The organism is Mangrovimonas sp. ST2L15 (assembly GCF_001280515.1).
In the GTDB taxonomy this organism is placed as follows: Bacteria; Bacteroidota; Bacteroidia; order Flavobacteriales; family Flavobacteriaceae; genus Mangrovimonas; species Mangrovimonas futianensis.
Window position 1 is genome coordinate 1,742,501 of the sequence record NZ_LBIQ01000030.1, and the last position, 57,671, is coordinate 1,800,171.

The 57,671-nt window shown below is 34.6% G+C and carries 53 protein-coding genes and 2 rRNA genes (2 of these 55 running past the window's edge); 32 read left to right on the forward strand and 23 right to left on the reverse strand.

Features of this window, described 5'->3' with window-relative positions; translation table 11 throughout:
- From ZA07_RS11710 to ZA07_RS11725, 4 genes are all read left to right on the forward strand, one after another.
- Nucleotides 1–234: ribosomal RNA gene (locus tag ZA07_RS11710) — 23S ribosomal RNA — on the forward strand (it extends 2,587 nt beyond the left edge of the window).
- An 80-nt stretch (nucleotides 235–314) separates the two neighbouring features.
- Nucleotides 315–421 (forward strand): 5S ribosomal RNA (gene rrf, locus ZA07_RS11715).
- Nucleotides 422–911: 490 nt separating this feature from the next.
- Complete coding sequence (locus ZA07_RS16300; RefSeq protein ID WP_231628673.1) at nucleotides 912–1,184, forward strand: hypothetical protein; 273 nt, start codon at nucleotides 912–914, stop codon at nucleotides 1,182–1,184.
- A gap of 99 nt (nucleotides 1,185–1,283) precedes the next feature.
- Entirely contained in the window at nucleotides 1,284–2,183 is a 900-nt protein-coding gene (locus ZA07_RS11725) for a neutral zinc metallopeptidase (RefSeq protein WP_053971859.1), read from the forward strand.
- Between the two features lie 12 nt (nucleotides 2,184–2,195).
- On the opposite strand, the gene ZA07_RS11730 is transcribed toward ZA07_RS11725, so the two are convergent.
- The 4 genes from ZA07_RS11730 to ZA07_RS11745 form a co-directional block, all read right to left on the reverse strand.
- The gene (locus ZA07_RS11730; RefSeq protein WP_053971860.1) at nucleotides 2,196–2,426 is read right to left on the reverse strand and encodes a DUF6095 family protein; all 231 of its coding nucleotides are present in this window, start codon (nucleotides 2,424–2,426) and stop codon (nucleotides 2,196–2,198) included.
- Nucleotides 2,407–3,234, reverse strand: a complete 828-nt coding sequence (gene murQ, locus ZA07_RS11735) for an N-acetylmuramic acid 6-phosphate etherase (protein ID WP_053971861.1) — start codon at nucleotides 3,232–3,234, stop codon at nucleotides 2,407–2,409. The genes ZA07_RS11730 and murQ overlap by 20 nt, the downstream gene beginning before the upstream one ends.
- A gap of 93 nt (nucleotides 3,235–3,327) precedes the next feature.
- Nucleotides 3,328–5,553, reverse strand: a complete 2,226-nt coding sequence (locus ZA07_RS11740; RefSeq protein WP_053971862.1) for an NADP-dependent isocitrate dehydrogenase — start codon at nucleotides 5,551–5,553, stop codon at nucleotides 3,328–3,330.
- Nucleotides 5,554–5,648: 95 nt separating this feature from the next.
- On the reverse strand, nucleotides 5,649–6,224 hold the full coding sequence (locus ZA07_RS11745) for a pentapeptide repeat-containing protein (protein WP_053971863.1): 576 nt from the start codon (nucleotides 6,222–6,224) through the stop codon (nucleotides 5,649–5,651).
- Between the two features lie 106 nt (nucleotides 6,225–6,330).
- On the opposite strand from ZA07_RS11745, the gene ZA07_RS11750 reads away from it, so the two are divergent.
- Both ZA07_RS11750 and ZA07_RS11755 read left to right on the forward strand, forming a co-directional pair.
- A complete protein-coding gene (locus tag ZA07_RS11750) occupies nucleotides 6,331–7,656 on the forward strand; it encodes a glycoside hydrolase family 2 TIM barrel-domain containing protein (protein ID WP_157492127.1) in 1,326 nt (441 codons plus the stop codon).
- The gene (locus ZA07_RS11755; RefSeq protein ID WP_053971865.1) at nucleotides 7,640–11,398 is read left to right on the forward strand and encodes a glycosyltransferase family 2 protein; all 3,759 of its coding nucleotides are present in this window, start codon (nucleotides 7,640–7,642) and stop codon (nucleotides 11,396–11,398) included. The genes ZA07_RS11750 and ZA07_RS11755 overlap by 17 nt, the downstream gene beginning before the upstream one ends.
- A gap of 657 nt (nucleotides 11,399–12,055) precedes the next feature.
- Here ZA07_RS11755 and rplS read toward each other — a convergent pair.
- The 5 genes from rplS to ZA07_RS11780 form a co-directional block, all read right to left on the reverse strand.
- Nucleotides 12,056–12,409: a 50S ribosomal protein L19 gene (gene rplS / locus ZA07_RS11760; protein ID WP_053972134.1), complete on the reverse strand. Its 354-nt coding sequence runs from the start codon at nucleotides 12,407–12,409 to the stop codon at nucleotides 12,056–12,058.
- Between the two features lie 118 nt (nucleotides 12,410–12,527).
- Nucleotides 12,528–13,205 (reverse strand): tRNA (guanosine(37)-N1)-methyltransferase TrmD, encoded by a 678-nt coding sequence (gene trmD / locus ZA07_RS11765; protein ID WP_053971866.1) that lies wholly within the window; start codon nucleotides 13,203–13,205, stop codon nucleotides 12,528–12,530.
- 81 nt (nucleotides 13,206–13,286) lie between these two features.
- A complete protein-coding gene (locus ZA07_RS11770; RefSeq protein ID WP_053971867.1) occupies nucleotides 13,287–13,895 on the reverse strand; it encodes a hypothetical protein in 609 nt (202 codons plus the stop codon).
- 137 nt (nucleotides 13,896–14,032) lie between these two features.
- On the reverse strand, nucleotides 14,033–15,481 hold the full coding sequence (locus ZA07_RS11775; RefSeq protein ID WP_053971868.1) for a glyceraldehyde-3-phosphate dehydrogenase: 1,449 nt from the start codon (nucleotides 15,479–15,481) through the stop codon (nucleotides 14,033–14,035).
- A gap of 137 nt (nucleotides 15,482–15,618) precedes the next feature.
- Nucleotides 15,619–17,028 (reverse strand): trypsin-like peptidase domain-containing protein, encoded by a 1,410-nt coding sequence (locus ZA07_RS11780; protein ID WP_053971869.1) that lies wholly within the window; start codon nucleotides 17,026–17,028, stop codon nucleotides 15,619–15,621.
- 156 nt (nucleotides 17,029–17,184) lie between these two features.
- Between ZA07_RS11780 and dapF the strand changes: the two genes are divergently transcribed.
- From dapF to ZA07_RS11805, 5 genes are all read left to right on the forward strand, one after another.
- Entirely contained in the window at nucleotides 17,185–17,964 is a 780-nt protein-coding gene (gene dapF, locus ZA07_RS11785) for a diaminopimelate epimerase (protein WP_053971870.1), read from the forward strand.
- Nucleotides 17,958–18,479: a GNAT family N-acetyltransferase gene (locus tag ZA07_RS11790; RefSeq protein ID WP_053971871.1), complete on the forward strand. Its 522-nt coding sequence runs from the start codon at nucleotides 17,958–17,960 to the stop codon at nucleotides 18,477–18,479. The genes dapF and ZA07_RS11790 overlap by 7 nt, the downstream gene beginning before the upstream one ends.
- Before the next feature lie 3 nt (nucleotides 18,480–18,482).
- Nucleotides 18,483–19,526, forward strand: a complete 1,044-nt coding sequence (gene mltG / locus ZA07_RS11795; RefSeq protein ID WP_053971872.1) for an endolytic transglycosylase MltG — start codon at nucleotides 18,483–18,485, stop codon at nucleotides 19,524–19,526.
- Between the two features lie 6 nt (nucleotides 19,527–19,532).
- Complete coding sequence (locus tag ZA07_RS11800) at nucleotides 19,533–20,438, forward strand: DUF2279 domain-containing protein (RefSeq protein ID WP_053971873.1); 906 nt, start codon at nucleotides 19,533–19,535, stop codon at nucleotides 20,436–20,438.
- Between the two features lie 109 nt (nucleotides 20,439–20,547).
- Nucleotides 20,548–21,216 (forward strand): peptidoglycan-binding protein LysM, encoded by a 669-nt coding sequence (locus tag ZA07_RS11805; protein ID WP_053971874.1) that lies wholly within the window; start codon nucleotides 20,548–20,550, stop codon nucleotides 21,214–21,216.
- Nucleotides 21,217–21,222: 6 nt separating this feature from the next.
- On the opposite strand, the gene ZA07_RS11810 is transcribed toward ZA07_RS11805, so the two are convergent.
- The 4 genes from ZA07_RS11810 to dnaA all read right to left on the reverse strand — a co-directional run bounded on the left by ZA07_RS11810 (nucleotide 21,223) and on the right by dnaA (nucleotide 25,309).
- On the reverse strand, nucleotides 21,223–21,939 hold the full coding sequence (locus ZA07_RS11810) for an SAM-dependent methyltransferase (RefSeq protein ID WP_053971875.1): 717 nt from the start codon (nucleotides 21,937–21,939) through the stop codon (nucleotides 21,223–21,225).
- Entirely contained in the window at nucleotides 21,939–23,339 is a 1,401-nt protein-coding gene (locus ZA07_RS11815) for a PQQ-dependent sugar dehydrogenase (RefSeq protein ID WP_053971876.1), read from the reverse strand. The genes ZA07_RS11810 and ZA07_RS11815 overlap by 1 nt, the downstream gene beginning before the upstream one ends.
- Before the next feature lie 65 nt (nucleotides 23,340–23,404).
- On the reverse strand, nucleotides 23,405–23,842 hold the full coding sequence (locus ZA07_RS11820; protein ID WP_053971877.1) for a low molecular weight protein-tyrosine-phosphatase: 438 nt from the start codon (nucleotides 23,840–23,842) through the stop codon (nucleotides 23,405–23,407).
- A gap of 39 nt (nucleotides 23,843–23,881) precedes the next feature.
- Nucleotides 23,882–25,309 (reverse strand): chromosomal replication initiator protein DnaA, encoded by a 1,428-nt coding sequence (gene dnaA / locus ZA07_RS11825; protein WP_053971878.1) that lies wholly within the window; start codon nucleotides 25,307–25,309, stop codon nucleotides 23,882–23,884.
- Between the two features lie 193 nt (nucleotides 25,310–25,502).
- Between dnaA and ZA07_RS11830 the strand changes: the two genes are divergently transcribed.
- Complete coding sequence (locus ZA07_RS11830; protein WP_053971879.1) at nucleotides 25,503–25,913, forward strand: thioesterase family protein; 411 nt, start codon at nucleotides 25,503–25,505, stop codon at nucleotides 25,911–25,913.
- On the opposite strand, the gene ZA07_RS11835 is transcribed toward ZA07_RS11830, so the two are convergent.
- From ZA07_RS11835 to ribD, 4 genes are read right to left on the reverse strand one after another with little or no spacing between them, the layout of a single operon-like run.
- Nucleotides 25,910–26,521, reverse strand: coding sequence for a YigZ family protein (locus ZA07_RS11835; RefSeq protein WP_053971880.1), 612 nt, complete (start codon nucleotides 26,519–26,521; stop codon nucleotides 25,910–25,912). The two genes, ZA07_RS11830 and ZA07_RS11835, sit on opposite strands and share 4 nt — an antisense overlap.
- Nucleotides 26,522–27,373, reverse strand: a complete 852-nt coding sequence (locus ZA07_RS11840; protein ID WP_053971881.1) for a DMT family transporter — start codon at nucleotides 27,371–27,373, stop codon at nucleotides 26,522–26,524.
- The gene (locus tag ZA07_RS11845) at nucleotides 27,373–27,981 is read right to left on the reverse strand and encodes an HAD family phosphatase (protein WP_053971882.1); all 609 of its coding nucleotides are present in this window, start codon (nucleotides 27,979–27,981) and stop codon (nucleotides 27,373–27,375) included. The genes ZA07_RS11840 and ZA07_RS11845 overlap by 1 nt, the downstream gene beginning before the upstream one ends.
- Nucleotides 27,974–28,978 (reverse strand): bifunctional diaminohydroxyphosphoribosylaminopyrimidine deaminase/5-amino-6-(5-phosphoribosylamino)uracil reductase RibD, encoded by a 1,005-nt coding sequence (ribD, locus tag ZA07_RS11850; protein ID WP_053971883.1) that lies wholly within the window; start codon nucleotides 28,976–28,978, stop codon nucleotides 27,974–27,976. Before ribD ends, ZA07_RS11845 begins: the two co-directional genes overlap by 8 nt.
- 34 nt (nucleotides 28,979–29,012) lie before the next feature.
- On the opposite strand from ribD, the gene ZA07_RS11855 reads away from it, so the two are divergent.
- The 5 genes from ZA07_RS11855 to ZA07_RS11875 all read left to right on the forward strand — a co-directional run bounded on the left by ZA07_RS11855 (nucleotide 29,013) and on the right by ZA07_RS11875 (nucleotide 34,139).
- Nucleotides 29,013–29,504: a GNAT family N-acetyltransferase gene (locus ZA07_RS11855; protein ID WP_053971884.1), complete on the forward strand. Its 492-nt coding sequence runs from the start codon at nucleotides 29,013–29,015 to the stop codon at nucleotides 29,502–29,504.
- The gene (prmC, locus tag ZA07_RS11860) at nucleotides 29,501–30,367 is read left to right on the forward strand and encodes a peptide chain release factor N(5)-glutamine methyltransferase (protein ID WP_053971885.1); all 867 of its coding nucleotides are present in this window, start codon (nucleotides 29,501–29,503) and stop codon (nucleotides 30,365–30,367) included. Before ZA07_RS11855 ends, prmC begins: the two co-directional genes overlap by 4 nt.
- 2 nt (nucleotides 30,368–30,369) lie before the next feature.
- On the forward strand, nucleotides 30,370–32,364 hold the full coding sequence (gene ligA, locus ZA07_RS11865; protein WP_053971886.1) for an NAD-dependent DNA ligase LigA: 1,995 nt from the start codon (nucleotides 30,370–30,372) through the stop codon (nucleotides 32,362–32,364).
- Between the two features lie 87 nt (nucleotides 32,365–32,451).
- Nucleotides 32,452–33,195 carry a hypothetical protein gene (locus ZA07_RS11870; protein ID WP_053971887.1) on the forward strand — a complete coding sequence of 248 codons (744 nt, stop codon included), beginning with the start codon at nucleotides 32,452–32,454 and terminating at the stop codon, nucleotides 33,193–33,195.
- A gap of 158 nt (nucleotides 33,196–33,353) precedes the next feature.
- Nucleotides 33,354–34,139, forward strand: coding sequence for a hypothetical protein (locus ZA07_RS11875; protein ID WP_053971888.1), 786 nt, complete (start codon nucleotides 33,354–33,356; stop codon nucleotides 34,137–34,139).
- Here the strand turns inward: ZA07_RS11875 and ZA07_RS11880 are convergent.
- Complete coding sequence (locus ZA07_RS11880; protein WP_053971889.1) at nucleotides 34,125–35,039, reverse strand: bifunctional UDP-sugar hydrolase/5'-nucleotidase; 915 nt, start codon at nucleotides 35,037–35,039, stop codon at nucleotides 34,125–34,127. The two genes, ZA07_RS11875 and ZA07_RS11880, sit on opposite strands and share 15 nt — an antisense overlap.
- A 9-nt stretch (nucleotides 35,040–35,048) precedes the next feature.
- Nucleotides 35,049–35,810, reverse strand: a complete 762-nt coding sequence (locus tag ZA07_RS11885) for a 5'-nucleotidase C-terminal domain-containing protein (RefSeq protein ID WP_053971890.1) — start codon at nucleotides 35,808–35,810, stop codon at nucleotides 35,049–35,051.
- Between the two features lie 73 nt (nucleotides 35,811–35,883).
- Between ZA07_RS11885 and ZA07_RS11890 the strand changes: the two genes are divergently transcribed.
- The 15 genes from ZA07_RS11890 to ZA07_RS11960 all read left to right on the forward strand — a co-directional run bounded on the left by ZA07_RS11890 (nucleotide 35,884) and on the right by ZA07_RS11960 (nucleotide 55,166).
- The gene (locus tag ZA07_RS11890; protein WP_053971891.1) at nucleotides 35,884–36,411 is read left to right on the forward strand and encodes a hypothetical protein; all 528 of its coding nucleotides are present in this window, start codon (nucleotides 35,884–35,886) and stop codon (nucleotides 36,409–36,411) included.
- A complete protein-coding gene (gene dapA / locus ZA07_RS11895; protein WP_053971892.1) occupies nucleotides 36,404–37,282 on the forward strand; it encodes a 4-hydroxy-tetrahydrodipicolinate synthase in 879 nt (292 codons plus the stop codon). Before ZA07_RS11890 ends, dapA begins: the two co-directional genes overlap by 8 nt.
- Before the next feature lie 116 nt (nucleotides 37,283–37,398).
- Nucleotides 37,399–38,211, forward strand: a complete 813-nt coding sequence (locus tag ZA07_RS11900; protein WP_053971893.1) for an outer membrane protein assembly factor BamD — start codon at nucleotides 37,399–37,401, stop codon at nucleotides 38,209–38,211.
- A gap of 10 nt (nucleotides 38,212–38,221) precedes the next feature.
- A complete protein-coding gene (locus tag ZA07_RS11905) occupies nucleotides 38,222–38,551 on the forward strand; it encodes a DNA-directed RNA polymerase subunit omega (RefSeq protein WP_053971894.1) in 330 nt (109 codons plus the stop codon).
- Nucleotides 38,552–38,559: 8 nt separating this feature from the next.
- Nucleotides 38,560–39,771 (forward strand): bifunctional phosphopantothenoylcysteine decarboxylase/phosphopantothenate--cysteine ligase CoaBC, encoded by a 1,212-nt coding sequence (gene coaBC, locus ZA07_RS11910; protein WP_053971895.1) that lies wholly within the window; start codon nucleotides 38,560–38,562, stop codon nucleotides 39,769–39,771.
- On the forward strand, nucleotides 39,764–40,651 hold the full coding sequence (locus tag ZA07_RS11915; RefSeq protein WP_053971896.1) for a DUF4835 family protein: 888 nt from the start codon (nucleotides 39,764–39,766) through the stop codon (nucleotides 40,649–40,651). Before coaBC ends, ZA07_RS11915 begins: the two co-directional genes overlap by 8 nt.
- A 41-nt stretch (nucleotides 40,652–40,692) precedes the next feature.
- Nucleotides 40,693–42,345 (forward strand): DNA repair protein RecN, encoded by a 1,653-nt coding sequence (gene recN, locus ZA07_RS11920; protein ID WP_053971897.1) that lies wholly within the window; start codon nucleotides 40,693–40,695, stop codon nucleotides 42,343–42,345.
- A 40-nt stretch (nucleotides 42,346–42,385) separates the two neighbouring features.
- Complete coding sequence (locus tag ZA07_RS11925) at nucleotides 42,386–43,204, forward strand: enoyl-ACP reductase (RefSeq protein WP_053971898.1); 819 nt, start codon at nucleotides 42,386–42,388, stop codon at nucleotides 43,202–43,204.
- Between the two features lie 219 nt (nucleotides 43,205–43,423).
- Nucleotides 43,424–46,033 (forward strand): T9SS type A sorting domain-containing protein, encoded by a 2,610-nt coding sequence (locus ZA07_RS11930; RefSeq protein WP_231628674.1) that lies wholly within the window; start codon nucleotides 43,424–43,426, stop codon nucleotides 46,031–46,033.
- A 418-nt stretch (nucleotides 46,034–46,451) separates the two neighbouring features.
- Nucleotides 46,452–49,592: a GEVED domain-containing protein gene (locus ZA07_RS11935; protein WP_053971900.1), complete on the forward strand. Its 3,141-nt coding sequence runs from the start codon at nucleotides 46,452–46,454 to the stop codon at nucleotides 49,590–49,592.
- Nucleotides 49,593–50,233: 641 nt separating this feature from the next.
- Complete coding sequence (locus ZA07_RS11940; RefSeq protein WP_053972135.1) at nucleotides 50,234–51,238, forward strand: glycosyltransferase family 2 protein; 1,005 nt, start codon at nucleotides 50,234–50,236, stop codon at nucleotides 51,236–51,238.
- A gap of 65 nt (nucleotides 51,239–51,303) precedes the next feature.
- Nucleotides 51,304–52,206 (forward strand): YbbR-like domain-containing protein, encoded by a 903-nt coding sequence (locus ZA07_RS11945; protein WP_231628675.1) that lies wholly within the window; start codon nucleotides 51,304–51,306, stop codon nucleotides 52,204–52,206.
- Nucleotides 52,203–52,790 (forward strand): dephospho-CoA kinase, encoded by a 588-nt coding sequence (gene coaE / locus ZA07_RS11950; protein WP_053971901.1) that lies wholly within the window; start codon nucleotides 52,203–52,205, stop codon nucleotides 52,788–52,790. The genes ZA07_RS11945 and coaE overlap by 4 nt, the downstream gene beginning before the upstream one ends.
- Nucleotides 52,791–52,903: 113 nt before the next feature.
- Nucleotides 52,904–54,448 (forward strand): sensor histidine kinase KdpD, encoded by a 1,545-nt coding sequence (locus tag ZA07_RS11955; protein ID WP_082316597.1) that lies wholly within the window; start codon nucleotides 52,904–52,906, stop codon nucleotides 54,446–54,448.
- 4 nt (nucleotides 54,449–54,452) lie between these two features.
- Nucleotides 54,453–55,166 carry a response regulator transcription factor gene (locus ZA07_RS11960; protein ID WP_053971903.1) on the forward strand — a complete coding sequence of 238 codons (714 nt, stop codon included), beginning with the start codon at nucleotides 54,453–54,455 and terminating at the stop codon, nucleotides 55,164–55,166.
- Nucleotides 55,167–55,218: 52 nt separating this feature from the next.
- Here ZA07_RS11960 and ZA07_RS11965 read toward each other — a convergent pair whose 3' ends face one another.
- The 4 genes in view from ZA07_RS11965 to ZA07_RS11980 are tightly spaced (at most 26 nt apart) and all read right to left on the reverse strand, a layout consistent with a single transcriptional unit that may run on beyond the window.
- Complete coding sequence (locus ZA07_RS11965) at nucleotides 55,219–55,728, reverse strand: DUF4440 domain-containing protein (protein WP_053971904.1); 510 nt, start codon at nucleotides 55,726–55,728, stop codon at nucleotides 55,219–55,221.
- Entirely contained in the window at nucleotides 55,715–56,644 is a 930-nt protein-coding gene (gene miaA, locus ZA07_RS11970) for a tRNA (adenosine(37)-N6)-dimethylallyltransferase MiaA (RefSeq protein ID WP_157492128.1), read from the reverse strand. Before miaA ends, ZA07_RS11965 begins: the two co-directional genes overlap by 14 nt.
- Complete coding sequence (locus ZA07_RS11975) at nucleotides 56,634–57,509, reverse strand: ion transporter (protein ID WP_053971905.1); 876 nt, start codon at nucleotides 57,507–57,509, stop codon at nucleotides 56,634–56,636. The genes miaA and ZA07_RS11975 overlap by 11 nt, the downstream gene beginning before the upstream one ends.
- 26 nt (nucleotides 57,510–57,535) lie before the next feature.
- Nucleotides 57,536–57,671, reverse strand: partial view of a DUF3857 domain-containing protein gene (locus ZA07_RS11980; protein ID WP_053971906.1) — the 3' portion only. Its footprint extends 1,823 nt past the window's final position; the window shows 136 of its 1,959 coding nt (coding positions 1,824–1,959); its start codon lies beyond the right edge, outside the window; the stop codon is at nucleotides 57,536–57,538.

The following is a 57,671-nucleotide window of genomic DNA, read 5'->3' on the forward strand; positions in this document are numbered from 1 at the left end:
CTAGTACGAGAGGACCGAGTTGGACGAACCTCTAGTGTACCTGTTGTTCTGCCAAGGGCATTGCAGGGTAGCTACGTTCGGAAGGGATAAGCGCTGAAAGCATATAAGCGCGAAACCCACCACAAGATGAGATTTCTTTAAAGGGTCGTGGGAGATGACCACGTTGATAGGCTACAGGTGTAAAGGCAGTAATGTCATAGCCGAGTAGTACTAATAACCCGTAGGCTTATTGTACAGCTCTTTTTCATGGAGTAAGTGTAAAAATGTTCTTTTTTCAGTATGTCAAACATATACGGACCTTCGTCCGAAAGATTTAAGGTGGTTATAGCGACGGGGCTCACCTCTTACCATTCCGAACAGAGTAGTTAAGCCCGTTAGCGCCGATGGTACTGCATTGTGGGAGAGTAGGTCGCCGCCTTTTTTGAAAGCACTTGTCATTTGACAGGTGCTTTTTTTGTTTGTAACAATATGGGAAATTCAACTTAACTGTTACAGGCACAATTATTTAGGAGGCTAAGTAATCCTTCGATTTTTTATAAAAATAAAGAAAGGAGATTGTTTACTTTTTCGCTTTAACAAATCGACTGATTATTTATATTGAGTATTTAATCCTTGATTGGTTTAATCTTTCCAAAACTTTTGGTAAGCAGAAAATTCGTTTTTTTGTTTCGGTAAATTTGGGTAATTTGTTGGACATGAATCCTATTATTTCTGCAACTCTTCAAACTCTTTCAAAATCACGTATTCTAATTGAGAATTTAGATGATCAAATTTTAATAAATGCATCTATTGGTCCATATTATTCTAGCATAGGTAGCCACTTAAGACACATCTTCGATTTTTACCATTGTATAATAGACGGAGTTAAGAGCAATCACGTGGACTTAACATGCCGGAAAAGAGACAAAGAAGTGGAAACATCATGTTTATTTGCTTTGGAATATCTTGAAAATATTCAGAGGGGCCTTGGAAATTATCCTAATATTTTATTAGATGAAGTGACTGTCGTTGATGATTTAGGTCTGGGAAAGACTGAAATATTATATACCCATGCATCCTTATTAGCGCAAGCAAATAGTCATGCCATCCACCATTATGCCATCATTAATTATATTCTGCATGGATTGAATGTGTCTATTTCTGACTTACGTTTTGGTTATAATCCCACCACACCTTCGTTATAACTAATTTATTTACAGTTTATAAAAAATGAGATTTTCGTTTAGGGCAATCAAAATTATATTTAAATTGTAATAAAGTTTAAAATCTTATTAATCAATAATATGAAGTGGAAAGGTAGAAGACAGAGTTCAAATGTAGAAGACCGTAGGGGGCAAAGTAGCGGAGGATCAGGTTTGGGTGGCCTTAACCCCATGTTTCTAATTTCTTTGGTTAGGTTTTTGTTTACAAAAACAGGACTTATAATTGCTGGTGTCCTTTTAGTGGGATCTATGTTATTGGGATATAATCCATTAAATTTCATCAGTCAACTGTTTACTGGTTCGCCTGTGACTTCTGAAACATCAGCTCCTTACCAGGGCACTCAAAAGGAAGAAGAGTTGGCAGATTTTAGTGCAACCATCTTAGCAAGCACTGAAGATGTTTGGAATCAATTGATCAGTAATTATGAGGAACCCACTTTAGTCCTATTTACCGGTTCAGTTTCATCTGCTTGTGGGTATGCTTCCAGTGCTACAGGACCTTTTTATTGTCCGGGGGATGACAAGCTTTACTTAGATCTCAGCTTTTTTGATGACATGGAAAGAAAATTGAATGCTCCTGGGGATTTTGCCCAAGCTTATGTTATTGCCCATGAGGTAGGACATCATGTTCAAAACCTTTTGGGTATATCTGATAAGGTTCAAAGATTACGTGGGCAAATGAGTCAAACAGAATTCAATAAATATTCAGTTAGATTGGAATTACAAGCCGATTTTTTAGCAGGCGTTTGGGCGCACCATTCCCAACAAATGACACAAATGATGGAAACTGGAGATTTACAGGAAGCCTTAAATGCGGCCTATGCCATAGGCGACGATCGTTTGCAAAAACAATCATCGGGTAAGGTCGTACCCGACTCTTTCACACATGGTACTTCAGAGCAGCGCATTAGATGGTTTAAAAAAGGCTTTGAGACAGGAGATATCAATCAAGGGGATACGTTTAACACAAATCCCTTGTAGGTTTGAATTCGATTATTTTTTGAACATACTGTCCAAAATCGTTTTTAATCCTTTAAAAGCGAAGAAAACGGCACAACCAGCAACCAATATTCCCAATATTAAAATAGGAATATACAATGGCTTTTCTTGGTTACTAAAAGCAATATGAATTAAACTAGGTCCCAAAAACATACACAATAGGGAAATCCCCATTTTTTTTAGGCCTTCTACCAATACTTTTTTGTTAGTGTGTTTCGTTTCCATGCTTGTAATTTTGAATGGCTTGTCTTACGTTTTTATATGCTTCAAGTAGTTTAGCAGCTTCTTCTTCAGTAACCTTTGTTTCTTGCATAATCATTCTGATTCCCCTATCCACAAGTTTGTTATTACTCAACTGCATGTCTACCATTTTATTTCCTTTGACGTGACCTAATTGAATCATGGTCGCAGTTGTAATCATGTTTAAGACCAATTTTTGAGCAGTTCCAGCTTTCATTCTGGAGCTTCCTGTTACAAATTCAGGACCAACGATAACTTCTATAGGGTATTTTGCAGTTTGTGAGAGTGGACTGTTATGATTGCAGGTGATGCAACCTGTTATGGTATTCATTTCATTACACTTTTTTAATCCGGCAATGACATAAGGTGTCGTTCCAGAGGCTGCAATTCCAACAACAACATCCTTATCTGAAATGTTATAAACCATTAGGTCCTTCCAGGCTTGGTCTTCAGAATCTTCTGCAAACTCCACAGCCTTTCTGATGGCGGAATCTCCACCTGCAATGAGTCCGATGACTAAATCATGAGGAACCCCAAAGGTAGGCGGGCATTCAGAAGCATCCACAATTCCCAGTCTACCGCTTGTACCTGCTCCTATGTAAAACAACCTTCCTCCATCTTTTAGTTTTAATACAATTTGATTTACCAAGGTTTCAATAGATGGAATGGCCTTTTCAACAGCCAATGGAACTGTTTGATCTTCTTTATTAATATTAGTCAATAATTCTGATACACTCATCTTTTCAAGATGGTTGTAAGTGGAATCTTGTTCTGTTGTTTTGGTAAAAGACATATCCAAAAATAATGAAATAATAAAGTATCTAAGTTAGGAGGTTTTAATTTGATTCTAAAAAAAGCCCCCGAATTGGGAGCTTTTTGTTATTGGTTAAATTTGATTTATGATTTCATTGAAGGTTTTACTCGGCCTCATGACATTTTCAGAAAGATCCTGAATTGGCTCATAGTATCCACCAATATTGGCAGCTTTTCCTTGTACACTGTTTAATTCCTTAACAATTGCTTCCTCATTATCACTTAAATCTTTGGCTATTGGTGCAAATTGTTCTTTTAAAGCTATATCTTTATTTTGATCAGCTAATGCTTGTGCCCAGTACATAGACAAATAGAAATGACTTCCACGGTTGTCTAATTCACCTGCTTTTCGTGACGGGCTTTTACCATTTTCCAATAGTTTTTCAGTGGCACTATCTAAGGTGTCTGCTAGGATTTGAGCTTTTTCGTTTTTAAAGGTATCACTTAGGTGCTCTAAGGATACAGCCAAAGCTAAGAATTCACCTAATGAATCCCATCTTAAATGGTTTTCCTCCAATAATTGTTCAACGTGTTTAGGTGCAGAACCTCCGGCACCAGTTTCAAATAAACCACCTCCATTCATTAATGGAACGATTGAAAGCATCTTAGCACTGGTTCCAACTTCTAAGATAGGGAATAGGTCTGTCAAATAATCTCTTAATACATTACCAGTCACTGAAATGGTATCCTCGCCATTTTTTAATCTTTCTAATGTGAAATTCGTAGCAGGTATTGGAGCCAAGATTCTTATGTCTAAACCAGTTGTATCGTACTCTGGTAAATATTTATTAACTTTTTTGATCAATTCTGCATCATGTGCTCTATCTTCATTTAACCAAAATACAGCAGGCGTTTGAGATGCTCTAGCTCTAGTTACGGCTAATTTCACCCAATCTTGAATAGGTAAATCTTTAGTTTGACACATTCTCCAGATATCTCCAACTTCTACTGTGTGCTCCATTAAAACAATGCCTTCTTCATTTACAACCGTTACTTTGCCATTGGTCTCAATTTCAAATGTTTTATCGTGAGAACCATATTCTTCTGCTTTCTGAGCCATTAATCCTACGTTTGGCACGGTACCCATGGTTGTTGGATCAAAAGCGCCATTCTTTTTACAGAAATCAATTGTGGCAGTGTAAACCCCTGCATAACTACTATCAGGAATAACGGCTTTGGTGTCTTGAGATTTGCCATCTGCATTCCACATTTGCCCTGAATTTCTTATCATAGCAGGCATAGAAGCATCAATAATGACATCACTTGGTACATGTAAGTTTGTAATACCTCTATCTGAATTTACCATGGCAAGTGCTGGTCCATTTGCAAAAGCAGCATCAATATCAGCTTCAATTTCAGAACGCTTTTCTTGTGGCAATTCGTCTAATTTGGAAACTAAATTTCCAAATCCGTTGTTTTCCTCAACACCAATTTCTTTTAATAAGGCACCATGCTTAGCAAATACATCCTTAAAGAAAACCTTTACGGCATGTCCAAAAATAATTGGATCCGAAACCTTCATCATGGTAGCTTTCATGTGTAATGAAAACAATACTCCTGTTTTTTTAGCATCGGCAATCTCTGCTTCCAGAAATTGGATTAATGCTTTTTTATTCATGACGGTTCCGTCTATGATCTCTCCATCAAGTAAAGGGAAGCTATCCTTTAAAATAGTTTCTCCTCCTTTTTCATCTGTATGAACAATCTTGATTTTAGTGGCATTTTCAACAGTCACAGACTTCTCATTGTGTGCAAAATCGCCTTGTTCCATTGTGGCAACATGCGATTGAGAATCTGATGTCCAAGGTCCCATGGAATGTGGGTTTTTCTTTGCATAATTTTTAACAGCTTTTGGTGCTCTTCTATCTGAATTTCCTTCCCTTAATACTGGGTTGACCGCACTACCTTTAATTTTGTCGTATCTTGATTTGATACTTTTTTCATCTTCATTTTGTGGGTCTTCAGGATAATTTGGAATATTGAATCCTTTTGATTGAAGTTCTTTGATAGCTGCAAAAAGTTGCGGAACTGATGCGCTAATATTTGGTAGTTTTATAATATTTGTTTCGGGTAATTTCACTAAATCTCCTAATACACCTAAAGCATCCTCGATCTTTTGATCTTCATTCAGAAATTCTGGAAAGGTCGCTAATATTCTCCCTGCCAAAGAAATATCTTTTGTTTCGATATTGATATTTGAAGATTTTGTAAATGCTTTGACTATAGGTAAAAAAGATTGGGTTGCTAAAGCCGGAGCTTCATCTGTTTTGGTGTAAAATATTGTTGAAGATTTAGACATGTTTGGTTGTAATTTTATGCTTTGTGTAATTCTTTTTTTATAAATCGAACAAATATAGTAAATACTATTATTTTTCTTAGACTGAATTGGAGCAATTATTCAATGATAATGCCATATTTAGACAATAATCCTTCCAAATGATCACGAGTGAAAATAGCCTTTTTCAAACTATTATTTTCAGGGTCTATTTGGAAATTATAGGATTGTCGAAAGTCTACTTTTTCTAAAATTGAATTTTGAAATTTTGTATTGATTAGGTTGCAGTTGATTATAGAGCTGGCGGTCAGATTTGTATAAGAGAAATCCGCAGCGTTTAAATTGCAATTTTCGAAAGAAGATTTTGGAATATCCATATTTTGGAAGGAGGCCAACTCCAAATTACAATCCTTAAAAATGAGGGAAATGAGAAAAGGATTGCATTCAAAGAAATGAATTCCTAAAAGTTTACAATTATCAAAAGTAACCTCATTAAAAGTTGCATTTCCCACTTTACAATTACTCATTTGGCAATCAATAAAAGTGCATTCGAGGAAAGAAATATTTGATAAATAGACATCTTGGAAATCACAATTTTTAAAAACGCAATGGTCGTATTCACCCTTTGCTAAACCTTTTTCTAAATAGGATTCGTCCTCGAATAAAAGATCTGAAAAAAATGGAAGTGAATTCATACGTGCAAATATTATTCTTTAATCTGATTTTACATTGGTTTCAACGGAATTTTTCAATTGGAGTGTTGGTTTTCATTAATATTGAATAGGGATATTAAAATTATTAATGCGTAGGAAAGGATTCATCATCGTTTGCCTTCTTTTGCTTGTCATAGTCATAGGAACTTTACTTTTTCTGAAATCGGACCGTGGACACAAAATGAGTGAAAATGCTGCAGTTAGGGTAGTGGAAACCAATGAAGGTTATGAACTTTTAAAAAATGGTAAACCCTTCTACATAAAAGGCGCTTCTGGAGATGGATATATCCAGGAGTTAGTTCAAGCTGGCGGCAATACAATTCGACTTTATGATACCATCAATACAACTAAACAGCTTGATGTAGCATATCAAAAAGGGGTGTCGGTAATTTTGGATATCCCTTTACCAGATTATGGAAGAGGTAAATGGACCTATTCAGATGATCAAGGAGTAAAGAATTTAACTACCTACGTCCAAAAATATGTAAATAAACATAAAAATCATCCAGCTTTACTTTATTGGAATTTGGGAAATGAACTTATCTATCCCCTAACTATTTTTCCTAATCGATTTACCGAAACTGTCAATGATTTAATAGATTTGATTCATGAGGAAGACCCTAACCATCCTATAGCAACTACTGTAGCTGGAACATCTCGAGCCCAAACTTTAGGTATTCATTTGCATTCACCTAAGTTTGATTTAATAGGCTATAATGTTTTTGGTAGTGTGAAAATTTTGGATAAAACCCAAAACCAATTATCTTATTTTTTAAAGCTGAAGCCTTACTATATAAGTGAATGGGGAGATCAAGGACCTTGGGAGGCAAATAATGAGTATTGGTTTTCAATCCAAGAAAAAAAGGGGAGTGAGAAAGCTAGAGGGTATTTCAGGACTTACCAAGATAATATTCTAAATAATCATTCAATGCTAGGATCTACAGCCTTCTATTGGGGCCAAAAGTTTGAAGGTACTCCTGATTGGTTCAATATTTTTGATGAAAAGGGCTATAAATCTCCAATTTATTATGCCTTAAAATCAAGTTGGGAAAAAACAGATCTCATTTATCCTTTAGAGATTGTTTATTTAAAATTTAAAAATTTATCTTCTAAAGATAATCGTATTTTTCGTCCAGAAGAGCCACTAGAAATGGAAACGTTGGCACAATCTAATTATTCAGATTCTTTAACTTACGAGTGGAATCTTTACAAGGAAAGTTCAAGTATATACGAGGGGTGGAAATTATTGAGCTCAGAGTTTAATTTAAAAGGCAAGGGTGAAGAAATTAACTTTAATACCCCTGAAGAAGAAGGTGCATATCGAATGGTTTTAAGGGTATATGACAACCAACAAAATTATTCGACAGCAAATATTTCGTTTTACGTCCTGAATCCTAATGACAAAAAAGAATAAAAATCAAAATAGCCTACGTATTTTAAGAGTGATGATTCTGATAGGAGTCCTCAGTCTCATTAATTTTTTCTATTGGTTTTTTAAACCAGATTTAGTTGAAAACAGACCGTTGTTTCTTCTTTTAACTTGTGTTATCTTTTTTGATACGTTTCGATTGTTATACACGTGGTATCATTATTGGGGTATTTCAATTCCTAATAAACCAAAACATAGGACTTCCTATAAGGTAGATGTATTTACTACATTTTGTGATGGTGAGCCCATAGATATGGTTACCCAAACCCTTTTGGCTATTAAGAAAATGGATTATCCGCATGAAACTTATTTATGTGATGAAGATGATAATGCATACCTAAAAAATTTCTGTAAAGAAAATGGAATAATACATGTGACTAGAACAAGTAAGGAAAATGCAAAGGCCGGTAATATTAATAATGCCCTTAAAATAGCTACCGGTGATGTTTGTGTTATAATGGATCCTGACCATGTGCCGGAAACCAATTTTTTAACCGAGTTATTACCCTATTTTGAAGATGAAAAAATAGGATTTGTGCAGTCTGTTCAAGGATACTACAACCAGAATGAATCCAAAGTAGCTTTGGGTGCGGCAGAACAAACCTATCAGTTCTATGGTCCTGTTATGATGTCCATGAATTCTTATGGTACAGTAAATGCTATTGGAGCGAATTGTGTTTTTAGAAGGAAGGCTTTGGATTCCATAGGAGGGCATTCTCCAGGCCTTTCTGAGGATATGCATACGGCGATGCAATTGTATGCCAAGGGTTGGAAATCGGTATACGTTCCTAAAATGCTTACCAAAGGATTAGTACCATCAACTTTAAGTTCTTATTTCAAGCAACAATTAAAATGGTCTAGAGGAACCTTTGAGTTATTAATCAGTGTTTTTCCTAAATTATTTTCAAATTTCACTTTAAGGCAGAAGTTGCATTTTGGAATTATTCCCTTGCATTATCTTGCGGGGATCGTCTACTTTTTTGTTTTATTGATTCCTATTCTCTCTTTATTTTTTAGTACCACTCCATGGCGAGGAAATATTTATAATTTTTGGCTCATTACACTTCCTATTTTTGCCTCTATTCTAGGGATAAGGTTATTTGTTCAAAAATGGATCATTAAAAAATCGGAAAGGGGAATGCATATCACAGGTGGATTGCTTTTTCATACAACCTGGTCTATATTCATATTAGGAGTCTTTTATAGTTTGATTAGGAAAAAGATCCCCTATATCCCAACCCCCAAAACAGGTGAAGATAAAACGCCTTTTGCCTTGATAGCGCCTAATTTATTTATGGGAATTCTAAGTGTTGCAGCAATTATTTATGGCTTGCAACGTGATTTTACACCATTTTCGCTTTTCATGTCTGGTTTTGCATTATGGAATGCAAGTGATATGTTTTACACTTTAGTATTCGCTTTTGAAAAGACCAATCCCATTTCTATTGAAACTAGTGAGGTAGAAATTAAAAAATCATTTTTCAAAAATCAATTTTTTAATTTCTGGCAAAGTGCAGGGATTATTATTGTGTTGATCATATTTGGACTCAGTGTTTACTTTCAAGTTCAAAACGAAAAACTTAAACTTAATGGAGTAGTGGTTGAAGAAATGTTTGAAGCTCCAAAATTAACTTATCTAGGTTGCTATTATCCTGAATCCGACAATGGTTTCACAAGTTTAAAAAGAGCTAATCAGTTTTCCGCAAATCACGAATTTCATCCAGATATTATTTCTGTTTACCTTCCTTGGGATAAAAATATAGAATCAACATTTCCTTCAAACTATTTAGATTCAATTTTCATTAATAAGTCCTTGCCTCTTATCACATGGGAGCCGTGGCTAAATAGTTTTCAAATAGAAAGACAAGAAAATAGAAATGTTTATCAATTGATTAATGAAGGGGTATTTGATGTCTATATAACTCAATTTGCGAAGAAGCTTAAGGAATTAAAAAAGCCAATTTTTTTAAGATTTGCTCATGAGTTTGATAATCCATTTTATCCTTGGTTTGTTGAAGGTGAAGCGCAATCATTTCAATTTAAAGAGGCTTGGGTAAAGGTTCATAGTATTTTTAATGAAGTAAAAGCTCATAATGTCATATGGGTATGGAATCCTTGGAAGAGCGAGAATGTGAAGGCTTTTTATCCAGGAAATGATTTTGTTGATTGGATTGGTTTGGACATTCTTAATTATGAATCAAATAAAGATTCTAAAGGTTGGTATTCCTTTGATGAATTGTATACTTTTTTTAGAGATAATTTAGATGGTGTCTCTGATAAGCCGGTAATCATTGCCGAATTTGGTAGTGTTGGAAATGATAAAGAAAGTCAGGCTAATTGGATTGAAAATGGAATTTCAGACTTGCAGAGTAAATACCCAGAAATTCAGGCCGTTGTATTTTTTAACAGTAGGGTGGATGATAATATTCCTGTGGGAATCCAAAATGAAGAACTTGTATATGATTGGACATTTAAGGATGGTGTTGAGTTAAATTTTGGTAAGTTTAAAAGGAATAATAAATTATATTCACATTATTCACTTTTAGAAAATAGAAAAGTTGATGAAAATTTCAATATTCAGGATAATACTTTTGCAGGAAAGAAGCTTAGGGAGACAAATATTTATGGTGTTAACATAAATAAAGGCCAAAACTGGAAAAGTGACTACCATGTTTTAAATAGAATTAATTTGAAAAAGGATTTTCAAAGAATGAAAACTGCAGGAATAAATACAGTTAAATTCATTGAAAATACTACCTATGACTACAATTTACTTGAAATTAGTAAAGAGAACGAACTTAACGTTAACTACAGTTTTTTTATTCCATTAAACACTAACTTTTTAGAGGTTAATAAAGAAACTGATGAGTTAAAAACAAATATTCTAAAAAGGGTAAGGAAGTATCAAAAATATAATCATATTATATCATGGAGTTTTGAAAATGATTTTTACTCCAAACTTCCTAATAATATTAAAGAACCGGACCTTACTCTATATAGAAACGGCTATTTAAATTGGTTGAAAACCGTGGTTTCTGGAATACGACAAATTTCAGATGAAAATATTTTCATTGGAATAGAAGGAGAGGGAAACCTTTTAAATAAATTGGAGTTTTATTCAGATGTTTTTAAACAAGATATCGGGATTAATATACAGCTAAAGAGTGATCAGTTGCAAGAAGGGGCTTGGGATTACATAAATAATCTTGGAGTTCCAGTTTCCTTAGATTATTTAGGTGATGAAATCTCAACTAATTGGAAAGAATTAGCAAATGGAAAGTCATTTTATTATGTATCATGGCAAGATCAATTTGCAATAAATAAGTTAACGTTTGATGGTTTAATTGATAGGAAGGGAAGATTGAAAAATAAGTATTTTGATTTCATTGAAAGCTTTGGAGAGCCCAAGTTTAAATATGATGCTCCGAACATTAAAATATTAAAACAAAATAAAACTTTCTACCCAGGAAACGTTGTAGTGTGTTATGCCATGTTTTATGGTGATAGAATAGGATGGGAAATGGGGGGTAATCAAGGAAACTATAGATATGAATGGAATTTATTAAAATACAAAGGGGAAAAAGAATGTATTTCTATTGAGAAAGTAGGAGAGGGAAGTGAGGTTTATTTAAAAGTTCCAAAAGACCCGAATAGTTATAAATTGATGTTAACCGTAATTGACAAAGAAAATGTAGTGACACAAACATTTACAGATTTAAAACCATAAAAACAGAATTCAAGATATCATAAAAAACAAAAGCCATATCACTATAGTTGTAAAACTACTTTGACATGGCTTTCTTCGAAATAGCTCTGCGTGACCTATTTAGTATGACTACTAAAGTTACAATTTACATCGTTTCGGTTCAAGTTTTACTATTTCAAAATGAAACATTTTCAATTTTCAAAATGTATTGACCTATTGACAATGTTTCGATGATTGTTCTCCTTGATTTTGCTTAATTGACATACTCCACTTTCGTAAGTTATGTTTTTAAACAAAATTGCTTTTTCTTTTAACCGTTTCTTTCGATTCAGTTAATTTCCAAAACTTTCAATTGATTTCCATTTAAACTGCTCATGCATTCTAAACTTCTCTTCAATATCATGATTCCTTTAGTTCCACGCCTACACGCTTTCCTCAGAACCTCGAAAAACAAATCTATTTTTAAAGAACGTTACTTTAAATACAATTAAACTTTTTTAGTTCGATCTAAAAGCAACTAGGTTGCTGCTCAATTGTTGTACTAAAGTATGATAGGACATTAAATATACAAAATTTTTAACCAATTAGATGTTAAATTGTTATAAACTTCACTTATTAACATTTGTTAATAAAAAAAGCCCTGTATATACAGGGCTTTTAAAAGTTATGAAACGTTTATTAACGTTTAAGGCTTTCTTTGATTCTTGCTTTTTTACCAGTAAGACCTCTAAAGTAGTAAATACGTGCTCTACGTACTTTACCTCTTTTGTTTACCTCAATTTTTTGTAAAGCTGGCATGTTGATAGGTATAATTCTTTCTACACCTACAGTTCCAGACATTTTTCTGATTGTAAAGGTTTCAGAAGCACCTGTTCCTCTTCTTTGGATTACAACTCCTCTAAAGAACTGTGTACGAACTTTATCACCTTCTCTAATTTCATAATAAACAGTGATTGTGTCTCCAGCGCTAAAATCTGGAAAGTCCTTTTTTTGGATAAATTCGTCTTGTACAAATTTTACTAAAGATTCCATGTCTTTAAAATTAAATGGTTGAATCGAAGCAACATGCACGGTTTTCGCCAGAGGTTAATCCGAAATTGGATGCAAAAATAGGTAATAATATCTAATTTACAATTAATTGGAATAAAAATTATTCATCCAAAAGATCTGGCCTTCTTTGCTTTGTTCTTTCATATGCCTGATCCTCTCTCCATTTTTCAATTTTAGGAAAATTTCCGCTAAAAAGAATTTCTGGTACGTCCCAGCCGTTATATGATCTGGGCCTAGTATAAATAGGAGGCGCCAATAAATTATCCTGAAAGGAGTCTGTTAAAGCTGAAGTTTCATTACCTAAAACACCTGGAATAAGTCTAATGACAGCATCACATAAAACTGCGGCGCCCAATTCCCCTCCAGAAAGGACATAATCACCTATTGAAATTTCTTTGGTTATAAAATGATCACGAACTCTTTGATCAACACCCTTATAATGACCGCAGAGGATGATGATGTTTTCCTGTAGTGAAATTTGATTGGCTATTTTTTGATTTAATGTGGTCCCATCTGGAGTCATATAAATGATATCGTCATAATGTCTCTCAGACTTTAATTGGGATATGCATTTGTCAATGGGCTCCACCATCATGACCATACCTGCACCTCCACCAAATTGATAGTCATCCACAGTTTTATAATTGTCAGTAGTATAATCTCTTAAATTATGAAAATGAACTTCAACTAACTCAGCCTCAATAGCTCTTTTCATAATTGATGCCTCAAATGGACTTTTTAAAAGTTCTGGGAGCACGGTAATGATATCAATCCTCATAATATCTCGTTTCTATAGGATGCAAATAAAAAAAATCTGTAATTGAAATTACAGATTTTTAAATGAAAATTATGAATTCTTTTAGTTGCCGCTCTTTTGTTTGTTGATTTCATCCTGCAACTGACGTCTTACTTTTTGCTCACGCTCCAAAGCTGTCCTTCTATGCTCTTCAAACTCTTCTTCTATATCAGCTAAAGACTTTTTAGCACTTTTGGTTACCGCATTACTGTTTTTGAATTGATAAATAAAGAAAAGTAAAAGGGCTAATAAGCCGCCAATAATAGACCACATTAAAACATTGTAACTTGACTTACTCATTTGAAGTCCAAATAAAGCCATATTGTTTTTTTCTTCTTCTGTTTTACCTAAAGTGGTCTGGGTGTTTGCCAAATTGGCTTTTAATCCGTCTATTTCTTCGGTTTGATTTTGAACCACGGCTCGAGTATCGGCCAATTCCTTATGAACAGCTTTTAAAGAGTCCAAGGTATGAGCTTTTAATTCATACAGCCATACCTTTTTAACCACTTTATAGTCTTTATAATTGTTTGATTTTCTAATGAGATATTCAAATTGGTTATCTATAGAACCTTCATATAAAGAAAGTTTATCATCTTCATCATCATTATTCTGGGCTAGTAAGCTTAATGGGGTAAGGGTCAATAAAATTAAAAACAGCTTTACAAACTTCATTAGGTCAATTTATTTTGATTGTTGGATTTTACGAAAGTAAGAAATTATGTTTATTTTCAGTTTAAGTTCAATAAAAAGCCTCACTGTTGTGAGGCTTTTTTAATATACGGACGAAATATTATTTTGGACGTTTGATACTAATAATAAGTATAACGTCTTACTTTGGCAATGTATTTGGCAAGTCTAATAACTTGATGGCTATAGCCATATTCATTATCATACCAAATATATAGTACAGCATTTTTGCCATCTTCTCTAACAATAGTGGCTTTACTATCATAGATGGATGGTGCAGAGCTTCCAACAATATCACTTGATACTAATTCATCGTTCATTTCATATTTGATTTGTTCAACCAAACTTCCTTCCAAAGCATACTTTTTTAAAGTTGTATTGATGCCTTCTTGGGATGTTGACTGATTTAAATCCAAATTTAAAATGGCAAGAGATCCATTGGGAACAGGCACTCTAATGGCGTTGGAGGTTAATTTCCCTTCTAGGGAAGGCAAAGCCTTGGCTACTGCTTTTCCAGCACCTGTTTCAGTTATAACCATATTTAAACCGGCAGCACGACCTCTTCGATACTTTTTGTGAAAATTGTCCACTAGGTTTTGGTCATTTGTATATGCATGAATTGTTTCTAAATGCCCTGATTTAATACCAAAAGTTTCATCCAATGCTTTTAAGATTGGAGTAATAGCATTGGTTGTACAGGAAGCAGCAGAAAAGATGTCAACCTTGTCAGGGTCATTTTCCAAATGATTAACCCCGTGAACAATATTAGGAATCCCTTTTCCTGGAGCAGTCAATAAAACCTTTTCAACACCTTTAGCTTGAAGGTGTCTAGATAAAGCTTCATGGTCTCTAAAAGCTCCTGTGTTATCTATAACCAAAGCATCATGAATGCCATATTCGGTATAATCAATATCTTCTGGGTTATTTGCAGAAATGATGTTTACGGTAGTTCCGTTGATAATTAAAGACTTATTTACCAAATCTGTAATGACTGTACCTTCAAAATCACCATGAACCGAATCATTCTTTAATAAAGAAGCTCTTTTTTCTAAAATAGTTTCTGTAATCTCTCCTCGAGTGACAATAGCGCGTAATCTTAATTGTGAACCTTTCCCAGTTCTAGCCATTAATTCTCTAGCTACCAATCTTCCAATTCTTCCAAAACCGTAAAGAATGACATCTTTTGGTTTAATACCATTTTCTTTTGAAGCATCCTTTAATTTGTTTGCAACAAAGTTTAGAGCATTACTATAGCTATTTTCCTCAAGATGGTATTCGTAGGTCAATTTTCCAATATCCAATTTGGCAGGAGGTAGGTCAAGGGTTTGAATAGCTTGAGCAATTTCAACTGAATCAAAAATTGAGATCGGTTTTTGAACAAATTCACCAGCATATTCATGAAGGTTTAAAATTTGACTCACATTACGATCAATCAGTTGATTTCTGAAAAGCACTAGTTCTATTGATTTGTCATACCATAAATCGCTAATGATATTAATAAATTCAACAGTTGCTTTTCGTCTGTCTGCTTGAAAAGCCAATTCATTTTCATAAGCTTCTTTAAAACTCATTGTCTTTAGTTTAAATTGTGTTGTGTTTAAATTTGGTGCAAAAGTATATATTTCAAACGTTTTCGTAAAACTATTTTTAAATAAAAAAAGCCTCTAGTTTTCCTAAAGGCTTTTCTTAAGTTTAGATGGTATTTGAACTACCTAAAGTTGTATTTTTCCAACTCACCATTTGAATTGATCAATTCTATTCTCAACGGCTCATAGGGAGATCTATTTTTTATAATTTCTTGAACATCGTCTACATCTTTTACTTTTTCATTATTGATACTTATTATGATGTTTCCTTCATTAACATTATTTGCTCTAAGGTAATTAGCATAGGCTTCTCCCAATTGAGCAATTTTCACACCACTTGAAACACCATATTTTTTTAACTCGCTTGCATTGGCGTTTTTCAGTACCCCAAACTGTGGGATCGTAAAAGATTGATTTCTTACTAAGGTAGCCTGAATCGTTTTTATATTATCATCCCTTAAGATTGTTACTTGCACATCATCTCCTGGTCTTTTGGTATTCAAATAACCGCTTAAGTCAGAAAATTTAGTGATATCTATGTTGTCAATTTTCTTAATAATGTCTCCAGATTGTATGCCTGCTTTATCTGCACCAGAACCTTCTTCAACACTATCTACATAGAATCCTTGGGTTTCATTGATGCTTAATTTTTCAGAAATAGCATTATTTAGCGCACCTCCAGTAACACCAAGTACACCATTTTGTACGTTTCCGAATTCAATAATATCCTCAACTACTTTTCTTGCGATATTACTTGGAACTGCAAAGGAATATCCTATATATGAACCAGTCTGGGAAGATATAGCTGTGTTAATTCCAATCAATTCACCCCTGGAATTTACCAAAGCACCACCTGAATTACCTGGATTTACTGCGGCATCGGTTTGAATAAAGGATTGATTAAATTTTCCGCCAGACAAATCTCTGGATTTGGCACTTATAATTCCAGCAGTGACAGTAGAAGTTAAATTGAATGGGTTCCCAACGGCTAATACCCATTCTCCAATTTTAGCTTGATCACTATCTCCAAATGTAGAGTATGGTAAATCTTCTTCAGGATTGATTTTTATTAGAGCAATATCAGTGCGACTATCAGTTCCAATCAATTCGGCATCATAAGTTTTATTATCATTTAGAGTAACTGTAAGTTTGTTTGCTCCATCAATCACGTGATTATTAGTAATGATATAACCGTCCGGTGAAATAATGACACCGGAACCTGAACCAACTTGAGGTCTTTGGGCAGAACGACCAAAGATTAAATCTTGAAAAGTGATTCTATCAGAAGTACCAAAAGAAGTGTTCATGACGTGAACTACAGAATGAACGGTATTTTCAGCGGCATTTGTAAAATCAATGGCATTTTCAGGAAAATAATTTGTATTCGAATGGCTTACGGGGATGGCATAATTTGAGGAGTCTTGTGTCTTTGAAAAAGCAGGTTGCTCCTTTTCGATAAATAATTTGTAACTGGCCAAGGTAATGGCTCCACCTAAAACCGATACTAGTACTAACGATGTTATTTTTTTCATGGGGAAAAAGGTTTTTGGTTTATAATTAATTTATTAACGTTTAAAATTACCTCTTTATTGAAATTTGCTAAATTCTTTTAACGATTTTTAACGTGCCCTTTAACGGGTGTTTAACAGCTATAAAAGCCAGCTAATATTTCTATATTTGCATTTCTTATGAAAATGACATTTTACAAATATCAAGGAACTGGGAACGACTTTGTCATGATTGACAATCGGCAACAAGATTTTGCCAAAACCAACACCAAATTGGTGGCTCATTTATGTGATAGACGATTTGGTATTGGGGCAGATGGGTTAATCCTTTTGGAGAATCATGAAACGTATGATTTTAGAATGGTCTATTACAATTCCGATGGTAATGAAAGTTCCATGTGTGGAAATGGGGGTAGGTGTTTGGTGGCATTTGCCAATTTTTTAGGTGTCATTAAAAGTAAGGCTACTTTTGAAGCGGTAGATGGTTTACATCATGCCACTATAGAAAATGGTTTGGTTCATCTCCAAATGTTGGATGTGAAAGATATTGAAAATCACAAAGACTATATGTTTCTCAATACAGGATCTCCGCATCATGTGCAAATCCAAGATAATCTGGAAAATTTCAATATAAAATCGGAAGGAGCAAAAATAAGATATGGGCAACCTTATGGACAAAAGGGAACTAATGTCAATTTTGTATCTCAAATTGATGATAACACCTTTAAAGTAAGAACCTATGAGCGGGGGGTTGAGGATGAGACTCTGTCTTGTGGTACGGGTGTAACAGCGGTGGCCATTGCAATGCATTCTTTGGGACTAGCCCAAAACACTCTAATTCATTTGAATGTAGAAGGGGGTAAGCTAAGAGTGTCTTTTGACAAAAAGGGAGATATTTATGAAAATGTTTGGTTAATTGGACCAGCAGAACAAGTTTTTAAAGGAGAATTCCTATGCTAACTTTGAAAGGAGATCAAGTTTACCTTAGGGCTCTTGAGCCTGAAGACTTAGAATTCATTTATGAAATTGAAAATGATGAGACAGTTTGGGAGGTAAGTTTAACGCAAACACCCTATTCCAGATATCTTATAAAGCAGTATTTGGAAAATGCACATAAAGATATATATGAAGTCAAACAATTAAGACTTGTGATTTGTCTACATTCTAGTGAAACCGTTGGGCTTATAGATTTATTTGATTTCGATGTTCAAAACAAACGAGCAGGCGTGGGGATATTGATAAACAGCCAAGAGCAGCGTTATAAAGGTTTTGGTAAAGAGGCATTACAACTTGTTGTGAAATATGGTAAAAAACACTTAGGACTGCATCAATTATATTGTAACATTGCTGAAAATAATGAACCTAGTTTGAAGCTATTTCAAAACCAAGGATTTGAAATAGTAGGTCTTAAAAAAGACTGGAATCTTGTTCAGGGGGCATTTAAAAATGAATATTTATTACAACACATACTTTAACTCATGTATTTTAAAAAGATTCTTTGGGCTATTGCGATAATTGGATTGATCGTTGCTGCCATTTTTGCAAGCTATATTTATGGTGTAATGCTTAAATCAAATACAGCCTTTAACAATAAAGAGGCTTTTATTTATATTCCTACGGGGGCCAATTATCAAGATGTTAGAGAAGAATTAAAACCGCTTTTAGAGGATATTGATAAGTTTGATGCTCTGGCTTCTCAAAAAAGGTATAATACAAATATTAAAGCAGGTAAGTACAAGATTTCTAAGGGAATGAATAATAATGATATTATAAATTCCATAAGAAGTAACAATCAGCCTATTACAGTATCATTTAATAACCAGGAGTCTTTGGGTAAACTGGCCGGAAGAATATCGAATCAAATTGAAGCAGATAGCTTAGAACTTTTTCAGGCTATGTCCGATAGTAATTTCCTGAATCAAAAAGGGTTTAGTAAGGAAACAGCTCTAGCCATGTATATTCCCAATAGCTATGAATTCTTTTGGAATACAAGCGCCGTAGAGTTTAGAGATAGGATGCTAAAAGAATACCAACGGTTTTGGAACAACGATAGAAAGAACAAGGCTTTGGCAGTAGGGTTAGACCAAAATGAAGTGATGACTTTGGCCTCCATTGTTCATGAAGAATCCAAACAAGCTTCAGAGCAGCCAAGAATAGCTGGTGTTTATTTAAATAGATTGAAGATAGGAATGCCTCTGCAGGCTGATCCAACATTAAAATTTGCGGCCTACCAACTTCCAGAATATGAAGGAACCGTTATTAAAAGAGTTCTTAACAAACATAAAGAAATTAACTCTCCATATAATACCTATATGAATGCTGGGTTGCCACCAGGTCCTATTGCGATGCCAGATATTTCTGCTATCAATGCGGTATTAAATCCAGAAAAGCATAGCTATTTATATTTTGCTGCGGATGCCCAAAAAATAGGTTTTCATAAATTTGCGAAAACCTTGACGCAACACAATGTCAATGCCAGGGAGTATCAAAAATATTTGTCATCTCAAGGGATAAACAAATAATTTTTGATGAAGGGTTTTACATATGGACTGCTTTTCTTCCTAAGCATTTGTTCCTATGGACAAAACCGTGTAAACAGATTTCTAAAGCCTAGTGATACACTAAACATTCCTAGAAGGAATGCCGTCATAATTTCAGAAGCCTCTTTAGGAGCAATCAGTTTGGTTGGGTTACACCAATTATGGTACAAAGATTATCCGCAATCAAAATTCCATACCATTAATGATCTTGATGAATGGTTGCAAATGGATAAAATGGGGCATACTTACACTTCTTACCAGATGGGTAGGATGGGAGCAGAGCTTTTAGAATGGAGTGGTGTGAGCAAGAAGGACCAATTAATTTACGGTGCCACTTTGGGTTTTGTGTTTTTAACTACGGTAGAGGTATTTGATGGTTTTTCAAAAGAATGGGGCTTCTCATGGAGCGATATGGCATCAAATGCCGTAGGTACAGGTATTTATGTTGGGCAAGAACTTTTATGGGAGGAGCAGCGTATCAGTTTGAAATATTCTTTCCATAGAACAGAGTTTGCACCAATGCGACCAGACAAATTGGGAGATGGATTTATGGAGGAGTTTTTAAAAGATTACAACGGTCAAACTTATTGGTTAAGTTTCAATTTGCATTCCTTTTTTGACGATACTAGAATTCCAAAGTGGTTAAATTTGGCTATTGGGTATGGTGCTGAGGGCATGTTGACCGGTAAAAATGAAACGTTAAATGGGCAATTTCCAGATCAAAATAGGTACCGTCAGGTCTATTTAAGTCTTGATTTGGATCTAACCAAAATAGACACTAAGTCTCATATTTTGAGGTCTTTATTTAGTGTTTTTAACACTGTAAAAGTGCCATTTCCAGCTATGGAGTTCAACGAAGAAAACGGCATAAAACTCCACGGAATCTATTTTTAAAAACAGTTAATCGATTAATTTTCATAATATAAAAAATAATCATACCTTTGCACGCTGAAATTTTCAGGTGGTTTTAAGTCATTAAAATCGCCAAAAAAATTGAAACGTTATGAGAAATATTGGAAGTTACATTGCCCCGTCGCTTACAATATGTTTACTATTGTTAGTTTCGTTCTCAAAAATCAGAACGATAAAGCCGATTAAGGATTCTTCCCAAGATATTGCAATGGTATCTTCGAGAGCTATAGAATCCCAGCCCGTTGGAAGCTTAGTCTTGCCAACTATCGAGCCCCACGTTACCTATACGCCAACTTTAGGGAAAACGTTTGTTGGATTCAAGGAAGCCGTTGGTTTTAAAGAGTCTCGCGGTAATTATTTTATTGTGAACTCTTACGGTTACTTAGGAAAATACCAGTTCGGTGAAGGAACACTCAAATTAATAGGTATTTATAATCCAAATGAATTTCTTAAAAACCCAGAACTGCAGGAAAAGGCATTTATAGCCAATGCAGAACGAAACAAATGGATTTTAAGAAAGGATATTAAAAGGTTTAATGGTATGGTGGTAAATGGTGTTACGGTTACAGAATCTGGTATTTTGGCCGCAGCTCACCTAGCTGGTCCCGGAAACGTTAAGAAATATCTGAGAAGTTATGGTTCAAATAATTTTGCAGATGCTTTCGGAACTTCAATAAGCTACTATATGAAAAGGTTTTCAGGTTATGACACTTCAGAAATCATAGCCAATAAGAAGGCCAAAGTGAAAAGGACTATTTAGTAGAATTTAGTTTTTATGTATAACAAATAGTGCAGGTCTTTTATGAAGGTCTGCGCTATTTTTTTTCCATTGACTTATCGGTTGTGTCTTAATAAATTCGGTAGGCAAGGTAATGTCGCATGCCACACATAAAAGTGTGCTATCATGTAAGGTTTGACACAAATCCTCTAGCATTTTATTATTTCTATAAGGAGTTTCTATAAAAGCTTGTGTTTGGTTGTGCCTTTCTGATAGTTGCTCCAACCGCTTAATTTCTTTTTTTCTTTCAGATTTGTCAATAGGTAGGTAGCCATTAAAAGCAAAGCTTTGTCCGTTCATTCCAGAAGACATAATAGCCATAAGAATGGAAGAAGGACCAACTAAAGGTACTACCTGTATGTTTTGTTGATGGGCCAGCCCCACTATTTCAGCGCCCGGATCTGCCACACCAGGACATCCTGCTTCAGAAATGAGTCCGATGTTTTTTCCTTTTTTGATATCATCAAGATAGGCAGGTAGATCGGTTGGATCGGTATGTTTGTTGAGAGGAAAAAGCTTAAGTGTTGCTTGTTTTTTGTCTGGGCATATGCTTTTAATAAATCTTCGCGCCGTTTTTTCGTTTTCTACAATGTAGATATCAATGGCGTCGATGGCATTTTTTACAGTTATAGGTAAAACATCCATGGGATTTGATTCACCCATGGTGGTAGGAATGAGATATAGTTTTCCAGTTGGTAGACTCATTATTTTTTTATTAGCTTTTTGCTGATTTTAGATCCGTCGTTTAAAATGACCTCTGCAAGATAAAAACCAGACGGCAATTCTTCTGTGGAAATTTCAACAAAAGTAGTGTTTGAAACCTGTGTTTTTACAATAGGCTTTCCAAAAAGATTAAAAACCCTTACCTCTGATATATAGTTTGTTTGGTTTTCGAATACTATATTCAATTTATTTTGAACGGGATTTGGAAAAAACTTTAGATTTTTGAGTTGATTTTCATCAACTGAAAGACTCGCATCAATAATTTTATAAATAGCACCTGATTGTTTTCCAGCAATATAGAGTTCACCATTGAAGTCTTCTCCAAAACTGCTCCATCCATTTCCTGAAAAGGGTTCTGTGAAGGTTATGTTCCAAACGCCATCTTCCTCTATTAAAATTCCAATTTCCCCACTGCAATAATCTGCAAAAAAGTACCAACCATTTAAGCCGGTTTGTTCGCTGCCACGATGTATGTAACCTCCCGTTATTGAGCATTTAAACAAACCGCTATCAGTATGGGTGTATTCTGCTATGGGGAAAGTAAGGTCTTCTGAATTATTAGGGCATTCTCCCGTGGTATTATATTCTGAAGTTCCTTCATAGCATCGCCATCCATAGTTGATTTCGGGCGTTAAAGAAGACACGTTATTTATTTCCTCAATTTCATTTTGACCCACATCAGCAATCCATAAATCTCCAGTTTCCGAGTCAAAAGAAAAACGCCAAGGGTTTCTGAGGCCAATAGCCCAGATTTCGTCCAGTGCATTAGAATTCCCAACAAATGGATTGTCTGCAGGAATGCTATAGGGATTGCCGTTGTCAATATCTAATCTCAAAACCTTTCCTAGGAGTTCGTTAAGGTCTTGCGCTCTATCACCTGGATCTCCTCCAGAGCCACCATCTCCAGTAGCGATATATAAATAACCATCAGGACCAAATGCCAAATCGCCACCATTATGATTGGTGAAGGGTTGGTCTATGGTTAAAATAATATTTTCAGAATCCAAATCAGCTAGGTCAGGATTGGTTTCATTGGTTGTAAATCTGGAAATGACGGTGTCCCCTGAGGAGTTTGTATAATTAACAAAGAAATATCCGTTTTCTGTGTAATTAGGGTGAAAGGCCAAACCTAGAAGTCCTCTTTCACCGCCACCAGAAATCTGGGAGGATATATCTAAAAAGGGCGTGGTGTTAACAATTCCATTTTCCTGTATGATTTGAATGGTTCCGCCTTGTTCAACAACAAATAGTCTATCGTCAAAAGCATTTCTGATAACAACTGGATCGTCAAATCCATTGGACACCAATTCCAATTCAATTTCTTGGGGAAATAAGAATTGCAATGAAAAGAGTAAAAGAATTGAAGGTAGATGCGATTTCATAGCTAACAATTTGATTGTTAGTCTACAAATTACAAAAAATAAGAAATAATGTAAAAGTTCTCTGACTAGGTTAGTTTATTGGCAATAATAGAACATGCTTCGTCAAGCATTTTATAAACATTTTCAAATCCTTGCGTACCGCCATAATAGGGATCTGGAACGTCATGATTTTGATTGGGATAAATTTCATTCAGAATCATTTTAACTTTTTCTAAATCTTCTTTGCTTCTGGCTAGTTTGTTGACGTTTTCAAAATTGGATTGGTCCATGACGTAGATAAAATCAAATTCATCAAAATCACGATTTGAAAATTGACGTCCACTAAGATGGGAGATATTCAAACCGTATTTTCTAGCGACTTCCACAGATCTTCTATCAGGTGGGTCACCTATATGGTAACCACTTGTTCCAGCCGAGTCTACTACAAAATCCTCGTAAGGCAATTTGGATCTCAAAATACCTTCAGCTAAAGGAGACCTGCAAATATTCCCTAAGCAAACCATTAAAATTTTAGTGGGTTCTGTAGCCAAAATTTTGAGAAATTATACGGATAATTTTTTTGTTAAATCCTCTACGTATTTTCTGAATTGCTTGTCGGTTGAGGTTAAATTATCAACAGTTTTACAAGCATGAAGAACCGTAGCATGATCGCGTTTTCCTATTTGGGACCCTATACTTGCAAGTGAAGCTTTTGTGAATTTCTTGGCAAAGAACATAGCTAGTTGTCTGGCTTGAACAATATGTCTCTTTCTTGTTTTGGATTGCAGGGTGTCTATATCCATTTGGAAATAGTCTGAAACTACTTTTTGGATGTAGTCAATAGAAACTTCACGCTTGGTGTTCTTAACAAATTTTTCAACAACTTGCTTTGCCAAATCCAAAGTCACTTCTTTTCTATTGAAAGAAGATTGGGCAATTAATGAAATAATGGCACCTTCTAATTCCCTAATATTAGACTTGATATGTTTTGCAACGTACTCTATAATGTCTTCTGGCATTTCCACACCATCCCTATAAAGCTTATTTTTTAAAATGGAGATACGCGTTTCAAAATCTGGGCTTTGCAGTTCTGCTGATAAACCCCATTTGAATCGGGACAATAACCTTTGTTCAATATCTTGCATGTCAACAGGAGCTTTGTCACTAGTTAAAATAACTTGTTTTCCGTTTTGATGCAGGTGATTGAAAATATGGAAGAAAACATCTTGAGTTCCAGATTTACCAGATAGAAATTGTACATCGTCAATAATCAGTACATCAATAATTTGGTAAAAATGGATAAAGTCATTTCTATTGTTCTTCTTTACCGCTTCAATATATTGTTGGGTGAATTTTTCGGCAGAAATATATAATACCGTTTTTTCAGGATATTTGTCCTTGATTTCCACACCAATAGCATGCGCTAAGTGGGTTTTGCCCAAACCAACACCTCCAAATACCAATAACGGATTGAAAGATGTTCCTCCTGGTTTAGCTGCTACAGCCATACCTGCACTTCTTGCCAATCTATTGGAATCACCCTCCAGAAAATTCTCAAAATTATAGTTTGGATTCAGTTGGGATTCGATCTTAACATTTCGAATGCCAGGAATTACAAATGGATTTTTTAACTCCGGATTTTTATTATTAAGTGGAATATCAACATCTTGTGATTTTAAAGCAGTTCTGTGTGAACTTGGAATCTTTTCTGTAAAAGGTTGTTTGTTGCCATAGGTGTTTTCCATTTTGATTATGTAAACCAATTTGGCCTTGTCACCAAGTTCTTTTGTAAGGGCAACTTTTAATAACTTAACATAGTGTTCTTCCAACCACTCGTAGAAGAATTTACTAGGAACCTGAATACTTAACGAGTTGTCCGTTAACTTAACTGCTTTAATCGGTTCAAACCATGTTTTATATGCTTGCGGTTGTATGTTATCCTTAATAAATTCCAGACAGTTATTCCATACCGATTGCGCAGTTACATTCATTCTTATTACTAAAATTTTTTCTTAGTTAGTTACAGATATTGTTGATTGAGAAAGGTTTTCCCAGCTGACTTATAGCTCGACAAATATGTGAACAAAATTCTAAAAAAAAAAACCTGTAGGGGTTGAATTTTTAGATTTTTTTTCTCATGTTTAAAACCTTTCCTAAACTACAAAAAAATATTTAATTCGTCCTATGATAATCGATGAAATACAAATTAGAGTGAGATATGGTGAAACCGACCAAATGGGAGTGGTACATCACGGAAATTTTGACCTTTACATGGAAATGGGACGTACAGAGTGGCTTCGGAAACTAGGGCTTTCTTATAAGGAAATGGAAGATCAAAATGTGATGTTGCCGGTCATTTCAATGAGTCTAAACTTTAAGAAATCAGCTTATTACGATGAGGTTATTAAAGTAAAGACTTATCTCAAAAAACTTCCTTCCGTTAAGATTGAATTTGATTATGAAATTTATAATGAAAAGGAGGAACTTTTGGTCACTTCAAATACGGTTTTGGCATTTTTGGATAAACAATCAAGACGACCTATCAAATGTCCAGATCACATTCTAGAAAAAATGAAAGTAGCATTTAAATCTTAGTCTAGTTCTTTAATGTCTATTTCAAATAAATGATCAAACTGTTCGAAAATTGCTGGAGCATCTTTTAGTCTGACTGAAATTGTTATTTCGCAATCCAGCTCCATTTTTTGATTGGTTACATCTAGGTTTTTCTCTTTGATAATTCTCATGACTGTATTAATGTTTTTATAGTCACAATGAATCAAAAATAATTTATTAATAGTTCTTGTTACAATATCGGCTACTTCCAATGCCATTTGAGCTGTGGTTTTATAGGCGTTAATTAATCCGCCAACCCCCAATTTGACCCCTCCAAAATACCTGACAACAATTATAAGAATGTTTGTTACTTCAAATGATTGAATTTGACCATAAATAGGCATCCCGGCAGAATTATTTGGTTCTCCATCATCATTGGCTCTAAATTGGATATTGGGTTCCTCGGTTCCTAGTTGGTAAGCATAGCACCAATGTCTAGCGGCATGATGGTCCTTTTTAACTTTTTCCAATAATGTTTTTATTTCTTCTTCAGAAGAAACAGGAAATGCATAACCAAAAAACTTACTATTCTTGTCTTTAAAAAGAACTTCTTCGGTGGGTTTTAAAATAGTATTGTAGGTATCTTTCATTTAGGCCAAAGTTACCAATAAGATAGAGATTATGGCAAGTGAAATACCAATCCAATTCTTTTTTGAGAGATGTTCTTTGAATAATAGGAGTGCTGATAAGGTAGAAAGCATAACAACTCCTACATTATTAATGGTAAATAGGGTAGAGCTCTCAAAGGTTTCATGATTTAGTGCCTTTAAGAGAAAATAAATAGAGCCATAATTAATAACACCTAGAATAAGTCCGCTAAATAAGTTTCTCAATGTAAAGCGCCATTGATTTTTTATCAACAAGTAAATAAAGCCAAGGCTCCCAGCAATAAAGAAAATGGTAGCCGAAAACATTGGGATTCCGTTTTCTGGAACATAATAGGTTTCTAAATATTTAATGGATGTGTCTATGATACCCGATCCTAAAAATAAAATAAGTGGAAGTGTTAAGCTCCTTTTAGATTTTAAGCTGGTGTTCTTTTTCAGTGATGTCCAATAAACTGCAAAAAGAGCGAGGATGATTCCTGCAATTTTTTGTTTGCCCGTACCTTCATTATAAACGATAATGCCAAAAATAACAGGTATAATTACGCTCATTTTTGAGGCTACTGATGCCACAGAAACACCGTGGGTTTGAGCAGTTCTCGCCATGACAAAAAATATAGAGATAAATAGGAAGCCTAAGAATAGAGCGCCTAAAAACCAATCAGACTGAATAGTATTTTTAATGGTAATGGGCTGAGTGTTCAAAATCATACCTAGTCCACAAGCGGTCACATAATTAATGACGATGGTGTGAAGGGTGCTTATTTGTAACCGGTCTATTGTTTTGAAAACAATAAATATTAGGGTCGAACAAAGAATGCTTAACAGTAGATACATTAAAACAAATGTTGATTAATGTGGAATAAGTCAATAACATCTTCTTTTCCAGGAAGGATGTTCCAGGAATGAATTCCAACTTTTGATGCACTTTGGGTATTTTCTTCAGTGTCATCAACAAAAAAGCATGTTTCTGGCGTTAAATTATTTTGCTCCAAAACGAACTCATATATATCTTCATTAGGTTTTCTTAATTGGATTTCATGGGACAGGTAAAATTGATCAAACTGCTCTTTAAATTCTGGGTAGAAGCTAACATTGTTTTCTATCCAATTAATGTGCATATCATTAGTGTTGCTCAATAATATCAATTGGTAATCTCCTTTAGTTTTGAGTTCTTTAAGGAAGTCCAATCTATATTTTGGGAAGTCAAGGAGGATGGAGTTCCATATTTCTTGTAAGGTATCTTGGCTAATATTTGGGAACCACGATTGATAGGATGACAGTAATTGAGCTGTAGTAGCTTGACCTATTTCATAACGAATATTGAGATCTGTCATTTCTTGAGTTAAATTGGTCACTCCCAATTTAGCTAGCCCATCATTCGTTGCTTTTTTATTAAGGTTAATGAAAACGTCTCCGAAATCAAAAATAAATGTTTTAATCATTGTTGAAAATCTTTAAAGTATCTCCCAAAATCTTGTGTTCCGAAATTAAACTTCCAGTAAATTGAGGTGCCAATGTACCATTTACAAAAGAATTTTGACCGATGAATATTCTAGCTTCATCCCAAAGACCTTCATCTAAAAACATTTGTAAGGTCTTACTGCCTCCTTCTATGATGATAGATTGAATTTCTTTTTGGAATAATAGTTGAGCTAATTGCTCAATAGGTTTTTTATTAAAGTCAATGTCTTTGTCAGACACTATAATTGTGTTGGCTTCATTATTAAAGATATCAAATGACTTTTCAAGGCTGTTAAACTTGTCCAAAACAACCCTTATGGGATTTAATCCCTTCCAATCTCTGGCTGTTAAACTCGGGTTATCTTCAATAACCGTATTGTAACCTACTAGAATGGCATGTTCCTCAGTTCGCCATTTGTGCACTAATTGTCTGGAGTATGAGTTGGTAATCCAAACAGGTTTTTTTTCATCCTTTTTACTTGGAGATAGAAATCCATCGGCACTTTGTGCCCATTTTAATATAATATAAGGTCTTTGCTTGTTATGAAAAGTAAAAAAGCGTTTGTGGTGTTCTTGACATTCTTTTTCCAAAACACCAACAATCACATCACAGCCAGCACGCATCAATTTTTCAATGCCCTTTCCGGCAACTTTACTATGTGTGTCAATGGTGCCAATGACCACTTGGGGAATTCCTTTATCAATAATCAAATCACTACATGGTGGCGTTTTTCCAAAATGACTGCAGGGTTCTAAAGTGACATACAATGTAGATTCTTTTAGTAAGGATTCATCTTTTACTGAATTGATAGCATTCACTTCGGCATGGGGGCCTCCATAGGGACTTGTAAATCCTTCACCTATTACTTGGTCATTCCTTACAATGACGCATCCCACCATAGGGTTTGGCCGTGTGGTGCCTAAACCATTTTTGGCTATTTCAATGCACCTATTTATGTATTTTTCGTGTATCTTCATCCCCAATTTGTGAAGGTAAAAATACTATTTTAAAGTGAGTGACAACAACATTCTTATTAGGGAAATAGAACCTCAGGATAATGCTCAAATGGAACAAGTTATAAGAGCAGCATTTCCAGAGTTTGACATACCATTAACTGGAACAGCTTATGAAGATGTAGAAACCACTCAAATGTATGAGTCTTACCAAGGTGAGAGAGAGGTGTATTTTGTTCTGGTGGATGGAGATAAGGTTCTCGGTGGTGCAGGTATCAAACAGTTGAAAAATTTTGATTCTTCTATTTGCGAACTTCAAAAAATGTACTTTTTACCAGAAGCAAGAGGAAAGGGATTGGGAAAGAAATTATTTCAGAAATGTTTGGATCAGGCCAAAGCCTTTGGTTTTGAGAAATGTTATTTGGAATCAGCTTCTCAGCTTAAGGCGGCCATTCATATTTATGAATTGTATGGATTTAAACATTTGGATGGGCCATTAGGTGGAACAGGGCACTATTCATGTGGCATTTGGATGATTAAGGAGTTATGATTTTAAAGGAAATCCAACAAAAATTCCATCAAGAATTGGATGCTACATTTGGTTCAGAGGAAGTAGAAAGCTTCTTTTTTTTGGTGCTTGATCACTATTTAAATATAAGAAGAATTGATCTAGCCTTAAATCCAGAGCTTGAAGTTTCAATTGAGGAGAATCAGAAATTTGAGGATGTATTAAACAGGTTAAAATTGGAAGAGCCCATACAATATATATTGGGTGAAACTGAATTTTACGGATTGACTTTTCAGGTTAATAAATATACTTTAATTCCGCGACCTGAAACAGAGGAATTGGTAAATTGGATTCAAGAGGATTTAAAAAACAGGAAGGATCCACTAAAAATATTAGATATAGGAACGGGTTCAGGCTGCATTCCAGTTTCTTTGGCTAAAAATTTTTCAAATGCCGAAGTCTTTGCTCTGGATATTTCACAAGAAGCTTTAGAGGTTGCTAAAAAAAATGCACAGAATAATTCTGCCAAAGTCCATTTTTTAAGAGGCGACATTCTCAATTATGAATCCTTGTTACAAGATGGTAGATTGATAAGAGAGTTTGATGTCATTGTTTCCAATCCACCATATGTTAGGAATTTGGAAAAGCACGAAATAAAGAACAATGTGTTAGAGTTTGAACCTCATCTGGCCTTATTTGTTGAGGATGATGACCCGTTGGTGTTTTACAGAAAGATTGCCCAATTTGCTGTTGAAAACTTAAAAGAAGGTGGTTCTCTATATTTTGAAATTAATCAATACCTTGGAGAGGAAATGGAGGATTTAATGGCTCAATTTCAATTTCGTGAAATTGAATTAAAACAAGATATGTTTGGGAATCAAAGAATGATAAAGGGATTAAAATAAGAATGGAAATAAAAAAGAAAATCGACCAATTAAGAGAGGAGTTACGTCAGCATAATTATAACTATTATGTGCTAGATCAACCTACAATCAGTGATTTTGATTTCGATATGAAATTGAAGGAATTACAGGATTTTGAAGCTCAATATCCTGAGTATTTTGACGCTAATTCACCTTCTCAAAGGGTAGGCGGTGAGGTTACCAAAAATTTTCAAACGGTTGCTCATGAAAGTCGTATGTATTCTTTGGATAATTCTTATTCCAAAGAAGATTTAGAGGACTGGGAAAAGCGAATCATGAAGCTGGTTGATGGTCAAATTGAATATACATGCGAGCTTAAATATGATGGTGCTTCTATGAATATGACGTATGAAAATGGTAGATTGGTAAGAGCTGTAACACGAGGAGATGGATTCCAAGGTGATGATGTGACGGCTAATGTAAAAACCATCAAATCTGTTCCTTTACAGTTACGAGGAGATTATCCAGATAAGTTTGAAATTCGTGGTGAAATTATTTTGCCTATAGAAGGGTTTCGGAAAATGAATGAGGAGCGGGTTGAATTAGGAGAGGAACCTTACAGAAATCCCAGAAATACCGCATCAGGCAGTTTAAAATTGCAGGATAGCGCTGAGGTTGGCAAACGACCCTTGGAATGTTTGTTATATAGTTTAAAAGGAGATCAACTTGGGGTAGATAATCAATTTGACAGCCTGGAAAAAGCGAGACAATGGGGTTTTAAGGTTCCCAAAGAAGCTAAATTGGCAAAGTCAACTGACGAGGTGCTGGACTATATTAATTATTGGGCTGAGCACCGATTTGAACTGCCTTATGAAATTGATGGGGTTGTAATTAAAGTGAATAGTTTCTATCAACAAGAGGAATTGGGATATACTGCCAAAGCGCCAAGATGGGCCATGGCATACAAATTTAAAGCAGAACAAGTTTCTACCAGATTAAATAGTATTTCTTACCAGGTTGGAAGAACAGGAGCTATAACTCCGGTGGCCAATTTGGAACCTGTTGAGTTGGCTGGAACGACTGTAAAAAGGGCCTCGTTGCACAATGCTGATCAAATTGCAAAATTGGACGTACGAGTGGGAGATGAGGTATTTGTTGAAAAAGGAGGTGAAATTATACCGAAGATTATTGCTGTAGATTTTGATAAGCGTCCAGAAAATTCTGAATTAACACTATACATTACTCATTGTCCAGAGTGTGGTACAGAATTGGTGAGAAAGGAAGGAGAAGCGCAACACTATTGTCCAAACTTTAATGGTTGTAAACCTCAAATCATTGGACGAATTCAGCATTTCATTTCAAGAAAGGCCATGGATATTGAAGGATTAGGAGGAGAAACGGTTGCCTTACTTGTAAATGCTGGTTTAATAGAGAATTATTCAGATTTATATGAACTTACTGTAGAGCAAGTTATTCCATTAGAACGGATGGCACAAAAAAGTGCCGAAAATCTGGTTAAAGGTATTGAAGCTTCTAAACAAATACCCTTTGAAAGAGTCCTATATGCTTTAGGTATAAGATATGTTGGTGAAACGGTCGCAAAGAAATTGGCAAAGCATTACAAAAGTGTAGATAATTTATCAAACGCCTCTCAGGATGATTTGGTAAATGTTGATGAGATTGGAGTGAAAATTGCCGAAAGTGTTATAGAGTTTTTTGATTCCGAAGAAAATAACCATATCATTGATAGATTAAAAAGTTTTGGAGTTCAATTGGAAATGTCCTCTGAGGCTCTAGCGAATCAAACCAATTTATTGGAAGGTCAAATTTTTGTAGTTTCCGGTGTCTTTGAACAAGTAAGTAGGACAGAATTAAAAAAGCTGATTGAAGACAATGGGGGGAAAGTGTCCTCCTCTATTTCGTCCAAAACAAATTATGTTGTTGCCGGTGATAAAATGGGACCAAGTAAAAGAGAGAAAGCAGAAAAATTAGGTGTCACTATATTGAATGAAAATGAATTCTTACAAAAAATCCGATAAAAAACAATATTAATCGACAAAACATCTTTTTTTATCGATTAATTACATTTTTTGTATATATTTGTTTTTGCTAACCAAAAGAGCTTTATGAACAGATCAAATATTTTAGGAGGTTTGATATTCATTTTGTTACTGCTATTTATTTTTTTAGAAATAAATCAGCAGGAGTTTTGGGCGCTTTCTATCAAGTCTTTTATAGTACCTGTTATAACTTTTGCTTATTTATCTCACCCAGTAAAAAAATCTAAATATTTCACCTGGTTTTTAGTTCTTTACACTATTTCAGAATTGACAGGGGCCTTTGAGTTTTTGATAGCTTCTGATGTGATATATGATGTGTATTATTATGTTGGGAATCTTCTATATTTTGCCGCTTATAGTTTACTATTATATGATATATATAGAGGTATCAACCTTAAGGAAGTCTTTCGTACCTACAAGGCTCATCTTATAGTTTTATCTCTTTTAAACGTCTATATTATTTATACACTTATAAATATTGCTTTCCCTATGAGCAGTTTAGTTGATGCTCCAAAATCTAATTTGTATAAATTGGTATTGGAGTTCGGCCTCAATTTAGTGGTATTATTACTACTGACATTTTCCCTAATTGGCTATTTATATAAGGATAACAAAAAGGCACTTTTGTTATTTTTTGGTTCCCTATCCATTGTATTCTCTGAGGTAATTATTATCGCATATTATTACATTTCTGAAAAAAATGTATTAAATATAGCTTCGACTATTTTGTTCACTATGGCATTTCTTTTTTACTACAAATATGCCTTAACTCCTGATGAGGATCGAAGTATTTTTGCAGTCAAATCTTAATTAAAGTCAGCAATAAACGTTCTTTTTATTGCTATTAAATCAATTAAATAGTCTTTTTCTTACTTTTTAATTAAAAAATTAACATTTTATTCGATAAAGTGTATTTTTAGTAGGATGAAATAACATATATTTGTAGCGCCCACTTATACTAACCTACTATGAATGAATGGCTAAAGATTAGTTATAATAGAATCTTTGTATGTGTTCTATTTGTGCTTATCGTTGCGAATGTTGTAGCTACAATAAGCGAAAATGAAATTCTTTTAAAAATTACTAAACCCTTATTTGTTCCGGTGTTTTTGATGTATTATCTTATCAAGAACAAACATATAGGTACTGCCTTTGTCGCATTTTTACTTACCTCTTTTTTAGGAGACTTTTCATCCATTTTTATTTCAGATGGAAACCTTCATAAATTATCTAACTTATTTTACTTCATTAGTTATTTGAGTTTGTTAATCTTGATCTCAACTAAGATTAAAAAAATAACCATTGATAAAGTGATAGGTCTTTATTTTGTGTTAGTGGTTTCAATCAACAGCTATTTTCTCTATGAGCTATTTGGAATTTTAAGGATTCAAATTCCAGATCAAGTAGAACTTGGTTTTTTTGTGGCTAAAAGTTTGGCTCTTTTATTGTTGGCATTTACCTCTTTCGTGGTTTACTTGAACTCAGATTCAAAACCATCCATCATATTTTTAATGGCAGCCATCTGCTTTGGATTTGCAGATATATTGTATTATGTAAGTAACTATTATATATATAGTTGGAGTTTTGTTATGCTAGATAGGGTTCTACATGTATTTGGCCTGTTCTTTCTGTTTAACTATATGATTGGTTTCAATCGGAAATTGAAGAAAGATATTGTGGAGGCTAGGTTGCAAACTTCATCATCACAAACCCGGGACCCGTTTCTGGAAAAGTCCTATTTAGACCACTATTGATTTACCTTCGGCAATTTTATTTTTGTCTGAATCAAAATAGAAATCTATTTTACCCAAATTGATACCGTAACAACCCACTTGGTTTACCAACATGTTTTGGTCTTCTAGGTTTTTAACAACCGTTGGTTTAGGTAGGAAGGTATGAGTATGGCCCCCAATAATCAAATCTATATTTTTGGTTTTTTTGGCTACCGTAAGGTCACTAGGAATGAAATCATGGTTATAATGATACCCTAAGTGAGATAAGCAAATAACAAGGTCGCATTTTTCATTTTCTTTTAAAATACGGCTCATTTCTTGAGCAGTTTCTATAGGGTCTAAATATTCGGTTTCTTTATACATGGCCTTGTCCACCAATCCTTCCAACTTGATTCCTAATCCAAAGACACCTATTTTAATACCTTCTTTTACAAAAACTTGATAAGGTTTGACATGGGTATCCATAATCGTGTTTTTGAAATTGTAATTGGCAGATAAGAATTGAAAGCTCGCATGGGGAAGTTGAGCGTATAGTCCGTCTATACCGTTATCAAAATCATGATTCCCTATTGTGGCAGCATCATATTTCATTTTGCTCATAAGCTTGAATTCCAATTCACCACCATAATAGTTGAAATAGGGGGTACCCTGAAAAATATCACCGGCATCCAGAAGCAAGGTGTTGGGATTTTCCTTTCTAATGGTATCTATCAGACTGGCCCTTCTGGCTACGCCTCCTTTATTTGGGTTTCTTCCATCTTCTGGTCCAAATGGATCAATATGGCTATGAACATCATTGGTGTGTAATATGGTAATTTTAGTCGTTTTTTGACCTAGACTAAAAGATTGTAAACCCAAACTTCCAAGAGAAATAAAGGCGGTTGCAGCAGTAGCTCTATTTAAAAAATCTCTTCTTTTCATATCCTTTCCTTAATTTTCCAATTGAATAAATCGATCATCAACAACTGGAGCAATGGTGTCCGTTTTAATGAAATAATCTAGTAAAACATTTCTAATTTTATAGTCCATAGAATATACCGTATCATTGGGCTTGAAGAAATCCATACCATCACCTCCATTATAGAGGTAGTCATTTGTTGCCACATAATAGGTTTTGGCATCTTCAATAGGCTCCCCATGCATGGATGCCTCCTTTAATCCACCTTCTTTGTCTAATACCAATTTTAACCCAGAAATAGGATGCGCTCGATGTCTCGAGACTAAGTACTCAACCAGTTTGTTTACCTGACTTCCCTTAAGGGATATGACTACAACTTTGTTTTCAAAAGGCATGATTTCGTATGCGGTTCTTGTAGTTATATTTCCCTTGGAAATATGGGACCTTATCCCTCCATGGTTAAACATGACCAAATCAATATTTTTTCCAGTTCTTTTATTGAATATGGGGTTTGTTTGTTCCAATATGGCATCGGCAAATAGATTACCTATGGCTGTATTTAAATCACCATCTTTTTTAGTGTAGGTTTCCTTAGAGTAACTTAGAACACTATCCAATTCCTTATTTAAATGTTCCCTGTAAGGTTTGATGTAATCTTCAATTTCAGGATTTGTTTTAAGGGAATCTGAAATGGGAATTAATACACCTTCAATTTTGACCAATTGTTGTTTTTCCTGTTTGCAAGAAGCTAAAAGGGTGATAGCCAAAAGGAGAGAGAAAAGCTTTAGTTTCATAACTAAACTTGTATAATTTAATAATCTTTTGAAAGGACTTTTATTACCTTTGCACAAAAGTCGTAAAGATAGAATGATTTTAAAGGGATTTAAAGAAAAATCTATTAAAAAACAGTTAAATACTTTTTTAAATCAGCCCAGAGACGGGTTTGATTCTAAGAAGGTGCAAACCCTAGGAATTATTCTCAATGCTGATGAAACGATAGGGTTTGAATTGTTGAAATCTATTGGTGAAACTATTAATGTCAGGCCAAACAATATTAAGGTAGTGGCGTTTACTAAGGAGTCAAGTGAAAAGACTTTTTCGTGGAATGATTGTTTCAATCCGAAAGATTTTGATTGGAAAGGCGGTATAGCCAATCCAGAATTGGAATTGTTCCTTAAAAAGGAATTTGACCTTTTAATTAGTTATTATACTCAAGACGTTTTAGAGTTAAAATATATGACGGCTTTTTCCAAATCCAAATTAAAAGTGGGCGTTTTTGAGGCTGATCCCAGACTCAATGATTTGATCATCAAAACGAACACCAAAGACGTTGAAATATTTAAAAGTGAATTATACAAATACCTAAAGGTGTTAAATAAATTAAGTAATGAATAATAAATTTGAAGGAACTGGAGTTGCATTAGTAACGCCTTTCAACGAAGACCTAACTGTAGATTATACGGCGCTAGAAAAAATAGTTAACTATAATATAGAGAATGGTACAGATTATTTGGTAATTAGCGGAACTACTGGTGAGAGTGTGACTATTACATCTGATGAAAAAGAAAAAATCATTGGTACCATAGTAAAAGTAAATGAAGGTAGAGTCCCTCTTGTATTAGGGATAGGAGGAAACAACACATTAAAGGTGATTGAAGAAATAAAGCAAACAGATTTATCAGGAATTGATGCTATTTTATCTGTTTCTCCTTATTATAGCAAACCAACTCAAGAAGGAATTTACCAACACTTTAAAGCCATATCTGAAGCTTGTCCAATAGATATTATTTTGTATAATGTACCAGGAAGAACAGCGTCAAACATGTTTCCCGAAACAACCTTAAGGTTGGCAAAAGATTTTAAAAACATTGTGGCTGTTAAAGAGGCTGGGAATAATGTTGGACAATATCTTCAATTAATTAAAAACAAACCAGAGGATTTTATGATCATATCTGGAGATGATGATTTGGCTCTAGGAGTAGTATTGGCTGGAGGATCTGGAGTTATTTCGGTAATTGGACAAGCATTTCCCAAGGAGTTTTCAAAAATGATTCGTTTAGGTTTGGAGGGAGCTGCCAAAGACGCTTACCAAATTCATTTTAAATTAATGGATGTTACAGGTTATATTTTTTCTGAAAATAACCCTGCTGGAATCAAGGCCGTTTTGGCTGGTTTAGGTTTGTGTTTGCCAACTGTTAGATTGCCATTGGTGGAAGCTACTGATAGTCTTAAATCAAAAATTAACGAATACATCAAAAACTTCTAAAAAGTTAAAATATACTTAAACCTTAAGAGCGGAGGTAATCATCGGTTATTTTAGCCTTGGAAAAATATTTTTTAAATCCATATTAATAACCTAATTTTGCCTCCTGTTTTAAAATGATGAAGAAACTTTTTTACATACTTATAACGTTCACAATTCTAAGCTCTTGTAGCCCATACCAAAAAGCTCTAAAATCAGAAGATGTTGCATTCAAATATCAGTTGGGTGAAGAATTGTATAATCGTGGTAAGTATTCTAAGGCAAATAAATTATTTGAACAAATCGTGCCAAGTTACCGTGGTAAGCCTCAAGCAGAAAAGCTAACTTACTTAAACTCCATGGCTTATTACAATATGGAGGATTATTACTTGGCTAGTTATCATTTAGATAGGTTTTCTTCGTCTTATCCTAGAAGTGAGAAAACGGAAGAAGTTCAATTTCTAAGTGCTAAAAGTTTGTACATGCTTTCTCCAGTTTATTCTAAAGATCAAACTGAAACTAAAGAAGCCTTAGACAAGCTGCAATTATTTATCAATACCCATCCTGATTCTGAATATTTGCCAGAAGCCAACAAATTGGTGCAGGAGTTGGATTATAAATTAGAGAAAAAAGCCTTTGAAATAGCTAAGCAATACAATCAAATTGCTGGATATACAAGAGATTATGATGCTCCTATTAAGGCATTTGAAAATTTTATTTTAGATTTCCCTGGATCAAGCTTTAGAGAAGAAGCTTTGTACTACAGATTTGATTCTGCTTATCATTTAGCAATCAATAGTATTGAGTATAAAAAGCAGGAGCGTATCGAGGAAGCGATTAATTTTTACAACTCTTTTAAAAAGTCATATGGCGAATCTGAGCTTTTGGAATCTGCAGACCAAATGAAAGAGGAATTACAAACCGAGCTACAAAAGTATACTACAAAAAGTTAAATTAATGAAGATGGATTTAAAGAAAATCAAAGCGCCAGTTTCTACGGTAACTTATGATAGAAATCAAATAGATGAACAAACAGATAACATCTATGAATCGATTTCTATCATTTCAAGAAGAGCAGAGCAGATTAATTCTGAAATTAAAAAAGAATTGATAGAAAAGCTGGAAGAATTTGCTACTTACAATGACAGTTTAGAAGAAATCTTCGAAAACAAAGAGCAAATTGAAGTATCAAAGTTCTATGAGAAATTGCCTAAACCTTATGCATTGGCCATTCAAGAATGGTTAGATGATAAGATCTATTTTAGAAACACAGAGGACGACTCTAAAGTATAATATTACCTATGTCAGTATTAAGCGGCAAAAAAATACTTCTTGGCGTAAGTGCCGGTATTGCCGCTTATAAAACTGCGTCTTTGGTAAGGCTTTTTATCAAGGCAGGAGCCGAGGTAAAAGTGATTATTACGCCCAATGCCAAAGATTTTGTTACCCCTTTAACACTTTCAACTTTATCTAAAAATCCGGTTCATTCTTCTTTCTATAATGAGGAAGATGAAAATGCGATTTGGAACAACCATGTTGATTATGGTCTTTGGGCCGATTTTATGGTTGTTGCTCCAGCCACTGCCAATACCTTATCAAAAATGGCTAATGGGGTTTGCGACAATTTGTTATTGGCTGTATATCTTTCTGCAAAGTGCCCCGTATATTTTGCTCCTGCAATGGATTTGGACATGTACAAACATCCGTCTACAGACAAATCCTTTAGAACGTTGAAAGTATTTGGGAATATTATGATTCCTGCAGGTACGGGAGAGCTGGCAAGTGGCTTGGTAGGAGAAGGAAGAATGGCGGAGCCTGAGGATATTATTTCGTTCATTGAACAAGATATAATAAGTAAACTACCTCTAAAAAATAAAAAGGTTCTTATAACAGCGGGACCTACCTATGAGGCTATAGATCCAGTAAGATTCATAGGGAATCATTCCAGTGGAAAAATGGGATTTGAATTGGCCGAATGTGCTGCTTCTCTTGGAGCAGAAGTTATTTTGGTTACCGGCCCCACTTATCTTTCTACCAATAATAATTGCATTGAAGTACATCGGATAGTAAGTGCGGAGGAGATGTATCACAAGGTGCATGAATTTTATGAAACATGTGATATTGCTATTTGTTCTGCGGCTGTTTCAGACTACCGACCAAAAGTGGTGGCAGATAAAAAAATAAAAAAGGAGCAAGAAACGTTACATATAGAGTTGGTGAAGAACAAGGATATCTTGGCTTCTTTAGGAAAAATAAAGAAACAACAATTCTTAGTTGGATTTGCATTAGAGACCAATAATGAAATAGAAAATGCAAAGGAGAAACTAAAAAGAAAAAATTTAAATTTAATTGTCTTAAATTCGTTAAACGATCAAGGTGCAGGATTTAAAACACCAACTAATAAAATCACCTTATTTGACGCTCAGGAAAACTTTAAGGCCTTTGAATTGAAGTCTAAAGCTGAGGTGGCAAATGATATTTTTAATGAAATTGTGATGCATTTAAATGAATAAAATTCTTTTATATTTTTTATTGTTTGTTGGAATTCAGTCGTTTTCCCAAGAATTGAACTGTAATTTAGTTATTAATGCACAACAAACTGGAAATGAAAATTTCCAAGTTTTTACGACGCTTGAAAAGCAACTAACCGAATTTGTGAATAATACCACCTGGACTAACAAGGTGTTTAAACCACAAGAGCGCATCAATTGTAGTATGGTTATCACCATTACCAATAAAAGTGGTGACTTATACAATGGTAGTATTCAGGTTCAATCTACAAGACCAGTTTTTGGTTCTACATACAGCACACCTGTTTATAACGTTAATGATAAGAACTTTTCATTTAGGTATCAGGAATTCCAAAATATGGTGTTTAACCCCAATCAATTTCAGTCCAATTTGATATCTGTTATAGCATTTCATGTTTATATGATTTTAGGTGTAGATGCCGATACATTTGCCTTACAAGGCGGTGAGGCTTATTTTCAACAAGCTAGAACCATTGTGAATTACTCACAGCAAGAAGGGTTTTCTGGATGGAAATTGGAAGATGGGTTGCAAACACGATTTGCTTTAATTGAGACCATTCAATCCCAAACTTATAAAGAGTATCGCCAAGTATTATATGATTATCATCGGGAGGGCATGGACCTAATGTATGAAGATGTGAAAGCTGCTAAGAAAAATGTGGCAGATGCCATTATAGAATTAGAGCCTATGAATAATAGAAGACCTAATTCTTACTTAATGCGCACATTTTTTGATGCTAAAGCCGATGAGATCGAACAGGTTTTCTCTGATGGACCTAGCGTTGAAATTACCAAGTTAACTAGTGTGCTTAACAAAATTGCGCCTATCCATGCCGGTAAATGGCGTTCTATTAAATTTTAGTCGTAATTTAGAATTTCCTAACTTCTCTATATTTCGAGAATATGTTAACATCCCTAACCATAAAAAATTATGCGTTAATTGACCACTTACAGGTTCAATTCAATCAAGGACTTACCATTATAACCGGTGAGACAGGAGCAGGTAAATCCATCCTATTAGGAGGTTTGTCCCTTATTTTAGGAAAGCGTGCAGATTTATCTTCACTTAAGGATTCTGAAAAGAAATGCATTATTGAGGCTGTTTTTGATGTGAAACATTATGATTTGGCAGATTTATTCAAGGAAGAAGACCTAGATTATGAGCCTCAAACTATTATCAGAAGGGAAATTTTGCCTTCGGGTAAATCTAGAGCTTTTGTCAACGACTCACCTGTTAACTTATCCAGTTTACAGGCGTTAAGCAAACGATTAATTGATATTCATTCGCAACATGAAACACTTCAAATAACCGAGGATGATTTTCAATTCCAGATTATTGATGCTTTAGCAGCTAATGGATCTAGTGTAAGTACTTATAAAGACTTGTTTAGAGAGTTTCGATCGCTTCAAAGTAATTTAGACAGTTTGCTTAAGCAAAAAGCAGAGGCTATAAAAGAGTATGATTACCATGCTTTTTTATTGAATGAGTTGGAGGAAGCCAAACTAGACAGTGAAGATTTGGAAGCTTTGGAGGAAGAATATGAAATGCTGAACAATGTTGAGGAAATTCAGGAAAAACTAGCGCATGCGGTAAGCTTATTGAGCGAAGAAGAAATCGGGGTTTTAAAATCTTTAACCGAACTTAAAAACCAATTTCAAGGTTTGTCAGGATTTGGATCTAAATACCAAGACTTGTACGAACGTATCAATAGCGCATTAATTGAATTGGATGACGTTTTCTCAGAAATAGAAAATTTGAAGGATGGGGTGGAAACAGATCCTAACAGATTAGAATTTGTCAATGGCAGGCTACAGGTCATTAATAATTTGTTTACAAAACACCTGGTAGATTCGATACCAGAACTGCTTACAATCAAACAAGAGTTGGGAGAGAAGGTTTCTAAGACCGAAAATTTAGACGAAGAAATTTCTGAATTGGAAAATAAGATTCTACTCAAAGAAAAGGCTCTTAATCAAGCAGCTAAAGAAATTCATGAAAACAGACAAAAAGTAATACCTTCCTTGATACAGCAATTGAAAGATATTTTGTCTCAGTTGGGTATGCCTAATGCGCAATTCAAAATAGAATTACAGCTGGTCAACCAATTTCTCCAAAACGGAAAAGACCAAATAGCCTTTTTGTTTGTGGCTAACAAAGGAGGAAACTTTAATGAGCTTAAAAAAGCGGCGTCTGGTGGAGAGTTATCACGAATTATGTTGGCTGTGAAGGCCATTTTATCTAATTACGTTCAATTACCTACCATCATGTTTGATGAGATAGATACGGGTGTATCAGGCGAGATTTCGCATAAAATGGGACAAATTATGTTGGATATGAGTAAAAACATGCAGGTTTTTGCAATTACCCACTTACCTCAAATCGCCGCAAAGGGGCATAGTCATTTTAAAGTGTACAAGGAAGATAAGGAGGATGTTACAGAAACTAACCTGGTTAAATTAAACCATGATGAACGAATTATTGAGATTGCCCAAATGCTGGGAGGGGTTGAAATTTCAAATTCAGCCATAGCTCATGCCAAACAATTATTGAATTAATACTATCTTTGAATTTTAAAACCATCGTAATAATAAGAATATGTCGTACAATTTATTAAAAGGTAAAAAAGGAATCATTTTTGGAGCTTTAGATGAAAACTCTATTGCATGGAAAACGGCAGAAAGAGTTCATGAAGAAGGAGGGACTTTCGTGCTTACCAATGCGCCAATTGCCATGAGAATGGGGCAAATAAAAGACTTGGCAGAAAAAACAGGCTCTGAAATTATTCCAGCCGACGCCACATCTGTGGAAGACCTTGACAATTTGGTTGAAAAATCCATGGAAATTTTAGGCGGAAAGATAGACTTTGTACTTCATTCAATTGGGATGTCCATTAATGTGAGAAAGGGCAGACACTATACAGACCAAAATTATGAATGGACTCAAAAAGGAACAGACGTTTCTGCGATGTCCTTTCACAAAGTCATGCAATCTTTATACAAAGCTGATGCCATGAATGAGTGGGGAAGTATTGTGGCCCTTACCTATATGGCAGCACAGAGAGTGTTTCCAGATTATAATGACATGGCTGATAACAAGGCGTATTTAGAAAGTATCGCCAGAAGTTTTGGGTATTTCTTTGGTAAAGAGAAAAAAGTAAGAGTCAATACCATTTCACAATCACCAACCCCAACTACTGCTGGACAAGGAGTTAAAGGATTTGATGGGTTTATCAATTATGCAGATAAAATGTCGCCTTTAGGAAACGCCAGTGCATTGGATTGTGCTAATTACACGATTTCTTTATTTAGTGATTTAACTAAGATGGTGACTTTGCAAAACCTGTTTCATGATGGTGGTTTCAGTAATATGGGAGTGAGCCAGGAAGTTATGGAGGCTTTTGCTCCAGAAGAATAAAGTAAAATATTTAGTTTCAATAATTTAAAGGTGTCCAATGGGCGCCTTTTTTTGTGAGGTAATTCGTCGTTTAAAATGTAAGTTTTATCGATTTGATAGGATTGTTCACTATTGTTCAATGAGTTATGTTTAATTTGAAAGCTTAACTATTTATTAATCTATTGAAAACTTATTATGCGAAAAATTACGTTTTTATGTTTTATTGTTTTATTGGCCTTTATGGGGTCAATACACGCCCAAAGCACCATTAATATTACAACATCTGGTGGGAGCTGGACGGGTGAAAAGTGGGTAAGTATAACCACTGAAATAAATGGAGGCGGTACTCAAATTTGGGGTCAAGGAAATGGTACTCAATGTGATGGAGCTGGCCTAATTAATGTTGATATTGAGATCGATCCAGGAACATATTTTGTTAATTGCTATGATCAGTATGATGATGGCTGGGATGGAACTCTTATCACCGTTACCGCTTATGGTGATGTTATAGGAAATAATGGAGGGGTATCTCCAGATGATGGTGAGGACACAGATTCAGCAAATAGTTGTGAAGGAACACCAGAAGAATTGGAAGCTTCATTTCAAATTATTGTACCAGAAGCACCAAGTTGTTTGATGCCTTCTGGTTTAACAGCTTCAGAAATAACCACTTCATCAGCAATATTATCTTGGACTGAGGAAGGAACTGCTTCAATTTACAATGTAGAAGTGGTAGAAGCTGGAGTAACTCCAACAGAAAACCCAACCGATTCCGGTGTGGCTATCGGCTTTACCAAAACAGGTTTAAGTGTATATACGGAATATGACTACTATGTGCAAGCCGATTGTGAGGGTAATGGAACCAGTGATTGGGTAGGCCCATATTCGTTTACGACACTTCCAACGCCACCAGCAAATGATGAATGTTCTGATGCTGTTTCTTTAACAGTCAATGCCGACTATGATTGTGCTGTTGTTACTAATGGGACAATATTAGGAGCCACAGATTCTGGAGTTGATAATTGTGGTGGCACACCAGACGATGATGTATGGTATAGCTTTGTGGCGACTGATGAAGTTCATATGGTATCTTTAATTAATGTTTCAGGATCAACAGTTGATATGTACCACGCTATTTATGACGGTTCTTCTGGTTGTGGTTCTTTAGGGGAACCTTTGGAGTGTAATGATGGTGATTCTTCTGAATTGGATGGACTTACCCCAGGAAATACCTATTACGTTCAAGTATTTACTTGGACATCAGCAGGAGGCCATACTTCTGTTTTTGATATATGTATTGGAACATTGCCTTGTTTGGAAGGAGAGGCCACTGGAACAATTGTTTCTGATTGTGATAACACGCAATTCTCAATTGATGTTGAAGTGACGAATCAAGAGGATATTACTGATTTAACCGATGGAACCACTACAATTGAAGTAACTGGAGAAGGAACTTATACTTTCGGACCTTATGCTAGTGGCACTACCGTAAACATCGAAGCGCTTCATACAGATGATTATTGCGATTTTGAGGTGGATGAGTTTTATTTTCAATGCCCTGAGGAAATTATTTGTGGTAGTACATTAAGTGAAACTTATTGCTATGAAAATAATGAAAGTGTGGTTTTTAGCTACGTTTCAAGTGACGGTGTTAGTCCTTTGCTCATTGAATTTTCCCAAGGGACTTTAGAGTATGATTCTTGGTGGGGTGAGACTTATGACGATTTGGTAATTTATGATGGTCCTGACAATACAGGAATTGTTCTATTTGACAGTGATTTCGATGGAAGTGATTTGACTGGACTAAGTTTCCAAGCTAATTCAGGAAGTATTTATATGGAATTTGAATCTGATGGTATAGGATCATGTGGTGAAGGCACGGAAACATCTTGGGCGTATGATATATCTTGTGTGTCTTGTGTCCCTGCAGATGTCATAGCAGGAGTGGTTCCTAACTGTGATTCAGATGAATTTTTTGTAGAAATTGGAATTGAAACGGTTGATGATTATGGTGACTTAGTAACCCTTACTGATGGTGCTGGTCAGTCTGAAACAGTCAGTACATCTCAGTCTTTATATATTTTTGGTCCTTACCCTAATGGTACAGAAGTGACTATTACCGCAGAACACTCAGATGCTGTCTGTGACTTTGAAGTAGGTACATGGGAATATTATTGCCCACCTGCAAATGATGATTGTGAAGGGGCAGAAATGCTGACGGTAGGACCTTCAATTGAAGCCTATCCAATAGACGGGACAGTTGGTGGAGCAACTGGAGATGCAGAGCCAAATGATTGTGGGTCTAATGGTCCTGGTGTATGGTATGCTGTTGTTGTACCAGCGAATGGAAGCGTCAATATTGAAACAGCTACAGATTCAAATGGGACGACCGGATTTGATTCTGTAATTGAAGCATTTTCTGGGTCTTGTGGTTCACTGACATCGATTGATTGTGATGATGACGGTGCCGCTACTGGAAACTATTCGCTTCTTGAATTGAATGACCTGACACCTGGTGAAACGATTTACGTAAGAGTTTGGGAGTTTGGAGGAAATGAAACAGAACCTTTTTCAATTTCTGCCTATAATGAAACCTTATCAACTCAGGATTTTGATACCCAAGAATTGTTTTCTTATTTCCCTAACCCGGTTGAAAACAGTTTAACCATTAAGGCACAACAAGCCATTGAATTGGTTGAGGTGTACAACATGTTAGGTCAAATGGTTGCCAATGAATCACCAAATAACATTGAAGGTATCATTGATATGAGTAACCTTGCAGCTGGAGCTTATTTTGTAAAAGTAACTATAGGAAATAGTACTGAAACAATTAGAATAGTGAAGAAATAAAAACACTGATTTTAATACAGTTTAATCAATATATAAAAAGGTTGCCCATGGGCAACCTTTTTTGTGTTTTATCATTATTCTCAGCTATGGAATTAAAAATTTTAAAATTTAACGTTAAAAATTAAGATTTATTCTTACTTTAAGAGTTATTATAAGATAGAAGCATTTCTATTTTTTGACTCTACCTGATAACATTTTTCTCGTCCTCAAATTATAACCAATGTTCAATCAGGTTAAATTTATCCGATAAATTCACAATTTTATGTATTTCCTACTAATCAATGTAATCATTAGGATAAATTATTAATAATTTAAAACTGAAATTGAAATATTAAATTATAATTAAATTTTTGTTAATTGTTTTAAAGTATTACTTTTCGGTTCTAATTACTCCTATAAAACTTTAATTAATAAGCGTATGAAAAAAATTACATTTTGGCTTTTTGCTTTTATTTTTTGTGCAATGACTTGGCAGATGAATGCGCAGGTTTTTGTATACGAGAATTTCGATTCTGGTACACCTTCGGGTTGGTCAAACTCTTACACCAATACTTCTACACAAGCATGTTCCGGAAATTCTCAAAGGCGAAATCTTTATTCTTGGTCAACTACTGCAGATTTAACGAGCCCTAATTATGTCGGGGCTTCCAATGAGACAGATTTAGGCTTTTCCTTTGATTATAAAATTGTAAATTATTCAGATCAAACAGTAGCTACCTCTGCTGGTTGGGGAACAGCTGAATTTCAGTATTCTTTGGATGATGGTGCCAATTGGACAACAGTATTTACCATTAATGATGATAATCACATTGTAAGTAATGAATGTGCCAATATGGGTGGTGTTATTCCGGCGGCCTCTTTACCAGAAGGATCAGATGTTAAACTGAGAATATATAATGTCTGGGCAACAGGTGATTATTATTTTTATGTGGATAACTTTTTTGCCAGTCAGGAAATTGTATTGCCTCCTAATTGTGATGCAGGTCTTGCTTTTCCAGCTGATGGAGCAGTCAATGCTCCAACTACAGGAGATATTTCCTGGGATGTAGCTACTGGTGCACCGCTTGGTTACAGTTTGACTGTAGGTACCACCTCAGGTGGCTCAGAAGTATTTTCTGGAGATGTTGGCAATGTGACTAGTTATTCTTTGGGAACCTTAGATCCTGCAACCTTGTATTATGTCTCTATTGTTCCATATAATGACAATGGTGATGCAACTGAGTGTTCTGAATATTCATTTACAACGGTAGCTATGCCTACCTGTACTGCTAATTTAGTTGCCACACCAGATCCAGAGTGTGGAAACATTGGTTCTACCTCATTGACTTGGGATGCCTTGGATATAGCAGATGGATATTATTTAAACCTGGGAACAACTCCCGGAGGAACTGATGTCTATAATAATGAAGATTTAGGTGATGTAACAATGTATTCAGTTCCTGGTGATTTACAAGATGCAGGAATAACATATTATTGGACCATATTACCTTATAATACAGCAGGTTCAGCTGTTGATTGTGCCGAGGAAACTTATACGACTTCCGAAAATTTATGTTATTGTACTTCTGTTCCAACCAGTGTAGACGGACAGGGAATTACCAACGTTTTATTGGGAGACACAGATTTTCCTATCACCTATGAAGCAGACGGTGCATTTTATGAAGATTTAACTGGTGCCCCAGTTGATGTTTATACAAGTATCAATACCGTCTTAGAGTTAACAATTAGCACAGGTACTTATAATTACGGTGCATTTGTTTGGATCGATTACAATGATGATTCAGATTTTGATGATGATGGTGAATTGGTATTTACTCCAGATGATACACCAATGTCAAACAGCTTTTTAGATTTGTCATTTACTATTCCTGCAGACGCTGTTTTGGGAGAGCATAGAATGCGAATTATTATGGACTGGAATGGTAACCAAACTGAAGGACCTTGTTATAGTGGTTCTTATGGGCATTCTGTTGATGTTGATATCAATATAATGGAATCTACCTGTACACCAGGAGTTGCTGAAGGATCTTTAATAGAAGATTGTGATAACAGTCAGTTTTTTGTTGATGTAGAGGTGACAGAAGTTGGTGATATAATTGAATTAACAGATGGAACAACTACTTTATCAGTAACTGAGACAGGTGTGTTTAGCTTTGGACCATATGATGATGCTTCCGAAGCAACCATTTCTGCAGTACATTCAGATGCCGTTTGTGACTTTGAAGTAGGGACATTTACAAATACTTGTCCAATACCTGGTCAAATTTGTGAAACAGCAATTCCTATTACTGCATTGCCATATGATACCAATGATAGTACAGCTAATTATTTTGATGACTATTCTGGATCTCCAGGAAATTGTAATAGCAGTAGCTATTTAAATGGGGATGATGTGTTTTATCAGTATGATGCTGTTGCAGATAGTAACTTGTTGATTAGTCTTTATGATTTATCAGATAATTATGCAGGGTTATTTGTTTATACTTCTTGTGAAGATATAGGAACCAACTGTATTGCTTCGGTTTCTAATGGTTGGGGTTCTGGTGACCTTTCTTTTGAGTTGGAGGTTACTGAGGGAACTAGTTATTATTTTGTGATTTCTACTTGGGCTTCTCCTCAAAGTACGGAGTATGGTTTCAGTATTATTGAGTACAATTGTGTGCAAGGTGTGGCTGAAGCTACAGTAGATTCAGATTGTGATAATGATCAATTTTATATAGATGTAGAAGTGTCAGAAGTAGGTGATATGATTCAATTAAATGACGGAACTACTACTTTGGATGTTACAGCTGCTGGCACATATACCTTTGGACCATATGTTAATGGTTCAGAAATAACTGTTTCTGGGGTACATGCAGATTCGAGCTGTGATTTTGTAGTTGGAACGGTTGCTTATTCCTGTCCTATACCTGGTCAAATTTGTGAGACAGCTATAGAAATAGTTGAATTACCATATTTAACTAGCGATGATACTGCAAATTACTTTGATGATTATGAAAATGGTTCAAGTAGTTGTAGTTCTTATTATATGAGTGGAGATGATGTAGTGTATTCCTTCACGCCAGATACAGATGATGTGTACACCATTACTTTAAGCAATTTAGGATCAACATGGTCTGGACTTCATGTTTTAGACGGGTGTCCAAACACTGATCCTACCTGTGTAGGATTCGCAGGAAGCTCAAATAGTGATGATAGAATTGTGGAGGTTGAGTTGTTTGCAGGTTCAACGTATTATATTATAGTTTCTACCTGGGCGTCTCCTCAAAGCACCACTTATGATTTGAGTATTGAAACAGAATCGCTTTCAGTGCAAGATGTGACCATGGACAATTTATTTGAGTTTTACCCTAATCCGGTTTCTGAAACTTTAAATATTAAAGCAAAACAAGTTGTTGAAAAGGTTGAGGTATATAATACTTTGGGTCAAATAGTATTAACTAATTTGCCTAACAATACCAATCCGGTTTTAAATATGAATCAATTAAAATCAGGAACCTATTTTGTTAAAGTATCCATCAACGGTTTGACAGAAACTATTAGAATTGTCAAAAAGTAGATGATTTAGTTTTAAATTTTAAGATTATAAAAAAAGCCACCTTCAATAAGGTGGCTTTTTTTTATAAAAAGTACAAAGCCTTATAATTTACTAGAAGCGAGTTATAAAAGATTTGTTTGCAGTGTTTTATATTTAAAATACACCTAGTTTAATACCTGTTTTATTTGTCAATTTTAAATTCCTTTTGATTACATTCTGTAATTTATTTGGTTAATTCAGTTAAATTTTGTTGATTTGAAAGTATTTTTTCGCATAAATACTATTGATTAATAACTTGATGAGATTATCAATTAAGCATTGATTTTTTCATTTGTTGCCAATTTGAATGCCCAATTGGGCATTCAAATTTTGCATTAACGGAGCAGGGAAAGAGGAAAGGTAAGGTAAGAGAGCTCTCGCTTAAGGCTACAATCAACCCTAAAATGATACTTTGGTTTTCTTCAAACCATTGAAGGAATAAGAAATGAAAATAAACAGAATAGGGAGAGTTGCTTTATTTCTCTCTTTTAATTTTAATAATTGGTTCCACTAAAACGATTAGATTCATTTAAGAATAGATGCGTCTACTTAACTAACCAACTATGCAAAAGCCACCCTCATTTTGGGTGGCTTTTTTTATGTGCTTTAACTACATTTGTTTTATGGAATTGAGATTTTCATTTATAATACCCATTTATAACCGACCCCAAGAACTTGAAGAGTTGTTAATGAGCCTCAGTCAACTGCATGCACACGCTCCCTTTGAGGTCGTAGTAGTGGAGGATGGGTCAACAATTTCCTCTAAAGAGGTTGTGAATGAATACGCTGAAAAGCTAAATATTTCTTACTATTATAAAGAGAATTCAGGTCCTGGCGATTCAAGAAATTATGGAATGAAACGTGCCAAAGGGAATTATTTTCTCATTCTGGATTCAGATTGTATCATGCCCAAAGATTACTTGGTTGAAGTAGAGAGAAGTTTGGCTGATAGTTTTGTTCATTGTTTTGGAGGGCCTGACGCAGCTCATGAGACTTTTTCCAATTTGCAAAAGGCGATTAATTTTTCCATGACATCTTTTTTGACTACAGGGGGCATTAGAGGTGGAAATGAATCGGTTGATAAGTTTCAACCCAGAAGTTTTAACATGGGATTATCTAAAGAGGCTTTCCAAGCCTGTGGTGGCTTTGGAACCATTCATCCAGGTGAAGATCCTGATTTAACGCTCAGATTATGGAATTTAGGTTATGAAACTAGATTAATACCTTCAGCATTTGTGTATCACAAAAGACGAATCTCATGGAAAAAATTCTACCAACAAGTGAGAAAATTTGGTTTGGTGCGGCCCATTTTGAACCATTGGCACCCCACTTCCAAAAAAATCACCTATTGGTTTCCTAGTCTTTTTGTTTTGGGTTTTATGGTCTCATTAATTTTAGTGATTTTTAAAATCTATTGGCTGTTCTTTTGTTATATGGCTTATCTTGGAATAGGTTTTGCGATAAGTTTGTGGAATAACAAAAGCTTTACTGTAGCCATATTGAGTGTCCCTGCAATTCTTGTTCAGTTTGTGGGATATGGTTTCGGTTTTTTGGAATCCACAATTAAAATTGGTTTCTTGAAAAGAAATCCGGAGAAAAGTTTCCCTAAATTATTTTTTAAACATTAATGGTTGCCTACTTAAAATCTAAAATATTATCATCTTTTAAGAGTAAAAAAATAAATGTGTTTTTATTGTTTTTACTTTTTTCATTTATTGTTTTGGTGTTTCTGAAACTCTCTAGCGTTTATACCAAAACCATTAGATTTCAAGTAAACCGTTTAAATGTTCCTGAGAACCATGTCATATTAAACAATAATAATCAAGTATTAAATTTATCAGTTAGAACGAGCGGATTTAACTTGTTGAAGTACTATTACAAGAACCCGCAAATTGACATCGACTTTAAACGCAATCTATTTATTAAAGACAGTACTTATTATTGGATTCAGAGTAAAGGTTTTTCAGCTATTAATGATCAATTTGCTAAGGATGTAGAGATTATTAGCATGACGCCAGATACTTTAAAGTTTCGATTTGATGTTAATGCTGTAAAGAAAGTGCCAATACAATCAGAAGTTCATTTAAATTTTCAACCTGGTTACGATTTGTTGGAAGATATCAGCATTGAGCCCGATAGTATCAAAATAATCGGCCCCGAAATGTTGGTTTCAAAAATTAAATCCATTAAAACGGATTCTTTAGTGATCAACAATATTCAAGCTGATATTCATCAAGTGGTGACATTAAAATTACCTGACAATAAAGAGGAAAATTTGGTTTTTTCTCATAGCAAAGTTTTAATAGAGGGACGTGTGGAGAAATTTACAGAAGGACAATTAAAATTGCCTGTTAATGTCATTAATGTGCCACAGGATATTAATTTGAAATATTTCCCTAGAAAAATATCAGTTACATATTCCTCTAGTTTGTCTAACTTTAATTCCATTAAGGCTGGAGATTTTAAGGTTGTTTGTGATTTTGACAAGGTAGTGGAAGGTACCAATTACTTGGTTCCAGAAATTGTACAAAAGTCAAACCATGCAAGACATGTGAAAATGTCGAAACAACCTATTGAATTTATTATTTTAAAATGATGATTGTAGGATTGACAGGTGGTATAGGATCTGGGAAAACTACCGTTGCTAAGATGTTTCAGGAGTTTAATATACCCATTTATATAGCCGATGATGAGGCTAAAAAACTTATGGTGACATCCAAATTTATAAAGAGGAAGTTGATAGCCTTATTTGGGGATAACGTGTATGTTCAGGGTCAGTTAAATAAACCTTTGATTTCCCAAGCTATTTTTAATGATAAGGAAAAGTTGAAACAAATGAATGCCATCGTTCATCCGCGTGTTGGCCAACATTTTGATCGTTGGGTCAAAAAGCAAAATACTCCTTATGTGTTGAAGGAATCAGCTATTCTATTTGAAAGTGGTGGAGCTGATCAATGTGATTTAATAGTTACCGTAACAGCACCAAAAGAAATTAGAATTGAAAGAGTGCTAGAGCGAGATGACTCCTCAAAAGAGAAGGTTGAGTCTATTATGGCCAATCAACTTGGAGAAAAAGAAAAAATAGCGAAATCGAATTTCGTAATCCACAATTTAAATCTGGAAGAAACCCAAAAACAAGTTCGCGAAATTCATCTGAAAATTCTTCAAAAAGTAGGATGAACCTTGCATTTTAACATTTTTGTTAATGTAAGGTTAAAGGGACAGTTGCCTAAATGTTAAAATGTTAAATTTGAACGATGAGCAAGAAGATATTCATCGTACTAATCCTGCTAATGAGCTTATCCCTTGTGGGAATTATCTTTGTGCAGGCCTATTACATTAATAATTCCATAGTCAACGAGGAAAAGCAGTTTACTTTTAATGTAAAAAAAGCTTTAAGTTATACTTCGAGGGCCATTGAAAACAGGGAGTATAAGGAGCATATTAACAAGCTTCAACAACTGGAATCGGAAGGATTTGTGGTTGATACTACTGGGTATCAGGAATTATTTTTGAAATTGGAAGGCGATAATAATAGTGAGCCCATCATTTATAGAAATAGTATTTTAGAAGAGAACTACAAGTTATCTTCATCGATCTTTGACATAGGTTTAGACAGTATTACCATAAAACGGGTTTTAAGTAATAGAAGTACCAACAAAGTGGTTCAATCCAGTTTGTTAGAACCTCGAACCGATGGAAGTTTTAGGGGAAGTTTGCTTAGGGCAGGTGAGTTAACTAGGGCTAAAGAAGTCTTTTATGATGAATCATATAGAGATTTAGCTTTTAGGACACCTATCTACAAAAGAGTATCTGAAGAAGAAATAGAAAATCTTTTAACCAAAAAACTGAAAGAAGATAACATCAATTTAGGATTTCAGTTTGCTATTTATAGTAATGATTTAGCAACAAAGGTTCAAAGTGACAATTTTGAGTTGGATAAGGCCACAACCTTTGGGGTGACCATTTTTGAAAACGAAAATGATTTTAATCATTATAAATTGTTGGTGAATTTTCCTAGTAGGAATTTGTTTTTACAATCGTCAATTATAAAAATGACATTGTTATCCATCATCTTTACTTCGATTATCATTATTGCCTATACGAGTGCCTTAATGCAATTATTCAAGCAGCGTAAAATTTCTGAAATCAAAACAGATTTCATCAATAATATGACGCATGAATTCAAAACACCTATCGCTACTATTAACTTGGCTTTGGATGCGATAAGAAATCCAAAGGTAATTGAAGATACAGATAAGGTGATGCGTTATTTAAATATGATTAAAGATGAAAATAAACGCATGCATGCCCAGGTTGAAAACGTGTTGAGAATTTCAAGGCTAGAGCGTAATGAACTTAATATAAGTAAGGAAAGAGTTGATTTACATGAGCTAATTGAAGATGCCATTACACATGTAGAACTACTTGTTGAAGATAGACAAGGATTTATCCAATTACATTTAGATGCTGAACAAAATTCAGTTTTGGCTAATGAAAGCCATTTTACCAATGTAATAGTAAATATTTTGGATAATGCCGTAAAATATACACCAGAGGGTCAACCTCCTAAAATTGATGTTTCGACAGAGAATGTTGGAACAAATATTTTATTGAGAATTAAAGATCAAGGAAGTGGTATGAGTAAAGCAGCTCAAAAAAGAGTGTTTGAAAAGTTTTATAGGGAACATACTGGTGATAGGCATGACGTAAAAGGTCATGGTTTAGGTTTGGCCTATGTAAAAAGAATCGTAGATGACCATCAAGGTCATATTTCTGTAGAAAGTGAAAAAGACAAAGGAAGTACCTTCATTATTAGGCTTCCATTAATATCATAAAGCTATGAGTGACGCACAACAAAAGAAGATTTTATTAGTAGAAGATGATCCTAATTTTGGAACTATTCTTAAGGATTATTTAATGATGAATGATTATCAAGTTACCCATGCCAAAAATGGAATGGAGGGCTTTGAAAAATTCAAGAAAGACGACTTTGATTTATGTATCTTGGATGTCATGATGCCTTATAAAGATGGTTTCACATTGGCAAAGGAAATAAGGGATAAAAATTCGGATGTACCAATTATATTCCTAACTGCTAAGGCCATGAAAGAAGATGTCTTAAAAGGATATAAGGTGGGAGCAGATGACTATCTTAACAAGCCTTTTGATAGCGAGGTCCTGTTAATGAAAATAAAGGCTATTATGCAACGTAAAGCAACAGAAACGGTTGCAGATAGTAAACAATTTGAATTCCAAATAGGAAAGTTCCATTTGAACTCAAAATTAAGGTTCTTAACCTATGATGGCGGGGAGCAAATTAAATTATCTCCTAAAGAAAATGAACTATTGAGATTGCTTGCTCTTCATGAAAATGATTTAATGCCTAGGGAATTGGCCTTGACAAAAATATGGCGTGACGATAATTATTTTACTTCTAGAAGTATGGATGTATATATCGCTAAGTTGAGAAAATATTTGAAACTAGATGAAAATGTTGAAATACTTAACATACATGGAGAAGGATTTAGGTTGGTTGTAAACCAAAGCGCTTAAAATCATATACCTATACAATAAAAAAAGTCCAGCTATTAGCTGGACTTTTTTTTTAATATTTATTGATATCATTCATATCCAAACCTGATAGAAAATCACTTTCTCCAATGGTCTGCCCTGTGGACGAGTCATAATCCACAAGAATTTTCCATAGACCATTTTCTTGAATTAAAATCACATGAAATTTTCCATAATATGAGGCTTCTTCACTCGTGTTTGGATTTAATGTAAGCTTGTATATTCCTATTTCAGATCCGGTTTTGGCATTATGGATCCGTTCATAAAACCGGAATGAAATGGTTTGGTTTCTACTTGATTTTTGCCATCTCCTTTGATATCCGGACATATAGTCTTCAAATTCCATAATTCGCTTACCATCAGCATTAACGCGTATTAATTCTTTACTGTGGATGCTTTTAAAGAGATTTAAATCCTTTGTTTCAAAGGCTTTGGTAAAAGGAATCCAAATTTGTTTGTTGATATTTTCTAGTTCAGATTGGTTCTGGGTAAACCCATTAACCGAAAATAAAAAAAGAAATATAAGTAGATTAACTGATTTCATGATTGTTTAATTTGTTGTCAATGGTATTAACAATTTCATGAAGAGGTGTTTCGTAGTCAAACCAAATAGTGGATTCATTTTTCTTAAACCAAGTTAGTTGTCGTTTTGCAAATCGTCTTGAATTTTTTTTGATTTCCGAAATGGCGAATTCTTTGGTCCAAGCTCCTTCTAAAAACATGAATAGTTCTTTGTAGCCAACGGTATTTAATGCATTTAAATGCTTTTTAGATTCTAGAGATTTTACTTCCTCCAAAAGCCCTAAGCTCATCATAAGGTCTACCCGTTGGTTGATTCGGTCATAGATGATGTTTCGATCTGCAGTTAGTCCAACGTGAATGGTTTCAAATGGTCTTTTGGACTCTTTTTTATTTAAAAATGTTGAGTATGGTTTGTTGGTTCCTAAACAAATCTCTAAGGCTCTTATGACTCTATGCGGATTGTCAATGGCTATAGTTTGATAAGATTTTGGGTCAAGTTTTTGAAGTTGCTTTTGAAGGGATTCTAAACCAGATGTTGCTAATTGTTCATTTAAATCCTCTCGAATTTTCGGATCAATATCCGGAAAATCGTCTAAACCTTTGGTAACAGCATCTACATATAGACCAGAACCACCAACCATAATGACTATGTTGTATTTATCAAATAAGTCTTCAAGTTTTGATAGGGCATCTCGTTCAAAGCTTCCCACATTGTACTCATCTTCAATGGATATGTGATGGATGAAGTGGTGCTTTGCAGCTTTGAGCTCTTCCTTGGTAGGAGCTGCAGTCCCAATACTCATTTCCTTAAAAAATTGTCTAGAGTCCGCAGAAATGATTTCTGTGTTATAATGCTGTGCCAATTTAATGCTAAGGGAAGTCTTTCCAATAGCCGTGGGGCCAACAATAGAAATTAGGAATTTTCCGTTATGCATCATTAATTAAATAACCGCATTTGTAACAATACTTAGCTTGGTCTTTATGACCTTCAACAGAACAATTTGGGCATGACTGTGAATTGATATCAATTTTAGTATGCTTTTTACTTTCTAAATTAGAATCCTTCTTATGACTATCTGATTGACTTTTGGCATATTCTGCCGATACTATTCCCGTAGGTACAGCAATGATACCATATCCTAAAATCATAATGACTGCAGCAATAAATTGTCCTAAAGGGGTCGTAGGAGCAATATCTCCAAAACCTACTGTTGTTAAGGTTACAATGCACCAATAAACACTTTTAGGGATGTTTGTAAATCCGTTTTCTTCGCCTTCTACTAAGTACATAATCGTTCCAAAAATGATGGATAAAATAAGTACGGCAAACAAAAAGACTGATATTTTGGCTCTACTTGCTTTAATAGCCATGGTTAACTGGTTGGATGCTCCCAAAAAGCGTGCTAATTTCAGAACTCTAAATATTCTTAATAATCTTAAGGCTCTTAAGGCTACCAATGCATGTGTTCCCGCAAAAATGATGGAGATGTATTTAGGAAGTGTTGATAATAAATCAATAATTCCATAAAAACTAGTAATGTACTTAATAGGTTTTTTAACGGTAATTATCCTGAATATATACTCGATAGTGAATAGAATTGTGATAATCCATTCAGAGATATTTAAAGCTTGGTGATACTTGGCATCAAAGCTTTTTATGCTTTCAAGCATCACCAATAAAATACTTGCTAGAATGGCAATTAATAGAATAATATCAAACAGTTTCCCTTGAGGGGTATCTGCCTCATAAATGATTTCATGAAGCTTTTCTCGCCAATCAGATTTCTTTTTGGGATTGTTCATATTATAAATGTAACAAAAAAAGAAGTTTAAGTCCTTTTAAGGGAGATTAAAGATTTTGTTTGAAAATTAGTGACTAAGTTCATGAATTCCTTTAAATAAGGATAGTACCCAGGTTCATATTTTGCTTTCAGAAAGTCAATTTTTAATAAAAGTGTTACCACA

Bases quoted from the DNA above. Each gene is read 5' to 3' on its own strand.
- ZA07_RS11725 (WP_053971859.1), top strand. From the start codon at position 1,284: ATGAAGTGGAAAGGTAGAAGACAGAGTTCAAATGTAGAAGACCGTAGG.
- ZA07_RS11730 (WP_053971860.1), bottom strand. From the start codon at position 2,426: ATGGAAACGAAACACACTAACAAAAAAGTATTGGTAGAAGGCCTAAAA.
- murQ (WP_053971861.1), bottom strand. From the start codon at position 3,234: ATGTCTTTTACCAAAACAACAGAACAAGATTCCACTTACAACCATCTT.
- ZA07_RS11740 (WP_053971862.1), bottom strand. From the start codon at position 5,553: ATGTCTAAATCTTCAACAATATTTTACACCAAAACAGATGAAGCTCCG.
- ZA07_RS11745 (WP_053971863.1), bottom strand. From the start codon at position 6,224: ATGAATTCACTTCCATTTTTTTCAGATCTTTTATTCGAGGACGAATCC.
- ZA07_RS11750 (WP_157492127.1), top strand. From the start codon at position 6,331: ATGCGTAGGAAAGGATTCATCATCGTTTGCCTTCTTTTGCTTGTCATA.
- ZA07_RS11755 (WP_053971865.1), top strand. From the start codon at position 7,640: ATGACAAAAAAGAATAAAAATCAAAATAGCCTACGTATTTTAAGAGTG.
- rplS (WP_053972134.1), bottom strand. From the start codon at position 12,409: ATGGAATCTTTAGTAAAATTTGTACAAGACGAATTTATCCAAAAAAAG.
- trmD (WP_053971866.1), bottom strand. From the start codon at position 13,205: ATGAGGATTGATATCATTACCGTGCTCCCAGAACTTTTAAAAAGTCCA.
- ZA07_RS11770 (WP_053971867.1), bottom strand. From the start codon at position 13,895: ATGAAGTTTGTAAAGCTGTTTTTAATTTTATTGACCCTTACCCCATTA.
- ZA07_RS11775 (WP_053971868.1), bottom strand. From the start codon at position 15,481: ATGAGTTTTAAAGAAGCTTATGAAAATGAATTGGCTTTTCAAGCAGAC.
- ZA07_RS11780 (WP_053971869.1), bottom strand. From the start codon at position 17,028: ATGAAAAAAATAACATCGTTAGTACTAGTATCGGTTTTAGGTGGAGCC.
- dapF (WP_053971870.1), top strand. From the start codon at position 17,185: ATGAAAATGACATTTTACAAATATCAAGGAACTGGGAACGACTTTGTC.
- ZA07_RS11790 (WP_053971871.1), top strand. From the start codon at position 17,958: ATGCTAACTTTGAAAGGAGATCAAGTTTACCTTAGGGCTCTTGAGCCT.
- mltG (WP_053971872.1), top strand. From the start codon at position 18,483: ATGTATTTTAAAAAGATTCTTTGGGCTATTGCGATAATTGGATTGATC.
- ZA07_RS11800 (WP_053971873.1), top strand. From the start codon at position 19,533: ATGAAGGGTTTTACATATGGACTGCTTTTCTTCCTAAGCATTTGTTCC.
- ZA07_RS11805 (WP_053971874.1), top strand. From the start codon at position 20,548: ATGAGAAATATTGGAAGTTACATTGCCCCGTCGCTTACAATATGTTTA.
- ZA07_RS11810 (WP_053971875.1), bottom strand. From the start codon at position 21,939: ATGAGTCTACCAACTGGAAAACTATATCTCATTCCTACCACCATGGGT.
- ZA07_RS11815 (WP_053971876.1), bottom strand. From the start codon at position 23,339: ATGAAATCGCATCTACCTTCAATTCTTTTACTCTTTTCATTGCAATTC.
- ZA07_RS11820 (WP_053971877.1), bottom strand. From the start codon at position 23,842: ATGGTTTGCTTAGGGAATATTTGCAGGTCTCCTTTAGCTGAAGGTATT.
- dnaA (WP_053971878.1), bottom strand. From the start codon at position 25,309: ATGAATGTAACTGCGCAATCGGTATGGAATAACTGTCTGGAATTTATT.
- ZA07_RS11830 (WP_053971879.1), top strand. From the start codon at position 25,503: ATGATAATCGATGAAATACAAATTAGAGTGAGATATGGTGAAACCGAC.
- ZA07_RS11835 (WP_053971880.1), bottom strand. From the start codon at position 26,521: ATGAAAGATACCTACAATACTATTTTAAAACCCACCGAAGAAGTTCTT.
- ZA07_RS11840 (WP_053971881.1), bottom strand. From the start codon at position 27,373: ATGTATCTACTGTTAAGCATTCTTTGTTCGACCCTAATATTTATTGTT.
- ZA07_RS11845 (WP_053971882.1), bottom strand. From the start codon at position 27,981: ATGATTAAAACATTTATTTTTGATTTCGGAGACGTTTTCATTAACCTT.
- ribD (WP_053971883.1), bottom strand. From the start codon at position 28,978: ATGAAGATACACGAAAAATACATAAATAGGTGCATTGAAATAGCCAAA.
- prmC (WP_053971885.1), top strand. From the start codon at position 29,501: ATGATTTTAAAGGAAATCCAACAAAAATTCCATCAAGAATTGGATGCT.
- ligA (WP_053971886.1), top strand. From the start codon at position 30,370: ATGGAAATAAAAAAGAAAATCGACCAATTAAGAGAGGAGTTACGTCAG.
- ZA07_RS11870 (WP_053971887.1), top strand. From the start codon at position 32,452: ATGAACAGATCAAATATTTTAGGAGGTTTGATATTCATTTTGTTACTG.
- ZA07_RS11875 (WP_053971888.1), top strand. From the start codon at position 33,354: ATGAATGAATGGCTAAAGATTAGTTATAATAGAATCTTTGTATGTGTT.
- ZA07_RS11880 (WP_053971889.1), bottom strand. From the start codon at position 35,039: ATGAAAAGAAGAGATTTTTTAAATAGAGCTACTGCTGCAACCGCCTTT.
- ZA07_RS11885 (WP_053971890.1), bottom strand. From the start codon at position 35,810: ATGAAACTAAAGCTTTTCTCTCTCCTTTTGGCTATCACCCTTTTAGCT.
- ZA07_RS11890 (WP_053971891.1), top strand. From the start codon at position 35,884: ATGATTTTAAAGGGATTTAAAGAAAAATCTATTAAAAAACAGTTAAAT.
- dapA (WP_053971892.1), top strand. From the start codon at position 36,404: ATGAATAATAAATTTGAAGGAACTGGAGTTGCATTAGTAACGCCTTTC.
- ZA07_RS11900 (WP_053971893.1), top strand. From the start codon at position 37,399: ATGAAGAAACTTTTTTACATACTTATAACGTTCACAATTCTAAGCTCT.
- ZA07_RS11905 (WP_053971894.1), top strand. From the start codon at position 38,222: ATGGATTTAAAGAAAATCAAAGCGCCAGTTTCTACGGTAACTTATGAT.
- coaBC (WP_053971895.1), top strand. From the start codon at position 38,560: ATGTCAGTATTAAGCGGCAAAAAAATACTTCTTGGCGTAAGTGCCGGT.
- ZA07_RS11915 (WP_053971896.1), top strand. From the start codon at position 39,764: ATGAATAAAATTCTTTTATATTTTTTATTGTTTGTTGGAATTCAGTCG.
- recN (WP_053971897.1), top strand. From the start codon at position 40,693: ATGTTAACATCCCTAACCATAAAAAATTATGCGTTAATTGACCACTTA.
- ZA07_RS11925 (WP_053971898.1), top strand. From the start codon at position 42,386: ATGTCGTACAATTTATTAAAAGGTAAAAAAGGAATCATTTTTGGAGCT.
- ZA07_RS11930 (WP_231628674.1), top strand. From the start codon at position 43,424: ATGGGGTCAATACACGCCCAAAGCACCATTAATATTACAACATCTGGT.
- ZA07_RS11935 (WP_053971900.1), top strand. From the start codon at position 46,452: ATGAAAAAAATTACATTTTGGCTTTTTGCTTTTATTTTTTGTGCAATG.
- ZA07_RS11940 (WP_053972135.1), top strand. From the start codon at position 50,234: ATGGAATTGAGATTTTCATTTATAATACCCATTTATAACCGACCCCAA.
- coaE (WP_053971901.1), top strand. From the start codon at position 52,203: ATGATGATTGTAGGATTGACAGGTGGTATAGGATCTGGGAAAACTACC.
- ZA07_RS11955 (WP_082316597.1), top strand. From the start codon at position 52,904: ATGAGCTTATCCCTTGTGGGAATTATCTTTGTGCAGGCCTATTACATT.
- ZA07_RS11960 (WP_053971903.1), top strand. From the start codon at position 54,453: ATGAGTGACGCACAACAAAAGAAGATTTTATTAGTAGAAGATGATCCT.
- ZA07_RS11965 (WP_053971904.1), bottom strand. From the start codon at position 55,728: ATGAAATCAGTTAATCTACTTATATTTCTTTTTTTATTTTCGGTTAAT.
- miaA (WP_157492128.1), bottom strand. From the start codon at position 56,644: ATGATGCATAACGGAAAATTCCTAATTTCTATTGTTGGCCCCACGGCT.
- ZA07_RS11975 (WP_053971905.1), bottom strand. From the start codon at position 57,509: ATGAACAATCCCAAAAAGAAATCTGATTGGCGAGAAAAGCTTCATGAA.